Annotated in this window: 47 protein-coding genes (1 of these 47 only partly in view); 29 read left to right on the forward strand and 18 right to left on the reverse strand. The window is 55.3% G+C overall.

Features of this window, described 5'->3' with window-relative positions; translation table 11 throughout:
• From ACK4IR_RS05195 to ACK4IR_RS05210, 4 genes are all read left to right on the forward strand, one after another.
• Nucleotides 1–394: the 3' portion of a prolyl hydroxylase family protein gene (locus ACK4IR_RS05195; RefSeq protein ID WP_409873103.1), read on the forward strand. The gene continues 200 nt to the left of window position 1, outside the view; the window shows 394 of its 594 coding nt (coding positions 201–594); its start codon lies off the left edge, out of view; the stop codon is at nucleotides 392–394.
• A 31-nt stretch (nucleotides 395–425) separates the two neighbouring features.
• The gene (locus ACK4IR_RS05200) at nucleotides 426–956 is read left to right on the forward strand and encodes a hypothetical protein (protein ID WP_409873105.1); all 531 of its coding nucleotides are present in this window, start codon (nucleotides 426–428) and stop codon (nucleotides 954–956) included.
• 26 nt (nucleotides 957–982) lie between these two features.
• Nucleotides 983–1,441 (forward strand): hypothetical protein, encoded by a 459-nt coding sequence (locus tag ACK4IR_RS05205; protein WP_409873106.1) that lies wholly within the window; start codon nucleotides 983–985, stop codon nucleotides 1,439–1,441.
• Between the two features lie 200 nt (nucleotides 1,442–1,641).
• Nucleotides 1,642–3,666, forward strand: a complete 2,025-nt coding sequence (locus tag ACK4IR_RS05210; protein WP_409873108.1) for an IMS domain-containing protein — start codon at nucleotides 1,642–1,644, stop codon at nucleotides 3,664–3,666.
• On the opposite strand, the gene ACK4IR_RS05215 is transcribed toward ACK4IR_RS05210, so the two are convergent.
• From ACK4IR_RS05215 to glgA, 5 genes are all read right to left on the reverse strand, one after another.
• Nucleotides 3,659–4,537: a carbohydrate ABC transporter permease gene (locus ACK4IR_RS05215; protein ID WP_409873109.1), complete on the reverse strand. Its 879-nt coding sequence runs from the start codon at nucleotides 4,535–4,537 to the stop codon at nucleotides 3,659–3,661. The two genes, ACK4IR_RS05210 and ACK4IR_RS05215, sit on opposite strands and share 8 nt — an antisense overlap.
• Nucleotides 4,534–5,682, reverse strand: a complete 1,149-nt coding sequence (carA, locus tag ACK4IR_RS05220; protein ID WP_409873111.1) for a glutamine-hydrolyzing carbamoyl-phosphate synthase small subunit — start codon at nucleotides 5,680–5,682, stop codon at nucleotides 4,534–4,536. The genes ACK4IR_RS05215 and carA overlap by 4 nt, the downstream gene beginning before the upstream one ends.
• Nucleotides 5,683–5,775: 93 nt before the next feature.
• Nucleotides 5,776–6,831, reverse strand: a complete 1,056-nt coding sequence (hrcA, locus tag ACK4IR_RS05225; RefSeq protein ID WP_409873113.1) for a heat-inducible transcriptional repressor HrcA — start codon at nucleotides 6,829–6,831, stop codon at nucleotides 5,776–5,778.
• 349 nt (nucleotides 6,832–7,180) lie between these two features.
• Complete coding sequence (locus ACK4IR_RS05230) at nucleotides 7,181–8,335, reverse strand: recombinase family protein (RefSeq protein ID WP_409873115.1); 1,155 nt, start codon at nucleotides 8,333–8,335, stop codon at nucleotides 7,181–7,183.
• Nucleotides 8,336–8,355: 20 nt separating this feature from the next.
• Complete coding sequence (glgA, locus tag ACK4IR_RS05235; RefSeq protein ID WP_409873117.1) at nucleotides 8,356–9,780, reverse strand: glycogen synthase GlgA; 1,425 nt, start codon at nucleotides 9,778–9,780, stop codon at nucleotides 8,356–8,358.
• A 120-nt stretch (nucleotides 9,781–9,900) separates the two neighbouring features.
• Here glgA and ACK4IR_RS05240 point away from each other — a divergent pair, with 120 nt between their 5' ends.
• The 9 genes from ACK4IR_RS05240 to ACK4IR_RS05280 all read left to right on the forward strand — a co-directional run bounded on the left by ACK4IR_RS05240 (nucleotide 9,901) and on the right by ACK4IR_RS05280 (nucleotide 20,429).
• On the forward strand, nucleotides 9,901–11,196 hold the full coding sequence (locus ACK4IR_RS05240) for a glutamate-5-semialdehyde dehydrogenase (RefSeq protein ID WP_409873119.1): 1,296 nt from the start codon (nucleotides 9,901–9,903) through the stop codon (nucleotides 11,194–11,196).
• A gap of 335 nt (nucleotides 11,197–11,531) precedes the next feature.
• Nucleotides 11,532–13,970 carry a phosphoenolpyruvate synthase gene (ppsA, locus tag ACK4IR_RS05245; protein WP_409873120.1) on the forward strand — a complete coding sequence of 813 codons (2,439 nt, stop codon included), beginning with the start codon at nucleotides 11,532–11,534 and terminating at the stop codon, nucleotides 13,968–13,970.
• Nucleotides 13,971–14,072: 102 nt separating this feature from the next.
• On the forward strand, nucleotides 14,073–14,753 hold the full coding sequence (locus tag ACK4IR_RS05250) for a HEAT repeat domain-containing protein (RefSeq protein WP_409873122.1): 681 nt from the start codon (nucleotides 14,073–14,075) through the stop codon (nucleotides 14,751–14,753).
• Between the two features lie 5 nt (nucleotides 14,754–14,758).
• Entirely contained in the window at nucleotides 14,759–15,862 is a 1,104-nt protein-coding gene (gene cbiD, locus ACK4IR_RS05255) for a cobalt-precorrin-5B (C(1))-methyltransferase CbiD (protein WP_409873124.1), read from the forward strand.
• An 857-nt stretch (nucleotides 15,863–16,719) separates the two neighbouring features.
• Entirely contained in the window at nucleotides 16,720–17,028 is a 309-nt protein-coding gene (locus ACK4IR_RS05260; RefSeq protein WP_011056791.1) for a carbon dioxide-concentrating mechanism protein CcmK, read from the forward strand.
• 87 nt (nucleotides 17,029–17,115) lie between these two features.
• On the forward strand, nucleotides 17,116–17,457 hold the full coding sequence (locus ACK4IR_RS05265) for a carbon dioxide-concentrating mechanism protein CcmK (protein ID WP_011056790.1): 342 nt from the start codon (nucleotides 17,116–17,118) through the stop codon (nucleotides 17,455–17,457).
• A complete protein-coding gene (locus ACK4IR_RS05270; protein WP_149817455.1) occupies nucleotides 17,457–17,756 on the forward strand; it encodes a EutN/CcmL family microcompartment protein in 300 nt (99 codons plus the stop codon). Before ACK4IR_RS05265 ends, ACK4IR_RS05270 begins: the two co-directional genes overlap by 1 nt.
• Nucleotides 17,757–17,774: 18 nt before the next feature.
• On the forward strand, nucleotides 17,775–19,733 hold the full coding sequence (locus ACK4IR_RS05275) for a ribulose bisphosphate carboxylase small subunit (protein ID WP_409873126.1): 1,959 nt from the start codon (nucleotides 17,775–17,777) through the stop codon (nucleotides 19,731–19,733).
• A gap of 21 nt (nucleotides 19,734–19,754) precedes the next feature.
• Nucleotides 19,755–20,429: a hypothetical protein gene (locus ACK4IR_RS05280; protein WP_409873128.1), complete on the forward strand. Its 675-nt coding sequence runs from the start codon at nucleotides 19,755–19,757 to the stop codon at nucleotides 20,427–20,429.
• On the opposite strand, the gene rlmD is transcribed toward ACK4IR_RS05280, so the two are convergent.
• A complete protein-coding gene (gene rlmD / locus ACK4IR_RS05285; RefSeq protein WP_409873129.1) occupies nucleotides 20,412–21,761 on the reverse strand; it encodes a 23S rRNA (uracil(1939)-C(5))-methyltransferase RlmD in 1,350 nt (449 codons plus the stop codon). The genes ACK4IR_RS05280 and rlmD overlap by 18 nt on opposite strands.
• Nucleotides 21,762–21,890: 129 nt before the next feature.
• Between rlmD and ACK4IR_RS05290 the strand changes: the two genes are divergently transcribed.
• The gene (locus ACK4IR_RS05290) at nucleotides 21,891–22,415 is read left to right on the forward strand and encodes an alpha/beta hydrolase (RefSeq protein WP_409873131.1); all 525 of its coding nucleotides are present in this window, start codon (nucleotides 21,891–21,893) and stop codon (nucleotides 22,413–22,415) included.
• Between the two features lie 63 nt (nucleotides 22,416–22,478).
• Here the strand turns inward: ACK4IR_RS05290 and mreD are convergent, their stop codons facing one another.
• From mreD to ACK4IR_RS05315, 5 genes are all read right to left on the reverse strand, one after another.
• Complete coding sequence (mreD, locus tag ACK4IR_RS05295) at nucleotides 22,479–23,006, reverse strand: rod shape-determining protein MreD (protein WP_409873133.1); 528 nt, start codon at nucleotides 23,004–23,006, stop codon at nucleotides 22,479–22,481.
• Complete coding sequence (gene mreC / locus ACK4IR_RS05300; protein ID WP_409873135.1) at nucleotides 22,972–23,736, reverse strand: rod shape-determining protein MreC; 765 nt, start codon at nucleotides 23,734–23,736, stop codon at nucleotides 22,972–22,974. Before mreC ends, mreD begins: the two co-directional genes overlap by 35 nt.
• A 12-nt stretch (nucleotides 23,737–23,748) precedes the next feature.
• Complete coding sequence (locus ACK4IR_RS05305) at nucleotides 23,749–24,789, reverse strand: rod shape-determining protein (RefSeq protein ID WP_409873137.1); 1,041 nt, start codon at nucleotides 24,787–24,789, stop codon at nucleotides 23,749–23,751.
• Between the two features lie 175 nt (nucleotides 24,790–24,964).
• On the reverse strand, nucleotides 24,965–25,324 hold the full coding sequence (locus tag ACK4IR_RS05310) for a YtxH domain-containing protein (protein ID WP_409873139.1): 360 nt from the start codon (nucleotides 25,322–25,324) through the stop codon (nucleotides 24,965–24,967).
• The gene (locus tag ACK4IR_RS05315) at nucleotides 25,321–25,644 is read right to left on the reverse strand and encodes a hypothetical protein (protein ID WP_409873141.1); all 324 of its coding nucleotides are present in this window, start codon (nucleotides 25,642–25,644) and stop codon (nucleotides 25,321–25,323) included. Before ACK4IR_RS05315 ends, ACK4IR_RS05310 begins: the two co-directional genes overlap by 4 nt.
• A 95-nt stretch (nucleotides 25,645–25,739) precedes the next feature.
• Between ACK4IR_RS05315 and ACK4IR_RS05320 the strand changes: the two genes are divergently transcribed.
• From ACK4IR_RS05320 to ACK4IR_RS05335, 4 genes are read left to right on the forward strand one after another with little or no spacing between them, the layout of a single operon-like run.
• Nucleotides 25,740–27,854: a transglycosylase SLT domain-containing protein gene (locus ACK4IR_RS05320; RefSeq protein WP_409873143.1), complete on the forward strand. Its 2,115-nt coding sequence runs from the start codon at nucleotides 25,740–25,742 to the stop codon at nucleotides 27,852–27,854.
• 36 nt (nucleotides 27,855–27,890) lie between these two features.
• Nucleotides 27,891–28,613 carry a D-alanyl-D-alanine carboxypeptidase family protein gene (locus tag ACK4IR_RS05325; protein WP_409873145.1) on the forward strand — a complete coding sequence of 241 codons (723 nt, stop codon included), beginning with the start codon at nucleotides 27,891–27,893 and terminating at the stop codon, nucleotides 28,611–28,613.
• A complete protein-coding gene (fabG, locus tag ACK4IR_RS05330; RefSeq protein WP_409873146.1) occupies nucleotides 28,610–29,314 on the forward strand; it encodes a 3-oxoacyl-ACP reductase FabG in 705 nt (234 codons plus the stop codon). Before ACK4IR_RS05325 ends, fabG begins: the two co-directional genes overlap by 4 nt.
• An 11-nt stretch (nucleotides 29,315–29,325) precedes the next feature.
• Nucleotides 29,326–29,487 carry a hypothetical protein gene (locus ACK4IR_RS05335; protein WP_409873148.1) on the forward strand — a complete coding sequence of 54 codons (162 nt, stop codon included), beginning with the start codon at nucleotides 29,326–29,328 and terminating at the stop codon, nucleotides 29,485–29,487.
• Here ACK4IR_RS05335 and ACK4IR_RS05340 read toward each other — a convergent pair.
• From ACK4IR_RS05340 to ACK4IR_RS05355, 4 genes are read right to left on the reverse strand one after another with little or no spacing between them, the layout of a single operon-like run.
• Nucleotides 29,484–30,662, reverse strand: a complete 1,179-nt coding sequence (locus ACK4IR_RS05340) for an LL-diaminopimelate aminotransferase (RefSeq protein WP_409873150.1) — start codon at nucleotides 30,660–30,662, stop codon at nucleotides 29,484–29,486. The two genes, ACK4IR_RS05335 and ACK4IR_RS05340, sit on opposite strands and share 4 nt — an antisense overlap.
• Nucleotides 30,659–32,029: a signal recognition particle-docking protein FtsY gene (gene ftsY / locus ACK4IR_RS05345; RefSeq protein ID WP_409873151.1), complete on the reverse strand. Its 1,371-nt coding sequence runs from the start codon at nucleotides 32,027–32,029 to the stop codon at nucleotides 30,659–30,661. Before ftsY ends, ACK4IR_RS05340 begins: the two co-directional genes overlap by 4 nt.
• A gap of 22 nt (nucleotides 32,030–32,051) precedes the next feature.
• Nucleotides 32,052–32,912 carry a 3'(2'),5'-bisphosphate nucleotidase CysQ gene (locus ACK4IR_RS05350; protein ID WP_409873153.1) on the reverse strand — a complete coding sequence of 287 codons (861 nt, stop codon included), beginning with the start codon at nucleotides 32,910–32,912 and terminating at the stop codon, nucleotides 32,052–32,054.
• Nucleotides 32,913–32,916: 4 nt separating this feature from the next.
• Nucleotides 32,917–34,647: an ABC transporter ATP-binding protein gene (locus ACK4IR_RS05355; protein WP_409873155.1), complete on the reverse strand. Its 1,731-nt coding sequence runs from the start codon at nucleotides 34,645–34,647 to the stop codon at nucleotides 32,917–32,919.
• Between the two features lie 57 nt (nucleotides 34,648–34,704).
• Here ACK4IR_RS05355 and ACK4IR_RS05360 point away from each other — a divergent pair, with 57 nt between their 5' ends.
• On the forward strand, nucleotides 34,705–35,967 hold the full coding sequence (locus ACK4IR_RS05360; RefSeq protein WP_409873157.1) for a sensor histidine kinase: 1,263 nt from the start codon (nucleotides 34,705–34,707) through the stop codon (nucleotides 35,965–35,967).
• A gap of 4 nt (nucleotides 35,968–35,971) precedes the next feature.
• Here the strand turns inward: ACK4IR_RS05360 and ACK4IR_RS05365 are convergent, their stop codons facing one another.
• The gene (locus ACK4IR_RS05365) at nucleotides 35,972–38,287 is read right to left on the reverse strand and encodes a diguanylate cyclase domain-containing protein (RefSeq protein WP_409873159.1); all 2,316 of its coding nucleotides are present in this window, start codon (nucleotides 38,285–38,287) and stop codon (nucleotides 35,972–35,974) included.
• Between the two features lie 480 nt (nucleotides 38,288–38,767).
• On the opposite strand from ACK4IR_RS05365, the gene ACK4IR_RS05370 reads away from it, so the two are divergent.
• From ACK4IR_RS05370 to ACK4IR_RS05390, 5 genes are all read left to right on the forward strand, one after another.
• Nucleotides 38,768–40,642, forward strand: a complete 1,875-nt coding sequence (locus ACK4IR_RS05370) for a PP2C family protein-serine/threonine phosphatase (RefSeq protein WP_409873161.1) — start codon at nucleotides 38,768–38,770, stop codon at nucleotides 40,640–40,642.
• A complete protein-coding gene (gene queA / locus ACK4IR_RS05375; RefSeq protein WP_409873183.1) occupies nucleotides 40,642–41,706 on the forward strand; it encodes a tRNA preQ1(34) S-adenosylmethionine ribosyltransferase-isomerase QueA in 1,065 nt (354 codons plus the stop codon). Before ACK4IR_RS05370 ends, queA begins: the two co-directional genes overlap by 1 nt.
• 315 nt (nucleotides 41,707–42,021) lie before the next feature.
• The gene (locus ACK4IR_RS05380; RefSeq protein ID WP_409873163.1) at nucleotides 42,022–42,834 is read left to right on the forward strand and encodes a carbon-nitrogen hydrolase family protein; all 813 of its coding nucleotides are present in this window, start codon (nucleotides 42,022–42,024) and stop codon (nucleotides 42,832–42,834) included.
• Nucleotides 42,835–42,954: 120 nt separating this feature from the next.
• Entirely contained in the window at nucleotides 42,955–43,152 is a 198-nt protein-coding gene (locus ACK4IR_RS05385; RefSeq protein WP_409873164.1) for a hypothetical protein, read from the forward strand.
• A gap of 193 nt (nucleotides 43,153–43,345) precedes the next feature.
• Nucleotides 43,346–44,212 carry an alpha/beta fold hydrolase gene (locus ACK4IR_RS05390; RefSeq protein WP_409873166.1) on the forward strand — a complete coding sequence of 289 codons (867 nt, stop codon included), beginning with the start codon at nucleotides 43,346–43,348 and terminating at the stop codon, nucleotides 44,210–44,212.
• Here ACK4IR_RS05390 and ACK4IR_RS05395 read toward each other — a convergent pair.
• Nucleotides 44,204–44,737 (reverse strand): P-loop NTPase family protein, encoded by a 534-nt coding sequence (locus ACK4IR_RS05395; RefSeq protein ID WP_409873167.1) that lies wholly within the window; start codon nucleotides 44,735–44,737, stop codon nucleotides 44,204–44,206. The genes ACK4IR_RS05390 and ACK4IR_RS05395 overlap by 9 nt on opposite strands.
• Before the next feature lie 160 nt (nucleotides 44,738–44,897).
• Here ACK4IR_RS05395 and ACK4IR_RS05400 point away from each other — a divergent pair, with 160 nt between their 5' ends.
• From ACK4IR_RS05400 to ACK4IR_RS05420, 5 genes are all read left to right on the forward strand, one after another.
• Complete coding sequence (locus ACK4IR_RS05400) at nucleotides 44,898–45,545, forward strand: DUF3386 domain-containing protein (protein WP_409873169.1); 648 nt, start codon at nucleotides 44,898–44,900, stop codon at nucleotides 45,543–45,545.
• Nucleotides 45,546–45,547: 2 nt separating this feature from the next.
• A complete protein-coding gene (gene rnz / locus ACK4IR_RS05405; protein ID WP_409873171.1) occupies nucleotides 45,548–46,693 on the forward strand; it encodes a ribonuclease Z in 1,146 nt (381 codons plus the stop codon).
• A gap of 146 nt (nucleotides 46,694–46,839) precedes the next feature.
• The gene (locus tag ACK4IR_RS05410) at nucleotides 46,840–47,070 is read left to right on the forward strand and encodes a hypothetical protein (RefSeq protein ID WP_409873173.1); all 231 of its coding nucleotides are present in this window, start codon (nucleotides 46,840–46,842) and stop codon (nucleotides 47,068–47,070) included.
• Nucleotides 47,071–47,124: 54 nt separating this feature from the next.
• Nucleotides 47,125–48,294 carry a cysteine desulfurase family protein gene (locus ACK4IR_RS05415; protein WP_409873174.1) on the forward strand — a complete coding sequence of 390 codons (1,170 nt, stop codon included), beginning with the start codon at nucleotides 47,125–47,127 and terminating at the stop codon, nucleotides 48,292–48,294.
• Nucleotides 48,295–48,303: 9 nt separating this feature from the next.
• Complete coding sequence (locus tag ACK4IR_RS05420; protein ID WP_409873175.1) at nucleotides 48,304–48,753, forward strand: hypothetical protein; 450 nt, start codon at nucleotides 48,304–48,306, stop codon at nucleotides 48,751–48,753.
• On the opposite strand, the gene ACK4IR_RS05425 is transcribed toward ACK4IR_RS05420, so the two are convergent.
• Nucleotides 48,750–52,472 carry an EAL domain-containing protein gene (locus ACK4IR_RS05425; protein ID WP_409873177.1) on the reverse strand — a complete coding sequence of 1,241 codons (3,723 nt, stop codon included), beginning with the start codon at nucleotides 52,470–52,472 and terminating at the stop codon, nucleotides 48,750–48,752. The genes ACK4IR_RS05420 and ACK4IR_RS05425 overlap by 4 nt on opposite strands.
• Nucleotides 52,473–52,556 lie beyond the last annotated feature (84 nt).

The raw sequence follows: 52,556 nt of genomic DNA on the forward strand, positions 1-52,556 counted from the left end.
CCAGGCCATGATGCGGCAGATCCTGCTGCAAGCGACGCAAACGGTTCAAATCGTCCTCTACCGGCACTATGGCGTTCGCTTTCCGGACATTGAGAACTTTTCCATCTTGCGCTATCGGGTTGGGGAGGGCTATCGCCGCCACGTGGACAACCTCTTGCTAGGCAGTCGGCAAATGGAACTGCAACAGGGCATTCCCACCCGGGATGTGAGTCTGGTGGGCTATCTCAACGAGGACTTTGAAGGGGGAGAAACCTATTTTGATCGCCAAGGGGTGAAGATCACGCCACGAACCGGGGATGTGGTTGTCTTTCCTGCCTACTACACCCATCCCCATACCGCTTTGCCCGTGATCCGGGGCACTAAATATGCCTTTGCCACTTGGTTATTCTATTGATGAACGACGATGAATCCTTGAGGCAACGACAATGACTGAACCCCTGCGCTTTAACACCTCTCCCCTCATCTCCGGAACGCTCATTGCCCTCTATGGCGCCCTCACTCTTCCCCTCCCCTTTTTGGCCGCCCAGACGGCAGCTCCTGTGTCCCCCTGGTTTCTCTGGGGGGCGATCGCCGGCGGGGGGCTTTTGCTCTGGGGGGCGCTGAGTCAACGGGTGGAGCTGGACGAGCAGGGGATTCGGATTACCTATCCCCGTTGGGTACCGCCTTTTCTGCGGCAGCAGTGGCAACTCACTTGGTCAGACATTCAAGGGCTGCAACCTCGCAGCACCAGTCAAGGGGGCTTGGTGTATTACCTTGTCACTTCTGGGGATCAGAGATACCTTCTCCCCATGCGGGTTGCAGGCTTCGCCCGAATGGTGCGGGCCATTGAAGCCCATACGGGATTGCCCACAGATGTGATTAAGCCCCTTGCTCAGCCTTGGATGTACGGTATTTTGGCCGTCTTGACGCTGCTGTTGGCGGGCGTGGATCTATGGATTCTAACGACTATGGGATAATGGGGACGTAATCTGCGTGCTGAGCAATGACCATGAGTGCGAACCGGTTTGTGCAGTACCTGTGCCGAGGCATCCTAGGCGTGCTCTTGAGCCTCCTGTGCTGGTCGAGTATCGCCACCCCGCCCGCGATCGCCACGATTCAAGTGCGGCTTTTTGACTTGGATTACCACGAATGCCCACCGGAAATCGGCGCAGGCTCGGTGACGCCGGGGGGAACCACCCTTAAGGCCAACTGCTACCTGATTACCGGCAAGGCAGAGAATAAATCCGGCAAAACGGTGGTGGATGCCGATGTCTTTGGCCGCATCTACGATGCCAATGGCAACCCAGTGTTGCAAAACCGCACACGGGTTGGCGCGATCGATGTGATTCCACCCGGAATTAGCGACTTTGAAATTCGCATTAGCGTGCCCTACGATCAACCGACGCCTTTGCAGTTGGAACAATTTAAGGCCTCTGGCTTTACAGCAAAAGTCCGGGGCTAACTCAGGAAGCACCTCTACAAACGTGCACTGACGAGCAAAAATTGTGATACTCTAGAAGGCTTGATGCTTCCTTTTTTTGGGAACACTATGCAGTGTTGTGCCTAAGGCAAAGGAATGGTTGACAGTGGTTCCCTGTTCTTGCTGTAAAGACAAAGCATCGTCGTTGATGGACGGGTTCACCTATAGAGGTTTGGGTTCGGGTGCGCATTCCCCTCGACTATTATCAAGTGCTGGGCGTGCCAATCCAGGCAACGCCGGAGCAAATTGAGCAAGCGTTTCAAGATCGCTTGTTACAACTGCCCACCTGTCAACACTCTCCCGCTACCATTGCCACCCGTCGTGAACTGATTGAGCAAGCCTATGCGGTTTTGCGCGAGCCGGAGCAACGCCATGCTTACGATCGCCACTGCCGTACCGTTGATCCCGATGATCTGATTGCCCAGTTGGATTCCGAGGCCACGGCTCCCCAGCTTGAAATTAGTGATCAACAATTTTCAGGGGCGCTCCTACTGCTCTATGAACTGGGGAACTACCCTCAAGTGGTCAAACTGGGAGAACAATTCCTGAAGGGGGATGCTTTTGATCTCAACCGCCCCTATACTTCCTCTGCCGCTATTGCCGACATTACGCTCACTGTGGCTTTGGCTTATCTGGAATTGGGGCGCGAGGAATGGCAGCGGCAGTCCTACCAAGCAGCCGCCTCTCACCTAGAAGCCGGTCTAAAGGTGCTTCAGCGGGCAGCCCTGTTTCCTGAACTACAGGAGCAGTTTCAGACGGAACTGCATCGTCTGCGTCCTTACCGCATTCTGGAGTTACTGGCACTGCCTCTATCCGATAGTGTCAATCGGCAGCGGGGTATTTTATTACTGCGGCAGATGCTCAGCGATCGCGGGGGCATTGAAGGTCGGCGAGAGGATCGCTCCGGTCTGGGGGTCGAAGATTTCCTCAAATTTATTTTGCAACTGCGCAACCATCTCACCGTCGCAGAGCAACAGGAACTCTTTGAACGAGAATCGCGGCGTCCCTCGGCAGTTGCGACTTATCTGGCAGTTCATGCGCTGGTGGCACGGGGCGTCCAAGAGCTTCAGCCCGCCTATATTCGCCACGCCAAGGATTTACTGGAGCGGCTCTCACCCCATCAAGACATCTACCTCGAACTGGCCAGTTGTTTACTGCTTTTGGGACAACCTGCTGCGGCATTGGCAGCGCTGGAGAAATCTCAAGATCAGCAGAGTCTCGCCTTTATCCGCCGTCATTCCAATGACTCCACCGATCTGCTGCCGGGGCTGTACTACTACACAGAGCAATGGCTGCGGGAGGAAATTTACCCCGCCTTTCGGGACTTGGGAGAAACACCGCTGGCTTTGGATGCCTACTTTGCTGATCCCAATATCCAAACCTACCTAGAGGCTCTCAGTGACGATGGTATTGCCCCTGAGCCAGCCAGCACCAGTGCCTCTACGCTTCCTGAAGTTATTAGGCCAACGGTGGCCGTGCCGCCTCCCGTCTCCTTCACAGCGGAAACGTTACCTTTGGAGTATCATACTGGCTTGGGTCAAGGCTTGTCTGCGTCGGCTTCTACCTCTGCTGCGACTGCAACGGAGACAGCCACACCCCAAACATCCACCCGCAAACGGCGCAGCGCAGCCAGTCATCACAAAAAACGTCAGACTTGGTTTTGGATGGGGGCAGGGGTTGTTCTTGTTGGTTTAGGTGCTTTGGCAAAGGTTTATTGGCCAGCCAGCACGGCTGAAGCTCCCACCCCGCCAGCACCGGTGACACCGACGCCAACTCCTATAGTAACGCCAACGCCGCGTCCACAACCGACGATCTTAGCTGCAACCCTAACGCTTGAGATGGCGCGCGATCGCCTCCGCATGTGGCAGCAAATTAAAGCCCAAGCCCTTGGGACGGCATTTGAAATGGACAAACTAACAACGATTTTGGCAGAGCCAGAACTCAGCCGCTGGCGATCGCGGGCACAGGGATTGAAGTCCGAGGGCAGCCACTGGGTTTATACCCTAAAGAACCTAGAGGTCAAGGCCGTGCGTCCCCAAGGGCGCGATCGCGCAGAGGTCTTAGCAGAAATCCATGAGGAAGCTCGTTTTTATGAGCAGGGGACACTGCGCAATGACATTTCCTATCGCGATCCCTACCGTGTCCTCTACACCTTGATCCGTCGTGGCGATCAATGGTTGATTCAACGGATGCAGGTGGTTAGCTAAGGGGCATTTCCACCTGTCGGCCAAACTTGAGATTGAAGAGGGACAACAACAGAATCAACAGGAATAAAACCAGCCCCATGGTGCAAGCGTAGTTAATCTCTAAACGCTGAAAGGCATTCTCGTAAATGTAATAAACAATGGTCTTGGAGCTATTGAGGGGCCCGCCTTGGGTCATCACATAGACTTCTTCAAAGACCTTGGTGGCAGAAATCGCCGAGATAATGCTCACTAAAAGAATATAGGGGCGCATCAGCGGCAACGTAATATCCCAATGCTGTTGCCAGCCGTCACTGCCATCGAGCGCCGCCGCTTCATAGAGTTCACCACTAATTCCCTGAAGTCCTGCCAAATAAATCACCATGTAGTAGCCCAAGCCTTTCCAGATGGTGACGGCCATGACACTAAAGAGGGCTAGTTGGGGACTCGTCAGCCAAGGAATCGGGGTGTCCCGTAAATGGAGACCCTGTACCAATTGATTTAAGAGGCCATTGGGGGCATAGAGCCAGCGCCAAGCAATCCCCGCCACGACCATTGAAATAATCACGGGGCTGTAGTAGGCAGCACGAAACCAGTGGATGCCCCGCAGGGGTTGATTGACCAAAATCGCCAACAGCAGGGGAGCGATCGCCAGAATCGGCACCACAACGACCAGATACAAGAAAGTGTTGGCCAACGTTTTCCAGAAGACGCCATCGCGCCACAATTGCGCAAAATTGACCCACCCCACCCACACCGGTGGACTCAGGAGATCCGTCTCATAGCGGCTGAAACTGAGGAAAAAGGCTTGGAGGGCTGGCCAAAAGACCGTCAGTGTCAGCACCCCCAAGGCAGGGGCAAGGAACAGGTAGGGAGTCAGCGATCGCCCTTTCATGGGTTGCGGGGATGTTGCTGGCGATAGGCACGCATTTGCGCCACAAACTCGCCAAAGAGATAATCGGCATCATGGGGGCCGGGGCTAGCTTCAGGGTGATACTGCACCGAGAAAATGGGCAGTGTTTGGTGCTTCAGACCGGCAACTGTTTTGTCATTGAGGTTAAAGTGGGTAATTTCAACGGGGGCTTGGGCAAGGGATTCTTCGGTGATGGCAAAGCCATGGTTTTGGCTGGTAATTTCCACTTCCCGCGTCAAGCCAGCGGGCTGGTTCAACCCCCGGTGACCAAACTTGAGCTTGAAGGTTGCCGCCCCCAAGGAGAGTCCTAGCAACTGATGCCCCAGACAAATGCCAAACACGGGACGCTGAGCGGCCAACAATTTGCGCGCTGTTTCAATGCCTTCCTGAACCGCCGCAGGGTCACCCGGTCCATTGGAGAGGAAAATGCCATCGGGGTCATAGCTGAGAATCGTTTCTGCGGGCGTATCGGCAGGTACCACGATCACACGGCAGCCATAGCTGGCCAGGCGACGGAGGATGTTGCGCTTCACGCCAAAGTCAATGGCTACAACCGTCAAAGGTGGCTCTTCGGTGGCCGTTTGGGAACGGAATTCCCAAGCCGGAGGCGTTGGCTCTGTCCATTCATAGGGCGTGCGGGTGGTCACCACTTTGGCGAGATTTTGTCCCTCCATACTAGGGGCAGCAAGGACGTTTTGCAGCAGTTCAACGGGGTCAAGGATTTCCGTGGAGATGCCACCATTCATGGCACCGACGGTGCGAATTTTGCGGGTGAGGGCGCGGGTGTCAATCCCATAAATGGCAGGAATGCGATGGGCTTTGAGGTAATCAGGTAACGATTGTTGCGATCGCCAGTTACTGGGAATATCACAAATATTGCGAGCGACCGCACCGCGCACTTGGGGGCGATCGGACTCATCATCTTCGGGGGTGGTTCCTGTATTGCCCAACTCAGGGTAGGTGAATGTCACGATTTGACCACAATAACTCGGGTCAGTGAGCACCTCTTGATAACCCGTCATGCCCGTATTAAAGACCACTTCGCCAATGGCTGTGCCCGGTGCCCCAAAGGAAAAACCACGAAAGACTGAACCATCGGCGAGAACCAGCAAGGCGGGTGCAGGCATTTCAATATCTCCAACTGGAAAAGCCCAATAGTTTATTGTGCATGATAAAGTCAGCCGTTGACTGCACAAGAATTGTCTGATGCTGTGATTTGATTACTTGCGACGACTGACCTGTTCGGTTAAGTAATCTGCTGCTGTGGCCACTAGGGGGATAATCCGGGCATAGGGCATCCGTGTGGGGCCGAGAATGCCGATACTGCCCACAGGGGAGTCTCCATAGCAATAGCAGGAATAGACCAATGTACAGGACTGCATCGGCGCTAGGGTATTTTCCCTGCCAATGCGGATTTGCACTTGGGAGGGGGCTTGGGGGTCGGCAGTGATCAGGGGAGCCAGTTGATCCTGTTGGTCTTCGAGAAGATGCAGTAGCATTTGCACCTGTTCCACTTGGGAAAACTCCGGCTGCTGGAGGACATCGGCAAGACCACTGATGACAAAAGAGGTGCCTTGGTGGCTGTAGCGATCGCTCAACTGCTGCAGGAGGGTCTGAAGCTGCTGGCTGTAGGTCTGAAATTCCAAATCCAGCTTTTGCCAGTCAATAGCACTGAGTTCCACCAGCGATCGCCCCTGCAACTGATGATTCAGGAAGTTGGTCAGTACCTGTAACGTTCGCTCCCGTAGCTCAGGGTCTTCTTCTTGACCCAACTGAATAAGCGCCGACTGGGTTTCATAGGTATCGAGAACCAGAATCACCATCACCTGCTGGGCATCCAAAGACACCAGTTGAATCAGCCGAATCCGCCGCTCCAAACGATTGGGCAGTGTGATCAGGGTAATGTATCCACTGAGATCTGAGAGCAACTGCGCGGCTTGCCGCAAGATCACCTCAAGGCGCTGCTGTCCCCAAATAAACCGCTCACTCAAGAGAGTCTCGGCTTTGCGAGCAACATCGGGAATAGGTTGGATCAGCTCATCCACATAAACCCGATAGCCAGAATCGGAGGGTACTCGCCCTGCGGAAGTGTGGGGTTGGTAAAGCAGGCCGCTTTTTTCGAGGAGCAGCATCGTATTACGCACCGTGGCCGGACTAACGTTAAGGTTGTACTCGGTGGCGATCGCCTTTGAGCCGACAGGTTCTGCCGTGGCAATGTAATGGTTAATCGTGGCGCCAAGAATTTGCTTCTGGCGATCGCTGAGTTCAATCGTCATAACCCCTTACACCTGTGATTTCTTATTGATGTTTTTTATTTATCTATAAACCAGCGTTTCCGTTTCAGCAATAATGCCCTGCAATGAGTGCGCAGGGCGATCGAATTTTTATAACCAAAAATAATGGGATTGTTAAATTGTATCAACTCAGCTGGTGAGCTTTTTGTACCAAGCTAGTGAAAACTTTCCGTTGTTATGATCAATTCACTACCTTAGAAAACAAGCTTCTACACAGATTTAGAATATTCCTCATGACACTCAGACCTCAAGTGTGGGGTGCCGAGTCCTATCTCTTCTTTGCTAGTGCCGAAACCCGTCCCCTCTTCACTTGTCAAAAGGAGCGGGAGGCTTATCTCCTTTCTTGGCAGCCAAACAGGGCGCTGGAATTACTGGGGGGCAATTGGGATTGTTGCACCTCCAGTCGTGCCCGTTCTCCAGCCAGTTTATAGCGGCGCAGCTCAGCCGTTTCCCCGTCTAAGAGGCCTTGGCGTTCTAGTTCAGTGAGTTGTTGCAGTTGCACGTCAATGGCTTCAATTTGGCCGGTTAATGTTGCGGGAGGCAGACACAATTGAGCGATCGCCGGCGGTAGTCGTTCGGCAATTTGATCAATCACAGCAGCTAGGGCAGCTTCGTAGGGAATACTGCGACACTTGGGGGAAAGGGGACAGTGCAGCGGACGCAAATACGCATATTGGCTCGGTTGGCGGTAGGGCTGCACCTGAGTCCGGCCAAAGCTTTGTTGACATTCGCGGCAAATCACCAATCCCGCTAGAGGATGAGGGGCACTGGCACTACGACGGGGCAGAGAGCGTTGGCGTCGCAACAGCCGATCCACCTGCGCTGCTTCATCGGCGGCAATGAGGGGGGCATGGGTCTGAGGAATCACCGTTTTCCCTTGGTAGCAGAGATGGCCGCGATAGACAGGGTGGGTCAACCAGCGGCGACCCGTCGCTACACTAATCCGCTTGTGGTGGGTCTGGGCAATAAAGCGCACCGCCGCACTGAGCGAACCATAGAGAAGAAAATGCTCGACAAAATCCTTGACAACAACGGCTGCGGCTCGATCAATGACATAATGCTCTTTGCCCCGACGATAGCCATAGGGGGCACGACCCGGCGGCGGACGGTGTTTGAGACGATTGCGGGCATGGCTATGGCAGAGGATTTGCTGGTGGAGTTGCTGCTTCACCTGATCCCAAAGGGATAGGAGTTGATCTCCCCTAGGGGGACGATCGCTAACGTAGCCTTCCGCTAGGGCAATCACGGTAATGCCCGCTGCCTCCAGTTGCCGCAGGCGATCGCTCACCTCCATCACCGTTTGACCAAGGGCGCTTAATTGGTGCAACAGCCAATAGCCCGGCGCTAACCGCTGTAACCAGTACCGCAACTGTGGCCGGGTGGACTGCACATCCAGCACCCAGTGGTCAATCTCCGCCCCCCACACTTGGGGATCGGGTAGGGGCTGCCAGAGGGGATCAATGTACTCGTAGGCAATAATGACCACACATTACGCAGCCGCAGTGATCAGGTCATTGCCAGTGCTAGCGCTGGACTCGGATTGGGCAGGGCATCCGGTGGCAAGCCATAAATGGAGTTATACAAGGCATTATAAGCTAATGCCGATTTTGTCCAACTAAAGTCCTCGCGCATGCCCCGCTGCTGGAGGGTGTGCCACTCCCGTTTGTGGCGATAGCCTTCCCATGCCCGCACCAAACAGGTGTAGAAGTCAAGGGGTTCATAGCGATCAAAGCAGTAGCCCGTTCCGGTTTGCCTCTCCGGATCGTGGTGAGAGACGGTATCCACAAGGCCACCGGTGCGGCGCACAATCGGCACACAGCCATAGCGCAGGGCAATCATTTGGGAAATGCCACAGGGTTCAAACCGACTGGGCATGACAAAGGCATCCGCTCCGCCGTAGATTCGCCGCGACAGCGCATCGCTATAGAGCAACTGAACACTACAGCGCCCCGGAAACCGCGAGGCAATTTGCCACATCTGGGTTTCGTAGTAGCGATCGCCCGTCCCCAAGAGGACAAACTGGCTGTCGGTGTAGGCCAAAAAGCGATCCAAAATCTGAATCAGCAAATCCAGCCCCTTTTGCTCCACCAAGCGGCTAACCATTCCCACCAAGAATGCCCCTGAATTCACCTCCAGCCCTAATTCTTCTTGGAGAGCAATTTTATTGGCCTTGCGCCGCTCTAGGGTATCCACGGTGTAGTTTTGCACAAGGGCGCGATCGGTACTAGGGTCAAAGACCTCCGTATCAATGCCGTTGAGAATCCCCGAAAGCTTGCCACTGATATACGAGAGCAGCCCCTCCAACTTCTCGCCATACTCTGGAGTTTTAATCTGTTCGGCGTAGGTGGGCGAAACAGTATTGACGCGATCGGCATATTGCAGGGCGGCGGCCATTGTGTTGTGCCCCTGCATGTACCACGGACACCAAGTAATCTGCTCAAGGCGCCACCGCCAAGGCCCTTGATAGGCCAAGTTGTGAATGGTAAAGACGGTGGTAATGTCGGGGTCTTGGTGCATCCACACGGGGATCATTCCCGTATGCCAATCGTGGCAGTGGATGATCTGCGGCTTCCAATAGTTCCACGCAAACTCGGCAGCGCCATTGGCAAAGAAGGTGAACCGCCAGTCCTCATCCTCACCGTAGTAGATGCGACGGGGGTTAAAGCAAGGGTGGCCAAAAAGGTAAAGGGGCACATCCGACCCCGGCAACACGGTTTCATAGACATGGAACGTCTGAAACATAGCATGGCCAATCCAGATGGGATCCTTAGGAATCTCCACCTTGTCGGGTAAAAAGCCATAGTAGGGCATAAAGATGCGCACATCGTGCCCCATGCGGCGTAACACCTTGGGCAGGGAGCCAACCACATCTCCCATGCCCCCCACCTTCGCAAGCGGTGCTGCCTCGGCAGCCACAAATAGAATTCGCATGATCCTCCTGAACTTGTCTCTGGCCCATTATCAGGCAAGGCAATTGCCGTTAACCTACCACAAGTGGGCAACGATTTGGCGTACGATCGCCCTTGAGACGTTTTTGGAATCCCTATCCCTATGGCCGAGTCTCCCCTTGTACAACGGGTCAAGGACGTTCATGCGCAGGCGCGTCTGTTGGCTCACCTGAATGCTGCCGCCCGTAATGAAGCTTTAGAACAGGTGGCCTGTGCCCTTGAGGAGGCACAGGAGGAGATTCTGGCGGCCAATGCTGCCGATTGTGAGCAGGCCAAGGCCGATCGGCTCAATCCCGCCCTCTATGCGCGGTTGGAACTGAGTCCCAGCAAATTGGCGGCGGCGATCGCCGGTGTGCGTCAAGTGGCTGCCCTTCCCGATCCCCTCGGTCAGCGCCAACTCCATCGCGAATTGGACACAGGGCTGATTCTCAGTCGCATCACCTGTCCTTTGGGGGTGCTGGGGGTGATTTTTGAAGCCCGCCCCGATGCCGTGGTGCAGATTGCTTCCTTGGCAATTAAATCTGGGAACGGCGCCATTCTCAAGGGGGGACGGGAGGCCACTCGCTCCTGCCAAGCAATTATGCAGGCCATTCACAAAGGGCTAGAAAAATCGGCAGTGCCCGCGGGGGCGATCGCCCTTCTGATCGAGCGTGCCGAGGTGGTGGAACTTCTGAGCCTTGATCAATGGGTTGATCTCATCATTCCGCGGGGTTCCAATGAATTTGTGCGCTATATCCAGAACAACACGCGGATTCCCGTACTGGGGCACGCCGATGGCCTGTGTCACCTCTATGTGGATGCGGCGGCGGATGTAGAGAAGGCGATCGCCATTACCCTCGATGCCAAGACCCAGTACCCCGCTGCCTGCAATGCCATTGAAACCCTCCTGGTGCACCAAGGGATTGCCAAGGAGTTTCTCCCTAAAGTCGCAGCGGTTTTGCAACGTGCCGGTGTGGAACTGCGGGGAGACGCCCTTGCCCGGGAATGGGTACCCATGACCCCTGCTACGGAGGCCGACTGGGCCACGGAATACTGCGATTTGATCCTCTCTATCAAAGTGGTGCCCGATCTCGATGCCGCATTGGAGCACATTGCCACCTATGGATCGGGGCACACCGAGGCCATTGTGACCGAGGATGCCGCCGCCGCTGCCCGTTTTCTCCAAGAAGTGGATGCTGCCGGCGTTTTTCACAACTGCTCTACCCGCTTTGCCGATGGCTTCCGCTATGGCTTTGGCGCCGAGGTCGGCATCAGTACCCACAAACTACCGCCGCGAGGGCCGGTGGGGCTAGAGGGATTGGTGACCTACAAATACCAACTGGTGGGGAAGGGTCACATTGTGGCGACCTATAGCGGCGCCAATGCCAAGCCCTTTACCCATCGTAATCTGGCACCCTAGCAATTAAGGGATTGTTAAGTAAGCCACCCCCGCGATTTTCCTGTTTCAGAATGGAGAGGGAAGGCAGTTGTGATTTAACCGCCGTGCCGAGGCTCATCTCTGCTAGGCTTGCCTCTCCGTCTCCGTTGAGAGTGGACTGCGCGCCTGCCTTGGTGTCCGGCAAAAAGAAGTACTCGGTGTGTCTCAACGGGCAATTGTAACTTGGGAACTGCGTGCACAAAGTTGACAAATTCACGATAGCAAAGGAAGCCAAAAGTTCAAAACCCTAGCCCCGCCGCCACGGCTGTTTCCTCTTTGTGGACACAGCAAGCAGCCACCGATTTAGGAGTATAACAATGACTCAATCAATTCCAAGACCAACCGCTGAAATAATCAATCGAGAAACAGCCTTTGTTTTAGAACTCAATTCCTTAAGCTGCAAAGATCTGCCCCTCGTGGGGGGCAAAAACTCTTCCTTGGGGGAAATGCTGCAACAACTCACCCCCAAAGGGATCAATGTCCCCGATGGGTTTGCCACCACCGCCTGTGCCTACCGTTACTTTATTCAATCAGGGAATCTGGAAGCGCAACTGCGGCGGCTCCTGGAAGGCCTCGATGTTGAGGATGTAACAGAACTGCACCGGGTGGGTCAGGAGATTCGCTCGCTGATTTTGCATACCCCCTTTCCGCCAGAATTGACCGATGCGATTGCCGCTGCCTATCAAAAGATGTGCGATCGCTACGGCCCAAATACGGATGTGGCGGTTCGCTCCAGTGCCACGGCTGAAGATTTGCCCGATGCCAGCTTTGCCGGTCAGCAGGAAACCTACCTCAATGTCCACGGTCTCAAAGGCGTGCTCGATGCCTGTCATCGCTGTTTTGCATCCCTCTTTACGGATCGGGCAATCTCCTACCGTCAAATCAAGGGCTTTGACCACTTTAGCGTGGCCCTGTCGGTGGGGGTGCAAAAAATGGTGCGCTCCGACCTAGCCTGTTCTGGCGTCATGTTCTCCATTGACACGGAAACGGGCTTTAGGGATGCAGCCCTGATTACCGCCGCCTATGGTCTTGGCGAAAACGTGGTTCAAGGGGCCGTCAACCCCGATGAATATCTTGTCTTTAAGCCGACCTTGAAGGCAGGCTACAAGCCCATCCTGAAAAAAGCCCTCGGTACCAAAGAAATCCGCATGGTCTATGACCTCGGTGGCACCAAGCTCACCCGCAATGAACCCGTGCCCGAGACGCTGCGGAAACAATTTGCCCTGAGCGATGAGGAAATTCTCACCCTCGGGCGCTGGGCTTGCCTAATCGAGGAGCACTACTCGGCTCTGCGGGGCACCTATACCCCCATGGACATCGAGTGGGCAAAGGATGGCATCACGGGTGAACTTTTCATCGTGCAGGCGCGCCCCGAAACCGTCCAATCCCAAAAAGCCACCAACATTCTGCGCAGCTACCATCTGGAAGCAAAAGGAACGCTCCTGGCCACGGGGCGGGCAGTCGGCGAAATGATTGGTCAGGGTCGTGCCCGCGTCATTCTCAATGTCAGGAATATCGATCAGTTCCAGGCGGGGGAAGTCTTGGTGACCCACCGCACGGATCCCGACTGGGAGCCGATTATGAAAAAGGCCAGTGCCATTGTCACCGATCAGGGGGGACGCACCTGCCATGCGGCAATCATTGCCCGCGAGCTGGGGATTCCTGCCATTGTCGGCTGCGGCGATGCGACAAACACCATTCCCAATGGCGCAGAAGTGACGGTCTCCTGTGCCGAAGGAGAAGAAGGGCACGTCTATCAGGGACTGCTGCCTTTCCACGTGGAGGAAGTGGCGCTGGAAAATTTGCCGCGTACCCGCACCCAAATCCTGATGAATGTGGGCAATCCAGAGGAAGCCTTCAGCTTGGCGGCAATTCCCAATGATGGGGTGGGGTTGGCACGCATGGAGTTTATTATTGCCAACCATATTCAGGCGCACCCCTTGGCGCTGCTCCACTACGATGAGCTGACCGATGAGGGGGCAAAGCAGAAAATTGCGGAACTTACCCAGAACTACACCGACAAGGCGGCATACTTTGTGGATAAGTTAGCGCAGGGGATCGGCACGATCGCTGCTGCCTTTTATCCCAAGCCGGTGGTGGTGCGCATGTCTGACTTCAAGAGCAATGAGTACGCCAACCTCTTGGGCGGTCGCCAGTTTGAACCCCCTGAAGAAAACCCGATGATCGGCTGGCGGGGCGCTTCCCGTTACTACGACCCCAACTATGCCGAAGGCTTTGCCCTGGAATGCCGCGCCATGAAGAAAGTGCGCGATGAGATGGGGCTGACGAATGTGATCCTAATGATTCCCTTCTGTCGGACGCCAGAGGAAGGACGGCGGGTGCTGGCGGAGATGGCCAAACATGGGCTAAAGCAGGGGGAAAACGGTCTCCAAGTCTATGTGATGTGCGAACTCCCCAGTAACGTGGTGTTGGCAGATGCCTTTGCCGAGGTCTTTGATGGCTTCTCCATTGGCTCCAATGACCTGACGCAACTTACCCTTGGGTTGGATCGCGATTCCGCCTTGGTGGCCCACTTGTTTGATGAACGTAATGAGGCGGTCAAACGCATGGTGGCGCAAGCCATTCAAACGGCAAAGGCCAAGGGGCGTAAAATCGGCATCTGTGGTCAAGCCCCCAGTGACTATCCGGAGTTTGCCCAATTCTTGGTGGCGCAAGGGATTGACTCCATTAGCCTCAACCCTGACTCGGTGCTGAAGACGATGCTGCAAATTGCCGAGGCCGAAAAACAAGCCTAGAACGCCCAAGCCGTTTGTAATGCATTTGGGGCAGGGAATCGAAGCCGCGATCGCTCTGCCCTTTTCTGTGGGTGACGGCAGCAAGTAGGATCAAAGAATCCGGTGGAGAAGGTTGACGTGGATACGGCGGCAATTCAGGAACTCATTACCTCTGCGGATGTGGGCGATCGCCTGCGGGGCATCAATCAACTGCGTACCCTTGATCCCACTGATGCCTTTCGGCTGATCCAACCCCTCAGCCAAGATGAAAATGCTCGGGTTCGCTATGCAGTGGTGAGCCAACTGGCCAGCCTCGGTCAGGTCAACCCCCAGCAAGCCCACGATCTGTTGCGCGATCGCCTGCTCCATGACCCCGAAATTGATGTCCGTGCCGCCGCAGCGGATGCCATGGCTGCCCTGCAAGTTCCCTTTGCCCTTGAAGATCTGGAAACGGCCTACCGCAGTACCCATGACTGGCTGTTGCAGTTTAGTATCATTGCCGCCTTGGGTGCCCTCGGAAATCCTGCTGCGGTTGGGCTGCTCACAGAAGCCCTGAATCATCCCCAAGAATTGGTGAAACTGGCGGCAATTGGTTCCTTGGGGGAATTGAAACAACCCGACAGCATTGAGCACCTGCGGCAGTTTGTCGAGTATCCCGACTGGCAAGTCCGCCATCGGCTGGCGATCGCCCTCGGTCAAATTAGTACACCTGCGGCTCGCCTGCTGCTTGAACAATTGGCCACCGATTCTGCCGCAGCGGTTGCTGAAGCGGCCCGCACCGGTTTAGCTCAGTTAACTGCTTAGCCTCGGTGGGTTACACGCTACCGGTTTTTGCGACGGCGGCGGCGGTGGCTGCCCTGCGTTGCCTCACGGAAGGGACTTGTCCTGAGGAAGTAACCCTTGCCCTGCTGCGCCCCAATCGCTGCGAAAGGTTTGTGATTGCCCAAGGGGCACCCTTAGATGACCAGCAGGCCTTGGCCATAACCTACAGTGAACCCAGTGATCCCCTTGATCTCACCCGCCATACCCCCATCTGGGCTTGGGTGCGTTGGCAAGACCTTGGCACTTCCCCAAAAATTCACATTGAGGGGGGCTTTGGAGTGGGGCGCGATCGCGCCACGGGCGAGGCGGCTATCTATCGTTATGCCCGCTTGCTGTTGACCACCAACCTGCTGCTCTACTGCCCCAAGGAGCGGGCGATCGCCGTCACCATTGTCCTGCCCCAGGGGCGAGACTTAGCAGCGCGCACCTCGAATGCTGCCTTTGGTATTGTGGAAGGCCTCTCCCTATTGGGCACCACCGCCTTAGCCCAACCCCTGACCGCCCCTGAGCAACTGGATCGCTATCGTCAAGATTTAGCCGAGAAAGCAGCCCAATCCCCAACCCTTGTCTTTTGCATTGGCGAGAACGGCCTACAAGTGGCCCAACAGCTCCGGATACCCCCTTCCCTCTGTGTGAAAACCGCCAACTGGCTAGGCCCGATGCTGGTGGCAGCAGCGCAACACTCTGTTCAACAGTTACTCCTGTTGGGTTACCACGGCAAACTCATTAAGTTAGCGGGGGGCATTTTCCACACCCATCACCATATTGCCGATGCTCGGCAAGAGATCCTCACCGCCTTTTGTGCCCTTGCCGGTTTAGACCAAAAGTGTCTGCAGCAGGTGTGGCAGGCACCCACAATTGAAGCTGCCCTCAAGTCTTTAGAAACCTTGGCTCCCCACGCCTTACCCCAAATTCTGCGCCGCATTGCCAACCGTATTGATGAGCGAGCCACTGCCTATCTCCATGCCCATTGTGCCGCTCCCCTTGGACGGTCATTACAGGTAGGCTGTGCCTTGTTTGGGGGCGATCGCCAACTTGTTGCCACCAGCGAAGTCGGAAGCATAATTTTGAGCAGGATTAGCATGCAGTAGGCCATAGTAATAGCTGCTCTTTTACAAGAAGCTCTGAAGAACTGAAACGCCGTCTACAGCATGAAACTGATGCTTGACAGCAGGAACGCTCGCAGATGATCTGCTGGCTAAAGCAGGAACGAGTTTACAGAGGAAGTAATAATTTAAGAAAAAAGTATTAAGATGTTACTCTATAATTCACAAAAAACACTATGGAGTTTTACGTGAACTCAGTTGTTTGTCAGTAATTTACTTCTGGCGATAATACTAATGCTAATTTCAAAATGGTGCTAATAAAGAAAGACTGGGTAATGAAGATTGACTCAATTGCATCCTGCCAGTGGATTTTGCTCTTGCCGACTGCCTTGGGTACTGCACTTGGCCGATAGAAGCAGCAAAGAGCTTCAACGGATTAGGCCATATCAGCCTTTTACAGAAGATTGATCGGGAAAAGTTAATTGCTGTTTGATAAAAAATAGATTTTTATTTAGTAAAGTATAGGATAACATTGAAATAACCTATAGGTTCTGCCCAAGCGCAGGTAGAACCCTCTCAACGGGGCAATTAGTCTATAGAGAAGATAACTGGTTTTAGACAAAAATCTATGGATTAACCTCCTCGTATTGACTTGTCTTGGGTTGAAAGGGGTGTCAAGGACTTAAAATTAGATTTGATAATATAAGAAACTAGAAAAGATTATCAATCATTATATTGTCAAAAGAAACCCCTCACCCTATGCTTGTTTTAGAGATAAAAAGACGGTGATTAACGTCACGATAACAATCGGCTATCCCGTCATTATTTTCTGTAGCGATCGCTCTGATTGCAACTCTAGCTTTTGTACTGCTTACCCTTATTCTAATTAGGAGAGCTTACTCATGCCAATTGCTGTGGGAATGATTGAAACGCGCGGATTCCCCGCCGTCGTCGAAGCAGCAGACGCAATGGTAAAAGCCGCTCGCGTCACCCTTGTGGGCTATGAAAAGATTGGGAGTGGTCGGGTCACCGTGATTGTGCGGGGTGATGTCTCCGAAGTGCAAGCCTCTGTGGCTGCCGGGGTGGATTCTGCCAAACGTGTCAATGGCGGAGAGGTGCTGTCTACGCACATCATTGCTCGTCCCCACGAAAACCTTGAGTACGTGTTGCCCATTCGCTATACCGAGGCAGTGGAGCAATTCCGAAACTAAGGGACTTGGCAGTTTGGTGGGGTTTTCAGTTGCATCGCTTATCGATCCTCTAGTTCTTAACTTGTTTGACGTTTAGGAGTTATTACAATGGCAATTGCCGTCGGTATGATTGAAACCCTTGGTTTCCCCGCAGTGGTGGAAGCCGCAGACGCAATGGTGAAAGCCGCTCGCGTCACCCTTGTGGGCTATGAAAAAATTGGGAGTGGTCGGGTCACCGTGATTGTGCGGGGTGATGTCTCCGAAGTGCAGGCTTCGGTTGCAGCAGGCGTGGAAAACGTGAAGCGTGTGAATGGGGGTCAAGTGCTCTCCACCCACATCATTGCCCGTCCCCACGAAAACCTCGAATACGTTCTGCCTATTCGCTACACCGAAGCGGTGGAACAATTCCGCGAAAGCGTTAGCGGTATCCGCCCGATGGGTCGCCCATAGTGAAAATCGCGCGAGTGTGCGGCACCGTTACCAGTACTCAAAAAGAAGACACCTTAACGGGAGTCAAGTTTCTCGTCTTGCAATATTTGGGTGAGGACGGCGAATTTTTACCCGACTACGAAGTGGCTGCGGATACGGTTGGTGCAGGACAGGATGAGTGGGTATTGGTAAGCCGAGGCAGTGCCGCCCGCTGTATTATCAATGGCACCGACAAACCCATTGACGCAGCCGTTGTCGCCATTATTGACACCGTAAGTCGGGATAACTATTTGCTCTACAGCAAACGTACCCAGTATTAGCATTGGAGACTTCTCCCTATGGCGGTTCAAAGCTATGCGGCACCTCCGACGCCGTGGTCTAGGGATTTAGCAGAGCCAGAGATTGCCCCCACGGCTTACGTCCACTCCTTTAGTAACCTCATCGGCGATGTCCGCATCAAAGATTATGTTCACATCGCCCCCGGCACTTCCATTCGTGCTGATGAAGGAACGCCCTTCCACATTGGCTCCCGCACTAACATTCAAGATGGCGTTGTCATCCACGGCCTCCAGCAGGGACGGGTGATCGGCGATGATGGCCAAGAGTACTCTGTCTGGATCGGGGATAATGCCTCAATTACCCACATGGCACTCATCCACGGCCCTGCCTACATCGGCGATGGCTGTTTTATCGGCTTTCGTTCGACCGTCTTTAATGCACGGGTTGGGGCCGGTTGTGTGGTAATGATGCACGTCCTCATTCAGGATGTGGAGATTCCACCGGGAAAATATGTGCCCTCGGGAATGGTGATCACGACGCAGCAGCAAGCGGATCGCCTGCCGAATGTGGAAGAGTCCGATATTCACTTTGCCCAGCACGTGGTTGGCATCAATGAAGCGCTGCTATCGGGGTATCACTGTGCTGAGAATATTGCCTGTATTGCCCCGATTCGCAATGAACTCCAGCGTCAAGAAGACCCACCCATCCTACACGTTGAAACACTCACCGGGGAAAAGAACACCATGACCGCAGATTATGGGACTCATGTCCGCCAATTGTTGCAGCAGGGATACCAAATCAGCTTGGAATATGCCGATGCGCGGCGGTATCGCACTAGCTCTTGGCAGAGTTGCCCAACGTTGATGGGACGGCAGGAGTCTGAAGTGATGACGGCGATCGCCCAACTATTAAAAGAACATGAGGGCGAGTATGTGCGCCTGATTGGCGTCGATCCCAAAGCCAAGCGCCGTGTTTTTGAGGAAATTATTCAACGCCCCGGTCAAGCAGCCGTGGCCAGTACCAGTAGCTATCGTCCTAGCGCAACGGTGAGTGCAGCCCCAGTGGGTTCCCTCGATGCCTCCGTTGTGGCTCAGGTGCGGCAGTTGCTCCAGCAGGGGTATCAAATTGGCACAGAGCACGCCGATGCTCGCCGCTATCGCACCAGTTCTTGGACCAGTTGTGCCCCTATCCAGTCCAAGCAGGAGCGGGAAGTCCTCGCCGCCCTTGAGGCCTGTCTGCAAGAACATGCTGGAGAATATGTGCGCTTGATTGGGATTGATCAAAAGCAAAAGCGGCGTGTGCTTGAGCAAATTATTCAACGGCCTGACGGGGCAGTAGCGATCGCTACAAAAGCACCCGCTCCAGTGGCGACTAGTCATGTCTCCGTCAGTTCTAGCGGCAATGAAACGGTTCTCAGTGCCGATCTGCTCAACCAAATTCAAGACCTGTTGCGCCAAGGCTGCCAAGTCACCACCGAGTATGCCGATCAGCGGCGCTTCCGTACCAGTTCTTGGCAAAGCGGTATCAAAATTACCTCTGCGCAACAAATCAATGACCTGAGTACCTTCCTTGCGGAGCACCAGCGGGACTATGTCCGCCTCGTGGGTGTGAATCCCCAAGCCAAACAGCGGGTACTGGAAACCATTATTCACCGTCCCAATGGCAAAGCCGCGAGTAATGGCAGTACCACCCGTGGTCAAGGATTTGCCCCGCGCTCAACAGCTGCTCCTCAAGCAAGCACCAGCAGCTACAACCTCAGTCAAGAGGTCGTCGAACAAGTCCGGCAACTGCTGCAACAGGGCTACACCCTCGGCTTAGAACACGTGGATGCCCGTCGCTACCGCACTAACTCTTGGCAAAGTGGCCCGCGCATTGAGGCCAAAAATCTCAATGAAGCCCTTGCAGCAATTCAGGCTTGCCTCCAAGAGTACAGTGGCGAGTACGTGCGGCTAATTGGCATTAATCCCGCCGGCAAGCAGCGGGTGGCGGAAATCCTGCTCCAACAGGCTGCTAAGTAGCCCTCCCTGTGAGGTGCCCCAATGCCCCTGCCGCCCTTAGCCCTGCCCCCCTCACCTGCGGTTCGCATTGTTGGTGATGTGGTGGTAGATCCCCAAACCGTTTTGGCACCCGGAGTGCTACTTTGGGCAGAAGCAGGGGCTGCAATTCGCATTGCCGCAGGTGTTTGCATTGGGATGGGCAGTGTCATTCATGCCCACGGTGGCACCATTGAAATTGGGGAAGGGGTCAACATTGGCGCGGGAGTGCTGCTCATTGGGGCAGTGACTATTGAACCCCATGCCTGTATTGGTACCAGTACCACCGTGATCCAAACAACGATTCCGGCCGGGGCTGTGGTGGCCGCCGGTTCTCTCCTTGGGGATACCAGTCGCCGTTGGCTCCCCCCCACAAAAACGAGTCACCCACAAGAGAGGGCGGCCTCCTCTGAGGATCCTTGGCAGGAACCAGCAGCAACCACCGATAGGTTAAAGAATTTCCCAGAGAATTCCACGCAAGATCAGCAGGACGCTACAGACTCTCCCTCTAGCAATCAGGAAAGTCCACCCGCTGCGGCACCAGAAACAACACCCTCGCCAGCACCTAAAGCAAGCGTGGTTTATGGCCAAGCCTACGTTAGTAAGATGTTTGCCAAGATGTTTCGGGTAGAGCCAATCCAGCCCCCCAGCGATAACAATGCCTTAGGAAGCAGTCAGTAGGGCAATGGTTTCCACATGGGCTGTTTGCGGAAACATATCAAGAGGCTGAATTTTTGTTAGTTGATAGGCACCGCTGTGACAAAGGTGGGCGAGATCCCGGGCTAGGGTGGCGGGGTGACAGCTCACATAGAGGATACGGTGGGGAGGGTTGCGGAGGATGGCATCGAGAACGGGGCGATCGCACCCTTTGCGCGGTGGGTCGAGAATTAGCACATCAATGGGCTGATGGAACTGGGGGAGCCACGCTTCTGCCTTGGCACAGAGAAAGCGGGCATTATTGATGCTGTTGTGTTGGGTGTTGGCGATCGCCTGCTGAACCGAGGCAGGATGCACTTCCACGCCGATTACTTCAGCCACAGAACTGGCAAGGGGCAAGCTCAGCGTCCCTACCCCGCAGTAAAGATCCACCAGTCGTTCACCCCCCGTTGGGGCAATCCACTTGCGGAGCGTTATCGCCAGTTGCTCTGCTTGGGTCGTATTGACTTGAAAAAATGTGGTGGAGGCAATCTGAAACCTCACCCCTGCCATCTCCTCCCACAGGTAGGGTCGCCCGGCCAAGACTTGGGTCTTGTCACCGAAGATGCGATTCCCCGCCTGATCATTGAAGTTGACACAGACCCCCACCACCCGAGGAAACTGCTGTAACCAATTTTCTGCCGCTGCCTGCAAGCCAGTAGGTAATTCCCCTGCCAGCACGAGGGTAATCAGCTGCTCTCCTGTGCGCTGACCGATGCGCAAACCAAGGTGACGAAACCCCGCTTCATGGGTGTGCTCGTTGTAGATGGGCCAAAGCTGTAACGCTTCCTTCAGGGCAGCCAAGAGGGAGTTGAGGCGCGGATCCTGCACCGGACATTGATTGAGATTGACCAAGCGATGGGAGCCTTTTTGGTAATAGCCGGCAACCACCCGACCATGGCGCCGAGCGAGGGGGTACGTCACTTTATTGCGATAGCCAAAGGGGTGAGGGGCAGCCAAAATCGGCAGGAAAGTTTGCGGTTCCAGATGACCAATGCGGGCGATCGCCTCCTTCACCAACTGTTCTTTGGCTGCCAATTGCGTCTCATAGGCCACGCACTGCCACTGACAGCCGCCACACTTATCGGCAACAATACAGCTTGGGCGCACCCGCTGTTCTGAGGGCTGCACCACCTCCAAGACTTTGCCGTGGGCATACTGCCGCTTCACATGGGTCAGTCGCACCCGCAGGCGATCGCCCGGCACCGTATCCGCCACAAAGACCACGCGATCCTGCCAGCGTCCTACCCCCTCCCCCGTGTGGTTCAAGGAGTCAATCGTTAACTCAATGGTGGCACCCTGCTGCCAAACGCTCATCAATTTCCGTCTAAAAGAACTAAACGTTAGGGTTAAGTTAAGCAGAGCCAGCAAGCTCTATTTTCACTGCTATACTGCTAGCGGTGCAATCCAGCGTTTGTACTGAAGTGATTTTGGAGTCGATCCCTTATGCTGAAGCGTCTTTCGCCTTGGTTACTGGCACTGGCACTCCCTGTAGGTGCCCTCTTTACGACCCCTGCCAAAGCAGCTAACTTTATCTCCCTCACCTATGGTCCGTTTCAGCGCTCTTTCCCCGTGTCGGAGCTAGAGGAATTTGTGTCCACCCAGGAAGCCACGGGAGAATTGCGCGCATTGATGCGGCTGGTTCCCAAAGACGACCAAGCCAAGCTCCTAGAATTCTTGGGTATGCGGCTGCCCTTTAACGTCGTGCAAACCGATAAAATTCTAGCCAGTCCGATTGGCAAAGATTTACTCAAACAATTTTCTCAGGTCACAATTCGCCGCGATAAAGCTGGTGAAGTGGCTCTCCGTGGTGCCATGCTTACTGCCGCTGCTTCCTCAGAAGGGTTGAGCATGATGTCGTTCTTGAAAAACTATCCTGCTGAAACCATTAACCTTGATTTGCGCAAGCTTAACCAAATGCTTAAGAAACAAGACGGCATTATGAGTATGCTAGGGAAATTGCGCCCATAGCGATATGAGCTAGACGAACGATTCCAGTGCAGGGGTGAGGTAGCCCCTGCATTTTTTCCCAATCTACTCCTGCTCCTGCAACCACGTCCACCAGCGATTCAGAGGGGCATAGAGCAAAGGCGCCCAAAGACTACTCACAATTGCCGAGCTAAGCGCCACCTGCCGATGGTGTTCCCAGATGTCCTCTAGGGGAAAACCACTGCCAAGGCTCATTTGGATTGCGATGACCGTTTGCTGCAGGATGGCCATTGCAAAGGTGATTAGGGCAACAGAAATAAAGTCCTCAGAAACAAAGCGTTGCTTTTGCATCAAGGCGGTCAATGCCCCCACAAAGGCTAAACTGACTGCGTGGCTAGGGTGAGCACTGACTAAACCATCTTGAATCCAACCAAGGGCAATACCCGCCAGTACCCCCTGACCCCACGATCGCTTGACGCTCCACACCACCACCCAAATTAAAAACCAGTCGGGCACCAATAGATGCAAGTTGGGCAAGTGAATAAAGCTCAGCAGGGCACAGAGTCCCACAGAGCCAATGATAATCAGGCAGTTGAGGCTAGTTCGGTATAAGCGTGTCTGTTGGTTCAGCATAGGGAATGACGGTTACCCACTCAAGGCGATCAATCGGTGCGCCGAGAATGACTGTGGCATGGGGACGGGTTGGGTCGCTGAGTTCCACCGATTGTACTTCCCCAATGGGAATGCCGGCTGGATAGAGACTGCTGAGGGCTGAGGTATAGAGAACATCCTTGGGCTGCACTTTCGGGTCTTTCTCCAAAAACTCAACAATCACCTGCTGGCTGAGTTGTCCGCGTAGAATCCCCATTTGTCGCGTCCGACCGACCACTACCCCCACCCGACTGGCGGGATCCGTAAGTAACATCACCCGACTAGTATTGGGGGTAATACTGGTAATGCGCCCCACAAGGCCGCCGTTGCCGATGACGACTGAGCCAATCGTGAGACCTTGACGACTACCCTCTCCCAAGAGGAGCGATCGCCACCACTGATCGGTACTGCGACCAATCACCGGCACAATGTGACCCTTGAAATTAGGCAACATCGGTGCATTCAGCATTTGCCGCAACCGCTGGTTTTCTGCTTGGACAGCGGCCAGTTGCTGCTCCAGTTGCCACGTGCGAGCTTGAATCAGAGCCTGCTGATCTTCTACTGCGCCTTGAAAGGGCAAATTGAGAAGGCGATACAGTTCACGAATTGCTGCCCCATTCGTCTCGCGCAAGACCCAAGCACTCGTGAGTACCAAAGCCGCAAGGAAGAGGCCACTTGCATATCGTCCCCACCAGCGCAGCAAAAAAGCCATGGCCGCTGATCCTTAACCAATGACTGCCGGTTGGTTAGAAAAGACACGGGCTAAGTCTTTGAAATTTTCCAGTACGCGACCCGTGCCCATGACCACACACCGTAGCGGGTCGGCTGCCACATGGACGACAATGCCTGTTTCATGGCTAATGAGGGTATCTAGACCCCGCAGCAGGGCACCGCCACCGGCCAGCATGATACCGCGATCTACAATGTCTGCCGCCAATTCTGGAGGTGTCCGCTCAAGGGTGCGTTTAATGGCTTCAATAATGGCTGAGAGGGGTTCGGCCATGCTTTCACGAATTTCTTCTGCTTTGACCACGACCGTGCGCGGCAGGCCGGAGAGTTGGTGTAACCCCCGCACTTCCATGGATTCAGAGTCATAGCTGTCGTTGGGGTAGGCAGAGCCAATGCGAATTTTGATCTCTTCAGCCGTGCGTTCGCCAATAATTAGGTTATGTACTTTCTTCAAATACTGGACGATCGCTTCAGAAATTTCATCCCCAGCAACGCGAACAGATTCACTTAAAACGGTGCCCTGCAAACTAAGAACTGCCACCTCGGTTGTGCCACCGCCAATGTCCACAATCATGTTGCCGGTTGGTTCTTCCACAGGCAGACCTGCACCAAAGGCGGCAGCGACGGGTTCATCAATTAAATACACTTCCCGCGCTCCAGCACCCCGCGCCGCATCCTCAATGGCACGGCGTTCGACACCGGTCACACCACTGGGAATACCAATCACCACACGGGGGGCAAACAAATTCTTACCGCCGTGCACTTGGCGCATAAAGTGCTTCAGCATCAGTTCAGCACGCTCAAAATCAGCAATCACACCATCCCGCAGTGGACGTACGGCGACCACATTGCCCGGTGTCCGCCCCAGCATGCGCTTTGCCTCAGCACCAACGGCAAGGGGTTGTTTGGTGTTTTGGTCAATGGCAACAACAGACGGTTCCTCTAAAACCACACCCCGTCCCGACACATAAACGAGTGTGTTGGCCGTGCCCAAGTCAATGCCGATGTCTCGTGATAGCCGACTAAATACTCCCACGATGGTGTACCCCTTCCTTGAATTCTGTTGATCGTAACAGTGCTGTTACCAAAAAATGTGATGGCAAGATTGTATTACGTTTTGTTTGGAAAATCTTGGTGAGTTATCCATCTGTCGAGATTGTTTGCTAAAGGAGATGAGTCCTTGAATTTCTTGGCTTGTTGCCCAAAGTAGGCTATTGATTCACAGCATCCTCTTCATCGGGGTCACTCAAGGCCATGCCATTGGCTTCACGCCGCAAGGTTTGCCGCTGTTGCTGGGTGACTTCGATACCGACGGCGATCGCTTCTTTGAGGCGCTCTAACGTCGCCTGCCAGCGTTCTTGGGTGGTTTCTGAAAGGCGATCGCGATGTTGCTCAAAACTGGCAGTAATGTCTTCGAGCAGTTCGGGTAGGGCATCAGCGGACTTGCGCAGTAGTTGTCGGGTTTCTTTGCCAGAGCGGGGCGCAATCAACAGCCCCACGACTGTACCGATCGCACTTCCTAGGAGCAAACCACCCCAAAAGGCACCACCGCTACCCTGTTGCCGACTCATCGCTTTCTCCTTCGGAAACAGACACCGTACCGCCCTATCCAGCTTATCAAGGTTAAAAACAGACGAACATTGCGCTGTTGCCGACGCCATTTGGGCAATTGCGATCGCAAGCCTGCGACGCCTCGCTGGCCAAGGATGATCACCTCAGGGGCACCGCCTAAGACCCCATGGGTACTGCGCTCCGCATCCAGTAGAGCACGGGACACCCCCCGCAAAATCTGTCGCAGCTTGACCAACTGCCACGCCAACCATAATGCAATTAGCGCAATCAGGCAATTGCAGCCAATCACAATCCAGACCATTCGTGGCGTAGGGGGCATTGACGTTCGGAGTTACTGGTTCATCTTTTCATAGATTGCCACAGCGGAGGGCGATGTGCGGCTGAGTAGACTAAGAGTTGATGATACTCAACAGTGTGGTGAAATTGCTTCCAAAACGAAAATGTCGGCGAGGAATACGGCCTTGGCTGGTGTCGCTGTTGCTGGCTACACTGATTATGGGCGGTGGGTTAGCTAGTTGGTACCATTGGCGATCGCCCCCTTTGACTCCGCTTTACACACTCACGGTGGAGGCGCCCCCCCAACGTCGGCAAACCCTGGAGCAATGGGCACAGTCTGCAGACCCCCTCAGGCGCGATCGCGCCCGCTATCTTTTGGCCGTAGAAAGCCTGAGGCAAAAGAACCCCCAAGCCACACTTCGCCGGCTCCAAGGCCTTGAGCAAACCTACCGCCCCATGGCCGCCCCGATTCTCTTGCTGCGGGCGGAGGCCTATCGCCAACAAGGAGACAACCGCAAGGCCAAGGAAACGTGGGAACAGGTGCTGCGGGATTATGGCCATGAACCTGAGGCGGCAGTGGCGCTTCTGAGCTTGAACCAACCCCAACGGGCGATCGCCCGCTTTCCGCAGCATCCTGCCGTTGTTCAGTACGTGGCCGAACAGTTAGCCAAGAATCCCGATCAGGTGCCCTACCTGAAGCTGGTGGCGCGCTACGGCCTTTTTCTCAAAGACTACGGCACCTACCTTGAAATTTTGCGTCAGCGCTACGCCGATCAACTCACCCCGGCCGATTGGGAAGCGATCGCCTTTGGCTACTGGGAAAAGATGCAGTATGCCCCTGCCGCCGCCGCCTATGCCAAGGCTCCCCCTAGCCCCTTGCATCTCTATCGGGTGGGTCGAGGACGACAACTGGCCGGCGATATCGGCGGTGCCATCAGCGCCTATCAAGCTCTTGTGAAACGCTTTCCCAACAGCTCAGAAGCTGCCCTTGCCCAACTGCGCCTTGCCCATTTGGCGAAAACCCCGGCGGAGCGTTTGCCTCTGCTGGCCAAGTGTCTTCAGCTGGCAACTCAAAATAAAGCGCCGGCGATCGCTGCCGATGCCCTCCTTGCCCAGTACCAAACCTACAGGGAACTGGGGAATGCCCAGGGAGCACAGCAGAGCCAACAGCAACTTTTCAAGGGCTACCCCCACAGCACGGCGGCAGCGGAACTGCGCTGGCAACTGGCCCAAGGGGCGGCTCAAAAACGGCAGTGGGCGGCGGCACAACGGTGGGTGAGTGACCTGCTCCAATTGAACCCCGACAGTGAGCTGGCACCCCAAGCCGCCTTTTGGCAGGGAAAATGGCAAGGGGAGGCAGGACAATTCCAAGCCCAAGGCCGAACTTGGCAGTTACTGATAGAGCGCTACCCTCACACCTACTATGCTTGGCGGGCGGCCGGTCTGCTCAAAAAGCCGGTGGGCACCTTTACAACCCTGCGGCAACAGCGACCCACGGTGACCGGCGATCGCCCCCCGCTTCTTCCTCTGGCAACGGGCAGCCCAACCCTGCGGGAATTGTACCTACTGGGGCAATCTCAGGAGGCTTGGCAACGCTGGCAGTGGGAATTTCAGAATCGGGTGACACCCACAGCGGCAGAGCAACTGACCGATGGCCTCATTCGCCTAGGGGTAGGGGAATACCTCGATGGCCTCTTTATGCTGCAAAACCTGTTTACGCGGGCTGCCCGTGAACCGGAGGTGGCAACCTTCCTTGCTCCCCTTCGCCGCGATGTCCGCTTTTGGTATGCCCTTTACCCCCTGCCCTACTGGGAACTGGTGCGAAAGTGGTCCTTGGCGCGCAACTTGAATCCCCTCTTGGTGATGGCCTTGATTCGCCAAGAATCCCGCTTTGAAAAGGACATTCGCTCGGCGGTGGGGGCCACGGGCTTGATGCAGCTGCTGCCGGAGACGGCCGCTTGGATTGCCGAGAAGTTGAACCTAAAGAGCTATTCCCTGGTGGATCCGGAGGACAATATCCGCTTGGGGACGTGGTACGTTGACTATACCCACAATCAGTACCATCAGAACACCCTCTTGGCCTTGGCTAGTTACAATGCCGGGCCTGGAAACGTCAACCGCTGGTTAGCGCGGTTTGATATGCGTGATCCCGATCGCTTTGTGGAGTCCATTCCCTTTCCGGAGACCCATGGCTATGTCAAGGGTGTCTTAGAAAACTACTGGAACTACCGGCAACTCTATGCCCGACCCTAAAATCGTTTATTCTCTACAGAAGAACAAGGTTGAATCATGGATCAAGAGATTCCTGTTGCGGAGCGACTCCAACCCATCACAAAAGGCAAAGCAGAACCTCGGCGAGGGAGATGGGCGATCGCCAGCTCACTTGTCCTTGTGGGTTTAGTAGGCGGGGGAGCAGCGTGGTTCCACAGTCGCCCTGCTGAATCTCCCCAAGCTACAGAAACGGCCTCAATGGTCACGCCGACGGAAAACCTGTTGGGACATCTGCCCTACGAGGAAGCCCCCCTCTCACAACTGACACCGGTGAGTGCCGATGGTCAAATCAAGTTACGGCGAGCCGCAGCAGAGCGATTTCGCGCCATGGTTGCCGCCGCACAGCAGGAAGGAGTGGTGTTGATTCCCCTTTCCGGCTTTCGCTCCAAACAGGATCAGGACTACCTCTTTTTCCGGGTCAAGGAGCAACGCGCCCAGGGAACAAGGGAACGGGCTTTGGTGAGTGCGCCCCCCGGCTACAGCGAACACCATACGGGCTATGCGATTGATATTGGGGATGGCCAACGACCCGACACCCATCTTAACGAAACCTTTGAGGATACGCCGGCGTTTCAATGGCTGCAAAAAAATGCCGCCCGCTTTAGTTTTGAATTGTCCTTTCCCCGCCACAATCCCCAAGGCGTCAGCTATGAACCTTGGCACTGGCGCTTTGTGGGCGATCGCCACAGTCTGCAAACCTTCTACAAAGCACGACAACTGACCTCGAGGAATGAGCCATGAGAGGATTTGCCCATCGCGCGGTTTTGGTGACAGGTGGCACCGGAGGACTGGGGCAAGGGGTGGTGCCGGTTCTCTTGAGTCAAGGCTATACCCTGACGATTCCCTACATTGAGGCCGCTGCCCGTGAAGCCCTTGAAAAACAACTGACCGCCGCGGAGTTGGCCAATGTGCGCTTTGTGGCCGCAGATTTGAACAACGAAAGTGAAGTGGCCGCCCTCGTGGAGCGCATGCCGCAGTTGGATGCCGTGGTTCATTTGGTGGGTGGCTTTTGCAGGGGGGCAACGGCGCAATTTCCCCTCGGTGATTGGCAGCAGAGTTTTCGCCTCAATGTGGAGACCACCTTCTTGGTGTGTAAACACGCCCTGAAACGCATGCAGGCACAACAATATGGGCGCATTGTCACCATTGGCTCCCGGGGAGCCGTTGAACCGGCAGCAGAACTGGCGGCCTATTGTGCCGCAAAAGCCGCCGTCGTGGCCTTCACCCGGGCGATCGCCGCTGAAACCAAAGGCCAAAATATCACCGCCAACGTGATTCTGCCCAGCATCATTGACACACCTGCCAATCGAGCGGCGATGGGAGCAGCGCAAGCGACAAATTGGGTGAGTCCTGTGGCCATTGGCGAGCTGATTGCCTATCTCATTTCCGAGGGCGCGGCGGCCATCAGTGGTGCTGTGATTCCCATCTATGGCAATGCCTAGAGGCAGGGGCCATGCTCTTTATCATTTTGCTGATTCTGCTTTGTACGGTTGCCAATGTCTTTACCGAGGTACTGCTTCTCACGCCCCTAGAGGGGTTACGCGCCGTTCATATTCCCGCAATGGTCTTTTGGGGGGGTCTCCTCCTCCTTTTGGCTTGGATCATGGGAGACTAGGGCACCCCCGATTGGCTAAATGCGGCAATTTGGGCAGCCGCCACCTCTAAACAGGGGCGATCGCGCACCAAGGCAAAGCGGACATAGCCCTCTCCTCCTTCACCAAAGCCTGAGCCTGGAGCCGCTGCAATCCCCGTGGCCTGCACAAGGGCTTGACAAAAGCCAAGGGAATCCCGTTGCCAAGGTTCGGGCAGTTGCGCCCACACATACATCGTCGCCGGCGGCAGGGGCACCGGCCAGCCGTGATCGGCAAGGGCTTGAACAAAGGTATCGCGCCGCTGCCGAAAAATTTCCCGGGTTTGCCGGACACAGGTTTGATCCCCCGTGAGGGCAGCAACGGCGCCCCGCAGAATACCGGCGTACTGGTTAAAGTCAATCACTGATTTAATTTGGCGCAGGGCTGCAATGACATCGGCACGGCCAACGGCAAAGCCCACGCGAAAGCCACCCATGTTGTAGGACTTAGAGAGGCTATAGAACTCAATGCCCACTTGGCGATCGCGATCCACGTCAAAGATCGAGGGGGCGCGCTCTGCCTCAAAGACCAGATCGATGTAGGGAAAATCATGCACCAGCAAAATGCCGTGGCGATCGCAAAACTCAACCGCCGTCTTAAAAAAGTCTAAGGGGGCAACCGCCGTGGTGGGATTGTGGGGATAGCTGAGAATCAGCAGTTTGGCCTGCTCTCGCACCGACAGGGGAATGGCCTCCAAATCCGGCAAAAAGTGATTTTCTGCCCGCAGGCGTAACGGATACAGTTGTCCCCCTGCCAAATACACGCCCCCCGCATGGGAGGGATAGCCCGGATCCAGCACCAAGGCATACTCTTGGGGATTCATCACCGCAAGGGGTAAGTGCGCCGTCCCCTCCTGGGAACCGATCAGCGTCAGCACTTCCCGCTCGGGATCCACCCTGACGCCAAAGCGACGCTCAAACCAAGTGGCCGCCGCCTGACGAAAGGCCGCCGTACCGGCAAAGAGTTGATAGCCATAGGTACTGGCATCGCCTACCGCAGCTGCAATGGCCGCCAGAATGTGCTCGGCGACGGGCAAATCGGCAGAGCCAAGGGAAAGATCCACAATCGGCTGCCCGCTGGCCGCCACCGCCGCCTTCGCCCGATCCATGGCATCAAAGACATTGCGCTGAAAGTACCGCAGGCGATCGGCCAGCTTCATGCCGCCACCTCCGTCTCCGTAGAAAGCAGCGCCTCCACAAATTCAAAGCTATTAAAGGGGCGCAGATCCTCAATGCCCTCGCCGGCCCCCACAAAGCGAATCGGGAGTCCCAATTCCTGTACCACCGCCAAGGCCACCCCCCCTTTGGCCGTACTGTCTAACTTGGTGAGGATGACGCCGGTGAGCTGCGCTGCCTCTGCAAAGACCTGGGCTTGACGCAAACCATTTTGACCAAGGGTGGCATCGAGCACCAGTAGCGACTCGATTTCAGCATTGCCTGCCTTTTTATCAATGATGCGGCGGATTTTCTTGAGTTCCTCCATCAGGTTGGCCTTGTTTTGCAGGCGACCGGCGGTATCCACCAGCAGCAATTCTGTACCCCGGGCTTGGGCAGCCCCAATGGCATCAAAAACAACGGCAGCCGGATCCGTATTTTTGCCGGGGTTAGCAATCACCTCGACATGGGCGCGCTGTCCCCAAATTTTCACCTGTTCCGTGGCGGCTGCCCGAAAGGTATCTGCTGCTGCAATCAGACAGCGATAGCCCGACCGCGTGGCAATGTGGGCCAATTTACCAATGGTGGTGGTTTTGCCAACGCCGTTGACCCCGGCAATCAACCAGATATTGAGTATGCCTTTTTTCGGGGCAAAGTCGCGGCGGTAGCCTGCTTGAAAGGGGCGATCAAGGATGTCCCGCAGAATCTCTTTGAGGTAGGCGATCGCCCGCTCGGCCGGCAGGCTCTCTTGGCGAATTTTGGTTTGCAGCGCCCCAATAATCTGATCCGTGGCCTTGACCCCCACATCCGATTGCAACAGCAGCATCTCAATTTCCTCGACCGCCTCCCGACTCAGGGGGCCTTGGCCGACGATCGCCCGCAGTTGATGCACCAGTCCACGCCGGGTTTTCCCCAGCCCTTGACGCAGGCGTTGCAACCACGTAATTTCCTCGATATCCACGTCCTCTGGGCGCCGCCCTTGGGCTGCCAGCACCTCCGCCGACCACAAAAAGCCTGCATCCAAGACAAGGGAGGGGGTTGGTTCTTCAGGCTCCGCAGCGGCCGCAGGTTCACCCACAGGCTGGACAGGGGCAGGTTCAGCAACGGCGCTTGCTTCAGCGGCCTCCGAAACGGCAAGGGAGCTATCTGCCGCTGTCTCTTGACCGGCTTCAGGGGTTTCAACGGTTGCAGCACTCTCCGCTTGCTGGCGCGCTTGAATAGACTGGAGTGCCGTTTTTGCCCAGTTGAGGATGCCGGGGGAAGCGGTGGATTCAGTAGATTCTGCGGCCGGTGCTTCCGTTGGGGTTTCTGCGGGGGGCGATGGCTCCTCACCACTGCCGCCAAACTTGCGTCGAAACCAATTAAAAACCATGCCCTATCCTTTCTGAACTTGCCTATTTTCCAGAATAGCCTTGATTCTCTGCTAAAAAGGCTTGCAGGCGATCGCCCACCAAGCGGCTCACCGCCGGATGACCCACCACCAAGGGCGGCCAGTGCTGCACATCGGCGCGATTGTAGCGGGGCAGCTCCCCGTTGACATAGGTAAAGGCGCCCCCCGCCTCCTGCATGATCAAATCCGGAGCCGCCAAATCCCAGTCCTTGGGGGCACTGCGTCCGCTGAGGCTAATGTATACATCCGCCTCCCCTTGGCAAATACTCACCGTCTTGCAGCCCATGCTGCCCATGGGAATTTGCCGCACTGCCCCCAACGTTCTCAAAAAGGCCTGGAGACGCTCTCCGCTGTGGCTGCGGCTGAGGACTACTCGCAACGGCTGTCCTTCGGTGGGGGGGTGAACCCGCAGTCGCGTTGTACCTTGGCGGGTCTCTCGATAGGCGCCTGCGCCGGCAATGGCCGTGTAGATTACCTCCTGCTCCGGCCAAACAACGGCGGCCAAACAGGGACGCTGGGCATGAACTAGGGCAACGTGAATGGCGTATTCCCCCGTTTGCTGCAAAAAGTCATAGGTGCCATCGAGGGGGTCAATGATCCACTGGTAGGGCTGGGGCAACGGTTGGCCTGGAGTGTAGGTCTCTTCTGTCAAATAGCCAAACTGGCTGGGGGGAAAATGAGCTTGGAGGGCGTGGCGCAAAAAGGTGTCAACGGTTTGATCGGCAAGGGTGACGGGATCACCCCCTTTGTCTTGCACTGTTAAGTCCTTCACCTGACGGTAAAACCGGCGCAGTTGCTGCAGGGCTTGCCACAGGATCGGGCGCAGGGTGGCAAGGGTATTTTGCAGATCAAGGGGGGCGGACATTGTTTTAAGCTGCCTCAACGTGAAGACCACGGGGAATCGCGGCAATGAGGGTGCGGGTATAGTCGTGCTGCGGCTGTTGGTAAACGGCTTCGGCCTCACCCATTTCCACAATTTCGCCATTGTACATAACCATGAGGCGATCGCTCATGAATTTGACCACACTGAGATCGTGGGAAATAAAAAGATACGTCAGTTGAAACTCCCGCTGGAGTTCTTTGAGCAAATTCAGCACCTGCGCCTGCACCGACACATCCAAAGCCGAGACTGCTTCATCACAAACGACAAACTCTGGATTCAAGGCCAAGGCCCGGGCAATGCAAATTCGCTGGCGTTGCCCCCCCGAAAACTCGTGGGGATAGCGGTGCTGGGCTTGGGGATCAATGCCCACCCGTTCCAAGAGATAGGCCACCCGCTTTTGGTGTTGTCGCCTCGATTGATGAGGGCGGTGAATCCGCAGGGGTTCTGCCACCAGCTCGCCGATGGTCATTCGCGGATTTAAGGAACTGTAGGGGTCTTGGAAAATGAGTTGCATCCGTTGCCGCAGGGGGCGCAGTTGGCGAGGCGATAAATGGGTGATGTCGCGATCGCCAAAGATAATTTTTCCCTGCGCCGGTTCTAGGAGACGCAAGAGGGTGCGGCCTAGGGTGGTTTTGCCACAGCCCGATTCCCCCACCAAGCCAAGGGTCTCCCCCTTACGAATCGTAAAGGAGACCTCCCGAACAGCAGTGACAAAGCGCCGCCTCCCCGCCACGGGATACCTTACCCAGAGATGCTCCACCCGCACCAAGGGGGGTTGAGCGGCCAAATGCGCCAAGCGCTCCTGCTGCTGCTGAGGGGAAATCACTTCTAAAGGCGGAGGAGAAGCCCCTAGAAAATCCGCCACCGTGGGCAGAATGGCGAGGCGGCGATCCAAACGGGGACGACAGGCCAATAGCCCCTTGGTGTAGGGGTGTTGGGGATAGCAGAACACTTGCTGCACCGGGCCGGATTCAACAATTTGCCCTTGGTGCATGACAATGACCTGATCCGCCAATTCCCCAACAAGATTGAGATCGTGGGTTACAAAAATCAATGACAAATGATACTGTTGCTGCAACTCCCGCAGAAGCTGTAGGATCGCCGCCTGCACTGTGACATCGAGGGCAGTGGTGGGTTCATCGGCAATCAGGAGTGGCGGCGAAGCGGCCATGGCCATGGCAATCATGACCCGCTGGATTTGCCCCCCGGAAAGTTGGTGGGGATAGCGACGGAGAAACCGCTGTTTTTCCTCAAGGGGGTCTGCGGGGTTGAGCAGATGCACCTGCTCAAGGAGGGCGATCGCCCGCCGTTGCACCTGTGGCCGTGGGAGTCGCCGCTGAGGATCAATGGCCTCCGCCAGTTGAAAACCAATGGAATAGACAGGATTCAGAGAACTCATGGGTTCTTGGAAGACCATACTGATTTGGCGACCGCGAATCTGCTGCATCTGGCGCGGGGTGCAGCGCAGCAAGTCAAGGGCTTCCCCCTCTGGCTCCGGCTGAAACCACGCTTGGCCGTGGCTAATGTGTGCCGGCGGCAACAGTAACTGCAAAAGCGCCAAACAGGTTACCGACTTGCCTGACCCCGACTCTCCGACAATGCCAAGGGTTTGCCCCCGCTCAAGGCTAAAGGAAATCCCATCCACTGCCCGCAGGGTTTGATCCGCTTGGCGAAAGTCAACGGTGAGGGCTTCAACACGCAAAAGGGGGGACGACATCGCAGGGCAACCCAACTCGGAATAATCCTAGAATAGAGGCGATTTTGGCACTCGGCCATGGAGTTGATCGGTTTTGGGGTTGGCCTGCTGTTGGGTCTGATGGTCTGGTTCTGGCAGTGGCAGCAAGTGCGACAGGCTTTGGAAGCGCTCCTTGAGCAGTACACCACCGCTTCCTTCAAATCCTCACCGTGGCAACGGCTGCGAACCCTAATTCACCAACAGCGACAAGAACAAGAACGCTGCCATCGGAAAATACGGCGCTGTCAAACGCTCCTTGAATATGCCCCCATTGCCTATCTGGAGGTGGATGACACGGATTGTGTGGTCTGCTGTAATGCGGCGGCGCGATCGCTCCTAGGGTTGGTGAAGCCTGAAGGCCGCCTTTTGCTGGAACTCCTGCGCTCCTATGAATTGGATTGTCTGATTGCAGAGGTGCGGCAAGAGGAAACAATGCGGGAGCAGGAATGGCCCTATGCCTACCTCACACCGACCGGCCAAACCAAGCGCAAACCCCTGCGGGCACGGGGACTCTTTCTTGGGGAAGGGCATGTGGGTGTGTTCATTGAGGACTGCGAAGAGGTGGTGCGGCTGCGGGATGAGCGCGATCGCTGGGCAGCGGATGTTGCCCATGAATTAAAAACCCCCTTGACCTCGCTGCGCCTTGTGGCGGAAACCCTGCAGCAACGGGTGCCGGAGTCCTTACGCAATTGGGTGGATCGCCTCCTCGAAGAAATTATCCGCCTCAGCCTCTTAGTGCAAGAACTTCTAGAACTCAACCGCCTCAGCCACACGCCTGCCGATAGCCTAGAGCGACATCCCCTTGACCTTGTCCAACTCATTGACACGGCATGGCAATCCCTCACTCCTCTCGCTGCGGCCAAAAACATGCACCATCAGTACACAGGCCCAGAGCAATTTCCCTACTGTGGCAATGAATCGCAACTGTTTCGGCTCCTCGTCAATCTCTACGACAACGCCATTAAATACGGTCCTGTGGGGGGTCAAGTCATGACTCGGTTGTTGAGCGATCGCCAAGGCGGTTATCTTTGCCTTGAAGTCATTGATACCGGCAGTGGCTTTCCCCCCAAAGACTTGCCCCATGTGTTTGAGCGGTTTTATCGGGCGCAAGCACGGCGGCATCGCTTTGTCATTCCCACCGATGGGGAAGGACGGATGCCTCCCGTCGGGAGTGGTAGCGGTTTAGGGTTAGCCATTGCCCGCCAAATTGTGGAATGCCATGGGGGCTATATACAGGCGGCCAATCATCCCGACTATGGCGGCGCATGGTTGCGCATTTATCTGCCGCTGATTTCACCTTAGTTTTCTATAATTCCTTGGCTACCCAGCGATCGCGCCCCAATGACTTTGCTTCATAGAGGCAGTGGTCGGCCAATTGCAGCAGGTCTTCAGGGGCATGGTCGGCGCTGGGCACCGTGGTGGCAATACCAAAGCTGGCCGTGAGCGTTGAGCTGACCGGGCTTTTCACATGGGGAATGGCGGCTTCCACCAGGGCAGCCCGTACGTTCTCGACAACGCAGAGGGCACCCCCTTGACCGGTATGCGGTAGGATCAGGGCAAATTCCTCACCCCCAAAGCGGGCAGCCACATCGCCGGCTCGCTGGAGGCATCGCTCTAATATCTGCGCCACCTGTTTGAGAATTTGATCCCCCTGCAAGTGGCCATAGTGATCGTTATAAGCCTTAAAGCAGTCAATATCCAACAGCACCAAGCTCAGAGCAGATTTTTCCCGCTGACAGCGACGCCATTCTTTGGCCAGCAGCTCATCAAAGTAGCGACGATTGCCGATATCGGTGAGGCCGTCTAAATAGGCCATCTGTTGTAGATTGGCATTGGCTTGTTCTAGGGCTTGGTACATTTCCGCCTGTTGCAGCGCCACCGTCAAGGGTTCCGCAATACGTTGCAGCAGGAACAACTCCTCCCGCTGCCAGAGGCGAGGGCTACGACAATGGTGGGCAATTAACAGTCCCCACAGATCCTGACCCTGGAGCAGCGGCACCACGAGATTGGCCTGAACTTGCAGGCTCATTAGTAGCTCACGATAGCAATCCTGTAACTGTGCTTGATGAACATCGCTAATGCTGACAGTACGTCCTTCGAGAAAGCGCTGGGCAGTTTCCTTGCTAAAACAGGGGTCGTGGATCACTTGACCCAAAATCGAGTACTGGGGCAACGTCGTGGTTTCCACTTCAACAATGCCACTGCCATCCGCTAAAAAGCGGTAGATTAGCACGCGATCGCTCAAAAGCAGTTGTTGAATACTGGTGACTGCCCGCTGCAAAATCTCCTCTAGCCGAATGGATTGGCGAATATCCTGAATGATGGTGCTGACGATAATTTCCCGCTCGAGTGACGTCTTGAGCCGCTCTTGGGTGCGCTGTTGATCCGAGACATCCAAAAGAACGCCGTGGAGCAGTTGGCTGTGGGGGTCAAGCTGGCCGCGATCGCTCAACCAGCGGAAACAGCCATCCCGATGTTGAATGCGATAGGTGGTACTGTAGGCCCGCTGCTGCTGAATCGCCTGCTCGATTTCCCGTTCTGCCAAGGCCAAATCCGGAGGCGGGATAATCTGGCGCAGATCCGGCAAATCTTGGGGAAGGTAGCCCGTGAGTTGATAAATCTGATCGCTGACATAGCTAAATTGCCACAGGCGATCGCGCCGATAGAGCGCCACCGGTAAATGACTGATGAGCGTGTTGTAGCGCTGCTCACTCTCGGTAATGGCCACCGTGATCGCCTGTTGCTGAGACAGTTGCCACCGCAGTTCTGCTGTTGCCTTATTGAGTTCGCGGGTGAGCACCTGAATCACCCCTTGGGCTTCGGTAATGTCAATTGCTGCCAACAGATTACTTTGGGTCACAATGCCCACCATTTGCCCCTGGTTATCTACCACCACGACCCGCCGCACCTGATGCTCTTTGAGAAAATGATTGACCTGCCACAAACTTTGATCGGGCGTCACCGTCAGCACAGGCTGCGACATAATACTACCAACCGTTCCTGTAAGCACACCCCCTTGGCAATGCAGTGCCTCAAAAATATCCTTCTCGGTAATAATGCCGCGCGGCAGCATGCCATGGGATGTTTTTTCTGGAACCACCAAACTGGTGACCTCCCGTTCGGTCATCAGGACAGCGGCCTCCTGTAGCGAAGCCTCCGCCGCAATCGTGGCCACATCGGGCACCATCACCTCCGCCACCCGCTTGATCCGCAACAGATCCACCGGACGCAGCCTTTCCCGAAAGGCTTGGCGAGTCAGCAGTCCCTCAACTCGTCCCGAGGCATTGATCACCGCAAGGGCATCCACACCCAAATGGCGAAAACGTCCCAAAACCGCCAAGGGATCATCGAGATCACTCAGGCGTAGGCAATAGTCCGATGATGGCAGCATGATCTGGGCAGCCGTGATGGCTTGGGGCGAGTAGCCTTTGCCAAGGGCGCGGATTACTTCCCGTTGGGTAATCAGTCCGCGAAACTGTCCTTGCTCCTCAACAACTAAGCCCGATCCTTGGTTGTTTTGTAATCCTTGGAGAATCTCCTTGAAGGAACCCGTTGGAGCAACCGTAACTAAATGAGCCTGTACTAAGGCTTGCAAATTTAAGCCTGCACTCAATTGCTCCATAGCGTCCCTCTCTTGCCAAAATGCATTGCTAAACTTATATCTAAGGCTACAGGCATTATATTTATAAGCATTACGTTTATAATTCTTTACTTGCCGGATAGATAAAAGTAAAATTTGCAAAAATTTTTGCCACTAATTTTGACCTTCTCCCCCACAGATTGATTATTCCAATTCTATCTTGATAGTTCGGTGACCACATCAAGGATGTTTACAGTGCTGAATCAGCCCTTTTCTAAAATATGGGAGACACAAAGGGGATGCGAGTCTCCCCTATAGCAGCTTTCACAGTTTTGAGTGGCTTCGATCCAGCGGCAAAGGGTCGTAACTGAGATATTCCGCTGTTGCAGGAGAAAAGCTAGGATAGGGAATTGGATGCATTCTATTCGCCCCTGCTATGGACTAGCGAATTACTGGATCAAGAACTTTAACGTACCTGCTGCGGGTGATTGTGACTGCGGCAGCTATCTCAGGATTGAAGCGATGAGTCCACCTGCGCCTAATCTGATTTGCCCGGAGTGTGGCACTGCCAATTCCATTTACCAAGTTGAGTGTTGCCACTGTCAGGTGCCACTCCTAAAACGCTACTTGTGGGCGATCGGTTCTAGCTTAGATCGCTATAAGGTGGGCGATCGGGTGGGCGATCGCTACCTCGTGCAAGGCAAACACTTGCTCCTAGACCTCTTACCGGGGGAGCCTGCCCCCGGTGTCGCCAACACGGCTCAGCTTTACCGTCCTTATCTGCGCCTATTTCCCAAGCGTCCCCATGTCCCGGAATTATTTGGCGCCCTGTCCCTACCTGAAGGAGAACTATTGCTCCTTGAGCATGCCCCCGTCAGTTGTATTGACATTGCCGATGCCAAAGTTGCCCCCGGTCTGACCCATGCTGCTCCCCTAACCCTGATTTGGGAGAAAGCCAATTTGGTGCGCCGCCTCAACTGGCTGTGGCAAATCATCTCTCTTTGGCCGGCATTGGCGGCAGAAAATGTGGCTCTCACACTGCTCAATCCCCAGCTTTTGCGAGCCGAAGGTTCCCTTGTGCGGTTGCTGCAACTGCAAGCAGGCAATAATCCCACCTTGGCCGACCTTGGTAAATTTTGGCAGACCCATTTCAGCTTTGCCGATCAAGGAGAAAATTTTCAGCAGGCCTTTAGCATCCTGTGTCAACACATGCAGGATCCGCAGGAAACCACCCCTGAGGCTATTCGGGAAACCCTAGAGACGCTGTTTCAACAGGCTCTCGATCACCTTGGTTATGAGTACCACTACGATATTGCCGGTCGCTCCGACCAAGGGCCTAGCCGGACTCGCAATGAGGACAAGTGTTTTCCAGAGCGCGATCTAACAGACCAATCCCACGTGCTTGCTCTGGTGTGCGATGGAGTCGGGGGGCATGAAGGGGGCGATGTCGCTTCGGGTTTGGCCGTTGATATTCTCAAGGAGACACTCAGCCCCCTCAAACTGCTGGAGATGTCCCCGGCGACGGTTGAGCAGGCTATTCAAACCGCCATTCGCCGCACCAATGATGCGATCAATCAACGCAATGATACAGAGCAGCGCCACGAACGCCAGCGCATGGGAACCACCGTTGTCGGTGCCCTGATCGAGCACGCCCATCTCTACCTTGCCCACATTGGCGATAGTCGCGCCTACTGGATCAACCGCTGGGGCTGCTACCAACTCACCCTTGACGATGATGTGGCCAGTCGCGATGTGCGCTTGGGGATGAGTACCTACCATCAAGCCCTGGAGCTGCCCTATGGGGGTTCCTTGGTGCAAGCTTTGGGCATGGCGCCGTCGCAGCATCTACACCCTACAGTTGAACCCTTTTTGCTCGATGAAGAAGGAATTCTTTTGCTCTGTTCCGATGGCCTTAGTGATTTTAATCGGGTCGAAACCTATTGGCCACAGTACCTCCTGCCGGTGCTCCAAGGTCAGCTTTCTCTCCCTGCTGCGGCCGAGCAACTCATTGAGCTTGCCAATCGCCTCAACGGCCATGACAATGTAACGGTGATGCTTATTCACTGTCGCGTGAAGAATGCGGCGGGGATCGTTGACTTAGACTACAGCGATATTGTCTGTCAAGGGGAGTTGCCGGAGGTAACAGACATTACCATGGGCTACGTCGCCCCTCCTGAGCCGGCGAAACCTGATCTCACGGTTTCCCAGATAGTGGAACCCCCTCCACCCCAACCCAAGCCGCAGCCAACCCCAACTCCCCGTTCCCAAGCGTGGCTGCTGCTGCTTGCTGTGGGCGTTGCCACTGCTGCCCTTGGCTTTCTGGCTGTTGTGACTTCTATGAATCGCTCTACGGATGGGGTAGAGCCATCCCCCTCACCGTTGACCCCGCTGCAATGATGCCTAGTCCTGCTGATTTTTCCCTTGACGCCTACGACTATCACCTGCCCCCGGAACGCATTGCCCAACAGCCTGTTTCCCCCCGCGATCATGCCCGCTTGATGGTGGTGGCACGGGACACTGCTACAGATCATTACTTCTATGAGCTACCGCAACTGTTGCAAGCGGGGGATCTGCTGGTGCTCAATGATACACGGGTGATTCCGGCGCGGCTGATGGGGCAAAAAGTGGGTAGCTCTGGCCGTCCGGTTGAGGTCTTTCTCCTTGAAGAATTGAGCGATCGCCGGTGGTTGGCGCTGGTGAAGCCCGGTCGAAAATTGCGCCCCGGCGCCGTGATTCAAATTGGCACGCTGCAAGTAACGGTACAGGCCATTGATGAAAAGACGCGAGGCCGAATCATTGAATTCCATCTGCCGCCGGGCGATCGCCTGTGGTCATACCTTGATCAACTCGGGCACGTGCCCCTTCCTCCCTACATTGACAACCCCATTGAAGATACTGAGCAGTACCAAACCGTCTATGCCCGCCGTCCCGGCGCTGTGGCTGCACCCACTGCCGGCTTGCACTTTACCCCCGAACTCCTGAGCAAGTTAGCCTATCAGGGCATTGATCACTGTTTTGTGACCCTCCATGTGGGCATCGGCACCTTTCGTCCTGTAGAGGCCAGCGATATTCGCCATCACCAGCTCCACGAAGAATGGATTGAGGTACCCGCTGCCACAGTCGAGCGGATTCAGACCGCCAAAGCTGCTGGGGGACGGATCATTGCCGTCGGCACCACTGTGATTCGCTCCCTAGAGACCGCCGCCCAATCAGGCACCCTTCAGCCCTTTTTTGGCAAGAGTGATCTCTATATCTATCCGGGGTATCAGCCCAAGATTGTCGAGGGCTTCATTACCAACTTTCATCTGCCGCGCTCTAGCTTGATGATGCTCGTCAGTGCCTTTATTGGCCGCGAACGGCTACTTCAGTTGTACCAAGAGGCGATGAATCGCCAGTACCGCTTCTATTCCTTTGGTGATGCCATGCTGATTTTGCCCAGCGCTTGCCACAATACCCTTTGAGTGTGCTATCTTAAAGCCAGTTGTTTTACAAATTACCGTTCAGGAAGATGGAGGTGATGCCCATGGCAGATAGTAGTAAACGCTTGGGTCGTCGTTTTGGAGTAGCTCAACTCTAGGGAAGAGTTGTTCTCCATCTGTTAGTTTGAAATTGACACCTAGGAGATCAATTCTCCTAGCAGTTGATACCCACGATAACCACCAGACCGCTCCTGAGGCCTTCCTTGGGGGCGGATGGCTTTTTAAGGGGAGACACAGGCTTGCCCTCGACAGATTGCAACGATAGAATGAGGGGTTGCTGTCTTTTTTCCAATGGGCATGAAATCCTATCTCGCTGCCGCAGTGCAAATGACCAGCCAACCCAATCTTGAGGCAAATCTGGCGCAGGCAGAGGAATTGATTGAATTGGCGGTGAGACGGGGAGCAGAACTGGTGGGGCTGCCAGAAAACTTTTCCTTTCTGGGTGACGATCGCGAGAAAGTTGTCCAAGCGGCAACGATCGCCGAGCGTACCGAGGCCTTTTTGAAACGCATGGCGCAGCGGTTTCAGATTACCTTGGTGGGGGGTGGCTACCCAGTACCGGCAACCGAAGGCAAAGTTTACAACACGGCGGTACTCATCGGTCCAACAGGGGAAGAATTGAGCCGTTACCAAAAGGTGCATTTATTTGATGTGGATTTGCCCGATGGCAATATCTACCACGAATCAGGCACAGTCTTGGCCGGACAGCAGTTGCCCTCTGTTTATCCCAGTAAGGACTTAGGCAATATCGGCTTGTCGGTGTGCTACGATGTCCGCTTTCCGGAACTGTACCGCGCGCTCTCCCAAGCGGGGGCAACGGTGCTGTTTGTGCCGGCTGCCTTTACGGCCTTCACGGGTAAGGATCACTGGCAAGTTCTGCTGCAAGCCCGAGCAATTGAAAACACCTGTTATGTGATTGCACCGGCGCAGACGGGGGTTCACTATGGACGGCGGCAAACCCATGGCCATGCCCTGATTGTGGATCCTTGGGGAACCATCCTCGCAGATGCGGGCGATCGCCCTGGCCTCGCGATGGCAGCCATTGAACCCAGCCGCCTTGAGCAAGTGCGCCAACAGATGCCCTGCCTGCAACACCGTGTCTTTTTCTAGGGTTGGGCTAAACTGTGAAATAAATCGTAACAGGGCATACAGCAGCAGGGAGTTTCCTACGTTATCTTAAAACCATAGGTGAATCCTTGCCCTCACTCCAAACCGACTAGGAGCATCTCTATGGATAGCGTTACGGTTCCCAACTCGCAGGCCTCCGCCGAGGTTTGGAACTCCTTGAAGCAGGCGATCGCCCACAGTTCCGGGTTTCAGCGTTGGCTGAGTGAAAAGCAAGCCGCTGCGATCGTTGAGCAGCCCACCGATCTGGACGCTTGTGTTACTGCCTACCTGCGTCAGGCTCTCGAAACCCTTGCCTATTAAAATCTGGTAAGAACTGTAAGGTTTGCCCCTATACTAGGAGCATTCTGACTCCTTAGGTCACATATTACCCCCACAGCGCATCTTATCTGGGGGTTTTATTTTCTAGGAACGAGCGATCGCCCCAGCAAGACAATCCGTCAGAGTTCCCTTGGCTATAGTGGAAAGTGCCAGCCCCCAAGGTGCATATGTGCATATGATTGAAGGCCCGTGGATCCACAAATTTATTGTCTCCAATGGTATCCGTCTCCACTACGTCACCCAGGGAGAAGGGGAGTTGGTGCTATTGCTCCACGGCTTTCCAGAGTTTTGGTACTCTTGGCGGCATCAAATTCCCGTCTTGGCGGAAAAGCACAAAGTTGTTGCCCTCGATTTGCGCGGCTACAATCTCAGCGATAAACCCCAAGATACCGCCAGCTACGTTCTCGATGAGTTAATTCTTGACATTGTCGGTGTCATTGACGGCCTAGGCTATCGCCGCTGTCACTTGGTGGGGCACGACTGGGGGGGAATGGTGGCCTGGGGAGTTGCCTGTGCCGTTCCTGAGCGGATTCAAACCCTGAGTGTGCTGGCCTGTCCCCATCCTGCCAAGTTTCAACAGCTGAGTTGGGAGCAATGGTGGCGCAGTAGCTATATGCTGCTGTTTCAACTGCCGTGGCTACCGGAGATGCTCCTAGAATGGGGAGGCTATGGGGCGATCGCCCAAATTTTTCGCTGGGCAGCCGTAAACCAACAGGCCATTCGCCCCGCCGACTTAGCCCTCTATCAAGATGCTGCCGCCCAGCGGGGTGCCCTCTCAGGCATGCTCAACTACTACCGTGCCGGACTGCAAAGCCTTTGGAAGCGCGACTGGGGCGTGCTAGGCGTGCCGACCTTGATGCTCTGGGGGCGCCAAGACCCCCTCTTGGGCATTGAACTCACCTACGGCACCGAAGCCTACGTCAAGGAGCTGAAAATTCAGTACTTGGACTACTGTGGTCACTTTGTGCAGCAGGAGCAACCCGATCTGGTGAATGAGTTTCTGTTGGAGTGGCTAGAGACGGTTTCGGCACCCCTAAATTAGTCGCCGCAATTCCGTCACTTGGTCGGCGATCGCCAGCAGAGAGGGTGGCATCTCAGGCCCTGTCAACACAACATCGAGGGGGCGGGGGCGATTTTTCAAGAAATTCAGGACTTCTGCTTCACTCACCAGCCCCAATTGAATGGCCAAACTCACCTCGTCTAGAACCACCAAGCGATACGCTCCCCCTTGCACCGTCACTTGCAGATGCTCCCAAAGCCGGCGAACGGCGGCCTGCTCTTCGGGGGTGATGGTCTGGGAATCCCCCAAGCAACGCTGGAGTGCCGGTCGCCACCAGGTCAAATGTTGCCCCAACTGAATCGGGTGCTCCACCCCGGTTTGAATGCCCCCTTTGAGGAATTGCACGATCAGGACACCACTGCCTTGGGCAGCCACCCGCAACGCCTGTGCCATCACCGTGGTAAAAAAGTGCCGCTGCGGACAGGTAAATACCTGCACCAGTCCCTCAATGTCATAGGTTGGAGACAAGCTTGCCTCAGAAACGGAAACCGAGAGCTGTGCTACCATAGCGTTCCTGTCCGGTCAACGAGGGGGATGACCCCTCGGCGATTACATATTTAGTGTAGTAAGCCGTGATTTACCCCTAGTGAACACTAGATATACGTGGCCGTCAAGGGGGGTGAGAATCGGTTATCTTAAAACAATGTGACCGTTAGGAGGATGCCCCATGCCTGCGACCCAAGCCCTAGATGCCGAGGCGCTCTTTCGCGCCGCCTACGAAAATCGGTACACTTGGGATGAAAATTTTCCCGGCTTTACGGCCAAGGTCACGCTCATTGAGGGCGATCGCACCTACCAAGGGCAAGTCAAAGTTAGCCGCGATTACAGCGTTGAAGTCAACGGCATCGAAGACGAGCAGGTGCGCGAATCCCTCTACAACCAACTGCGGGATGTGATTGTCCACCGCAAGCGCATTGGTTTTGAAGCCGCCCATGGCAACAACACCTTCCAGATCGGGGAAACCGACGCCAGTGGCGCGGTGGAGATCCGTGTTAGCGGCGACGCCATGGGATCGAACTACAAGGTGCGGGACAATCAGATTGTCTATGTCAGCCGTGTCATGGGGCGGGTGGCCTTTGCCATTACCCACCGCGAAGCCCTCGAGACCGGCTCAGGGTACATTTCCACCAACTATGTGGCCGTCTTCCGCAATCCGCAGACCAACGAAGTGCTGCGGCAAATGGAGTTTCAGGACACCTACGTGCCCGTGGGCAATTACTACCTGATGAGTCGCCAGGTGGTGCACACCCATGAAAACGGCCAAACCGGCACGGTGGACATTCGTTTTGATGATCTGCAACTCCTAAACGACTAGGCGTGGAAATTACGTTTTTGGGCACCAGTTCGGGGGTTCCCACCCGCAGTCGCAATGTTTCCAGTGTGGCGCTGCGGCTTCCCCAGCGGAAAGAGATCTGGCTCTTTGACTGCGGTGAGGCCACCCAGCACCAGTTACTGCGCAGCGACCTGCGCACCGGCCAGATTCGCCGTATTTTCATCAGCCACATGCACGGCGATCATATTTTTGGCCTCATGGGCTTGCTCGCCAGTTGTGGCCTTGCGGGAACGGTGAGTCAAATTGATGTCTATGGCCCGCCGACCTTAGATCGCTACATTGCCGGTTGTTTGCGCTGGTCGGTAATGCGGCTTCCCTACAAGTTGCAGGTGCATACGGTGGAGCCGGGGGAGGTCTTTAGCGATGGCGAGTTTACGGTGACCTGTCGGCTGTTGCATCACCGCGTGCCCGCCTTTGGCTACCGCGTTACCGAGCGCGATCGCCCCGGTCGCTTTCAGGTGGAAAAAGCCCAAGCCTTGGGCATTCCCTTTGGGCCGCTGTACGGTCAACTCAAACAGGGAAAAACCATCACCCTCGAAGACGGCCGCACCTTTGATGGCCGCGACTTCTGCGATCCACCGCAGCGGGGGCGCAGTATGGTCTATTGCACCGATACCATCTTTTGTGACAGTGCGGTTGAGCTGGCCCAGCAGGCGGATGTGCTCATCCACGAGGCCACCTTTTCGCATCAGGAGGCCGATCTTGCCTTTGCACGGCTGCATTCCACCTCTACCATGGCGGCTCAAGTGGCGGCCTTTGCCCAAGTGAAATTGCTGTTTCTCACCCACTTTAGTGCCCGCTATGCCCCCGGCAATCCGCTGCAGGTGGAGGATCTCTTGGCAGAGGCACAGGCCATTTTCCCCAATACCCGCTTGGCGCATGATTTTCTCCACTATGAGATTCCCCGTGAGGGCACTCAAGCAGCCCCCGCTCCTGCCCCTCCAGAAGCCCTGCCGGCGATCGCCATCAACCGCGCCACCCGCCAACAGATGCAACAAAAACTCGGAATTGATGCCATAACAGCCAATGCGATTTTGGAGCGGCGGCGGCAGCAAAAGTTTACGTGCCGAGAGGAACTCGAACGCCTCTATCCGCAAGTAGCATGGGACACGCTCAACGTGCAGTTCTAAAGAGCAATTCTTTAGCAATTCTTTAGAGTCTCAAATAGGAACTTGTGATTGAGATCAACGTCTTATTGTGCGGCTGATCACAGTCAGGCTTTGTGAAGCACTGGCATAGTTGAGACGACACACGCAAATTGCAAGGGAGCCAAGGTATGACGCTGCTGGAGCTAATCCGCCGCATTCAGGCGACTCGGATCGTGACCCCTGCTCAAGAGCGTCAAATCAATGACTTGCTGTGGCAGCGTTCCCTGAGTACTACCGAATATGAAGCCATGCAAAAGCTGGTCACGGGGATTATTGCGGGAGAAATTCAAGTCATCTCTCAGATGCAGCGGTTCGGCAGCAAAAAAGAGCTAGGGAATCATCGGTTACAATTGGCTTAAGGGACTGGGTTTTACGACAGTTCCGCCACTGATTTTTGGAAGCTGCGCCTGCCCATGCAACTGTATTTCGACTACGGTGCGACGACTCCCTGTCGAGCGGAGGCTGTGGCGGCCATGGTGGCGGCCTATGGGCAACAGTGGGGGAATCCCTCCAGTATTCACGAGTGGGGGCAACGCTCGGCGATCGCCCTAGAGCAGGCACGGATGCAAGTGGCGTCCCTGATTCATGCCCGGCCGGAGGAGATCGTTTTTACTTCGGGGGGCACCGAAGCCGACAATCTGGCGCTGTGGGGAGTGTGCCAACGCTACCGCCAACCGCAGCATTTAATTATTTCGGCGGTCGAGCATGCGGCGGTGGCCAAACCGGCGGCTGCCCTTGAAGCCCAAGGCTGGCAAGTAACCCGCTTAGCGGTGAATCACTGGGGACAGGTGGAACCTGCCCAACTGCGGCAGGCACTTCGAGAGAATACCGTACTGGTCTCGATTATCTACGGTCAAAGTGAAGTGGGTACCCTCCAACCCATTGCCGAACTGGCGGCCATTTGTCAGGAGGCGGGGGTGCTCTTTCATACCGATGCCGTGCAGGTGGCAGGACGGCTCCCCTTGGATGTGCAGCGGCTAGGGGTGGATTTACTCTCGCTGTCCAGTCACAAAATTTACGGTCCGCAGGGGGCAGGGGCGCTCTATGTGCGATCGGGGGTGGATATAGAACCCTTTCTGCGGGGGGGAAGTCAAGAATTTGGTCGCAGGGCAGGCACCCAAGCGGTGCCGACGATCGTCGGTTTCGGGGTGGCAGCCGAATACGCGGCAAGGGAACTGAGCACAGAACAGGGGCGGCTGGCTCAACTGCGCGATCGCCTGTGGCAGCAGTTGCAGGATCATCCCCAGGTGGAACGCACCGGCCACCCTTGGCAGCGATTGCCCCATCACTTGAGTTTGATTGTGCGCGATCGCCACGGCCAACCCTTGAACGGCAAGACCTTGGTGCGGCAGCTGAACCTGGCAGGCATCGGCATTAGTGCCGGTTCCGCCTGTCAAAGTGGTCAGACCCAACCCAGTCCCACCCTCTTGGCCATGGGCTACGATCCGGAAACCGCCAAGGCGGGGATTCGCATTACCTTGGGGCGAGAGACCACGGCTGCCGATGTGGATTGGTTGGCCATGGTGCTGCGGCAGTATCTGGCAGAGGCGATCGCGCCCCCCTTCGCCGTGTCTATTTCCTAGGGTGCATCCATGGTGTGGGCGGCACTATCTGCACAGGGGACTTGGGCACTGGCCAGCTATGGGGTGGTTGCCACACTGATTCTGCTGTGGACGATTCTGCGATCGCGACAACACCCCTCGCAAAAAGCCACCCTTGAAGCTGAAGTGGCGCGGCTGCAAGATCACTGCCACCAACTCCAAGAGCAACTTCAGGCCACCGCCGCAGAAAATCAGCAATTACGCACAGAACGCGATTATTGGCAACAGCAACACCAAGCCCTCAGTGAGCAACTCACCACCCTCGAAGCCACGTATCAGCAACTGGCGATGACGCTTCAACACCTCGAACAGGAGCGCGATCGCCTACAACAGGCTCTTCAACAGCCCGCTGACTGGTGGCAAGAAATGACGAAAAATTATCAAAGTTGGTGGGAAAGCCTCCCCTTTCTTCCCCATGAGGATACCGGCAGCAAATCCTAGAGCAGTCGATCAATGGGTAATGGCGGATAAAAGAGATACCCTTGGCCATACAGACACCCGAGAGCGATTAATTGGGCGGCTTGGGTCGCCGTTTCTACTCCCTCTGCCACTACATCTAAGTGGAGGCTTTTGCCTAAGGCAATCACGGCGCTAATAATTTCCTGCGCCGCTTGGCTCTGCTCTAAGCTCTGGACAAAGGAGCGATCGATTTTCAGGGCGTGGATCGGCAACTGGTGCAACCGACTCAGGGAAGAATAGCCGGTGCCAAAGTCATCAATGTTGAGGGCAACCCCCAATTGCTGCAGTTTCTCGGCCACCTGCAAGGTAGCTTCAAGATTGCGGATCATGGTGGTTTCCGTAATCTCCAGATGAAGGAGATGGGGAGGCAATTCGGCACTGCGCACCGCCGCCAAAATATCATTGACGAAGTGGGGATCTACCAGTTGCTGCGGCGAGATATTAATGCCCAAGGTCAGGGTCTGGCGACGACTGTCCTGCTGCCGCCAGCGGCTGAATGCCTGCATTGCCCGTTCAAAGACCTGTCGCCCAAGGCTGACAATCAATCCTGCCTGCTCTGCTAGGGCAATAAATTCGGCGGCAGGAATTTCCCCCTTTTCAGGGTCAAACCACCGACTCAGGGCCTCCAGACCCACGATCGCCCCACTTTCCAGCTCAACAATGGGCTGAAAATACACTTGCAACTCACTGTTGGCGATCGCCTGATGCAGTTGGGTCTCAAGGGTAAACCAACTTTGGGCTTGGGTGTGCATTTGCGGGTCAAAGATGCGATACTGCCCCAATCCTTGTTTTTTTGCCTGGTACATGGCAATGTCGGCATCCCGCAGCAGGGTAGCAGCGGAGTCGGCGTCGCGATCGCTAAAGGCCACGCCAATGCTGGCACTGAGACTCAACAGATGTCCATCAATGATTAGGGGTTCCTGAATCACCCGCTCTAGGTCAGCCACCCGTGCTTGCACTTGTGCCACCATTTGTGCCGGATCGAGGTCTTCACACAGCACCACAAATTCATCGCCACTTAAGTGAGCCAAGGTATCTCCCTCAGGCACTACCCGCTGCATTCGCCGGGCAAGGGTAATAAGCACCTGATCGCCCGCTTGGTGCCCCAAGCTATCGTTGACCCGCTTAAAGCGATCAATATCAATAAAAATAACGGCAAAGGGGCGATCGCGATGGCGTTGATACTGGCGCCAACAATGTTGCAAGCGCTCTTGGAACAAGGTACGGTTTGGCAGTCCCGTCAGGGCATCGTGGAGCGCATCGTGAATTAGCCGATCCTCCATTTCCTTGCGGCGGGTAATATCGCGCCCCACACATTGATACTCGATACAACGGCCATGGTGGTCAAAGAAAGCACGGATGGTCCATTCAAACCAAGCGAACCGCCCTTCCCCCAAGGTCACGCCACATTCAATCGTGTTAATGGGCTGCGTGGGGGTCAGCGCTTGCAGATGCTGTTGGAAACGTTGCTGCGTGACGCCATCAAAGGGGTGCCGAACCACCTCCCCAACGTCACAACTCATCCCTGCTGCGGCCAAATAGCGAAAGAAGGCGGGATTGCCAAAGGTCAAGTGTCCCGCCGGGGTACAGCGGTAGAGCAGTTCTGTCTGCGCCTCCAGAACTCGCCGATAGCGTTCCTTTTCCTGATGGAGGGCACTCACCAATTCGGCGCGGTGGATGCCAAAGCCCAGTTGTTCTCCCAGTTGGCGGATAAGGTGCACCTCGTCAACCGCCCAAGGCCGAGGAGAAGAGCAGTGGTGGCACAGCAGCAAGCCCCAGAGGCGTTCCTCTGCAATAATGGGCACCACCAGACTGGCCCGCACCTGCAATTGGTCGAGAAAGTCACGATGACACCGGCTCATTGCCGCGGTATGAATATCCGCAACTGCCAATACCCGCCCCTGAGCATAGGCTTCAGCCGACTCGCGGTGGAAGCAGGGATCATAGAAGGTGCGATGCAGGAGGGAAAATTGTGGTGCGGCAACGGATTCGGCCACCACCTCCCCCCGCCCATCGGCATAAAATTGAAAAATCAGAGTGCGATCCACCCCCAACAGTTGACGAATTTCCTCAAGCGCAGTTTTTAGAACCGTTTCTAAATCCAAGGAGCGACGAATATTCAACGTTAGCCGATGGAGGAGTTCTGCTTGGGTTTGCCGTCGCTGTAGGGCAGTGGGGGAGTCCACTTGCAGCATAATATTCTGGCAGAAAACGGCCAGACCCCGACCCGTGGGAAACATCCGCACGGCCAGCCATTGGTTGCAGCCCTGACCAAACATCTCAAATTGGCGGGGGATTTGCTCTGCCATTGCTTGTTGACAGTGGTGCTCAAAAACGGCGTTGCGGGCGTCAGGAAAGATATCCCAGAGGGTTTGGCCGAGGAGTTGGGAAGCGGATTGACCCACCAAGCGGCAGAAGTTCCCGTTGACGTAAATGATCCTAAAGTCACGATCCACCTCGAAAACGTGATCCGAGATGCACTCCAAAATATCGGTCAGTTGGTCGTAGGCGGCTTGCAGGCGATCGCTAAGCCGGTGCTGCTCCGTCACATCCCGTCCTACTCCATACAGGTGCCCTTGACCGAGAAGCCCTTGCCATTCATACCAGCGGTAATCTCCCCCTTGCGTGCGCAGGCGAATGGTGTGGTTGGTGATTTGCTCTCCGGCTAGGAGACGTTGCTGCATCTGCCGATGGCGGGGGCGATCCTCCGGGTGGAGAAATTCTTCAAACTTTGCGCCTGCCAATTGATTGAGGTCATAGCCAAGACATGTGTGCCAGTGTTGATTGACCCGCCGCAGCCGTCCCTGACTATCGGCAATCATAAATAGCTCCAGGGAGGAGCTAAAGAAATACTCTAGTTCGGCCGTTTTTTGGGCAATTTCTGCCTGCAAACGAATGCGATCGCTAATATCCCGCTGCACACCAAAGTGACCAATGATCTCCTGATTTTGATTGTAGAGGCACACATAGTTGCCCTCGATCCAAAAAGAGCTTCCATCTTGACGCGGCAGTTCGATTTCAGTGTGAAAATGCCCCAAATCAAACATGGCTCGCCACAGCCGTTTGGCCAGCTCCAGATCATGTTGAAAACAAATGCGCGGTGTCAGGCCAATAAGTTCCTCTGGCGGTAATTGGTACTGCCGGGCAAAAGCACTATTGATCCGAGTCAGGCGATGGTGATCAAGAACATACTCTAATACCTCATCCTTATTCACCGTGTCATCCCAGCGAATGGGACGATCCAACATCATGAAAAAACAGGCTTCTAGGGATTGTTGAAAAAAAGCTTCTAGAAGTTCTTGGTTGGCCTGTAATTCCAGTTCCAGTTGACGGCGGCGAGTCACATCCCGCGAGGTGGTCACCAAAAACAAAACATTTCCTGCCTCATCACAAATGGGATGGATAAGGGTTTCTAACCAAATGTATCCGCCGTTTTTTTTCCGCATTCGATAGGTTTCGGTGATATTCACACTGCCTTGGAGGGCTAGGACATGGTCACCACTGCGGATTCGCTCGCCATCTTCAGGATGAAATAATGTGTAGGGACTCTTACCCACTAATTCTTCAGGATGATAGCCAAGAATTGTCTCGCTGGAGGGAGTGACGTAGAGATACGTGCCATCCGGTTCATGCAGGCAAATGAGGTCATCGGTATAGTTGACCAATAATTCCGTAAAATGCTCAAATTCGGCGATGATCATTTGTGAAAGTCCATATTTTTTGCATGTGTTTTATCAGAAACGGCAAGATGTGCAGCTGGTTTGACCTTAGCTTAATGTTAAACA

This window comes from Thermosynechococcus sp., assembly GCF_046299635.1.
Taxonomy (GTDB): domain Bacteria; phylum Cyanobacteriota; class Cyanobacteriia; order Thermosynechococcales; family Thermosynechococcaceae; genus Thermosynechococcus.

Coding starts and splice junctions, on each gene's coding strand:
- ACK4IR_RS05200 (WP_409873105.1), top strand. CDS start 426: ATGACTGAACCCCTGCGCTTTAACACCTCTCCCCTCATCTCCGGAACG.
- ACK4IR_RS05205 (WP_409873106.1), top strand. CDS start 983: ATGACCATGAGTGCGAACCGGTTTGTGCAGTACCTGTGCCGAGGCATC.
- ACK4IR_RS05215 (WP_409873109.1), bottom strand. CDS start 4,537: ATGAAAGGGCGATCGCTGACTCCCTACCTGTTCCTTGCCCCTGCCTTG.
- carA (WP_409873111.1), bottom strand. CDS start 5,682: ATGCCTGCACCCGCCTTGCTGGTTCTCGCCGATGGTTCAGTCTTTCGT.
- hrcA (WP_409873113.1), bottom strand. CDS start 6,831: ATGACGATTGAACTCAGCGATCGCCAGAAGCAAATTCTTGGCGCCACG.
- glgA (WP_409873117.1), bottom strand. CDS start 9,780: ATGCGAATTCTATTTGTGGCTGCCGAGGCAGCACCGCTTGCGAAGGTG.
- ACK4IR_RS05240 (WP_409873119.1), top strand. CDS start 9,901: ATGGCCGAGTCTCCCCTTGTACAACGGGTCAAGGACGTTCATGCGCAG.
- ppsA (WP_409873120.1), top strand. CDS start 11,532: ATGACTCAATCAATTCCAAGACCAACCGCTGAAATAATCAATCGAGAA.
- ACK4IR_RS05260 (WP_011056791.1), top strand. CDS start 16,720: ATGCCAATTGCTGTGGGAATGATTGAAACGCGCGGATTCCCCGCCGTC.
- ACK4IR_RS05265 (WP_011056790.1), top strand. CDS start 17,116: ATGGCAATTGCCGTCGGTATGATTGAAACCCTTGGTTTCCCCGCAGTG.
- ACK4IR_RS05275 (WP_409873126.1), top strand. CDS start 17,775: ATGGCGGTTCAAAGCTATGCGGCACCTCCGACGCCGTGGTCTAGGGAT.
- ACK4IR_RS05280 (WP_409873128.1), top strand. CDS start 19,755: ATGCCCCTGCCGCCCTTAGCCCTGCCCCCCTCACCTGCGGTTCGCATT.
- rlmD (WP_409873129.1), bottom strand. CDS start 21,761: ATGAGCGTTTGGCAGCAGGGTGCCACCATTGAGTTAACGATTGACTCC.
- ACK4IR_RS05290 (WP_409873131.1), top strand. CDS start 21,891: ATGCTGAAGCGTCTTTCGCCTTGGTTACTGGCACTGGCACTCCCTGTA.
- mreD (WP_409873133.1), bottom strand. CDS start 23,006: ATGCTGAACCAACAGACACGCTTATACCGAACTAGCCTCAACTGCCTG.
- mreC (WP_409873135.1), bottom strand. CDS start 23,736: ATGGCTTTTTTGCTGCGCTGGTGGGGACGATATGCAAGTGGCCTCTTC.
- ACK4IR_RS05310 (WP_409873139.1), bottom strand. CDS start 25,324: ATGAGTCGGCAACAGGGTAGCGGTGGTGCCTTTTGGGGTGGTTTGCTC.
- ACK4IR_RS05315 (WP_409873141.1), bottom strand. CDS start 25,644: ATGCCCCCTACGCCACGAATGGTCTGGATTGTGATTGGCTGCAATTGC.
- ACK4IR_RS05325 (WP_409873145.1), top strand. CDS start 27,891: ATGGATCAAGAGATTCCTGTTGCGGAGCGACTCCAACCCATCACAAAA.
- fabG (WP_409873146.1), top strand. CDS start 28,610: ATGAGAGGATTTGCCCATCGCGCGGTTTTGGTGACAGGTGGCACCGGA.
- ACK4IR_RS05335 (WP_409873148.1), top strand. CDS start 29,326: ATGCTCTTTATCATTTTGCTGATTCTGCTTTGTACGGTTGCCAATGTC.
- ACK4IR_RS05340 (WP_409873150.1), bottom strand. CDS start 30,662: ATGAAGCTGGCCGATCGCCTGCGGTACTTTCAGCGCAATGTCTTTGAT.
- ftsY (WP_409873151.1), bottom strand. CDS start 32,029: ATGGTTTTTAATTGGTTTCGACGCAAGTTTGGCGGCAGTGGTGAGGAG.
- ACK4IR_RS05350 (WP_409873153.1), bottom strand. CDS start 32,912: ATGTCCGCCCCCCTTGATCTGCAAAATACCCTTGCCACCCTGCGCCCG.
- ACK4IR_RS05355 (WP_409873155.1), bottom strand. CDS start 34,647: ATGTCGTCCCCCCTTTTGCGTGTTGAAGCCCTCACCGTTGACTTTCGC.
- ACK4IR_RS05360 (WP_409873157.1), top strand. CDS start 34,705: ATGGAGTTGATCGGTTTTGGGGTTGGCCTGCTGTTGGGTCTGATGGTC.
- ACK4IR_RS05365 (WP_409873159.1), bottom strand. CDS start 38,287: ATGGAGCAATTGAGTGCAGGCTTAAATTTGCAAGCCTTAGTACAGGCT.
- ACK4IR_RS05370 (WP_409873161.1), top strand. CDS start 38,768: ATGAGTCCACCTGCGCCTAATCTGATTTGCCCGGAGTGTGGCACTGCC.
- queA (WP_409873183.1), top strand. CDS start 40,642: ATGCCTAGTCCTGCTGATTTTTCCCTTGACGCCTACGACTATCACCTG.
- ACK4IR_RS05380 (WP_409873163.1), top strand. CDS start 42,022: ATGAAATCCTATCTCGCTGCCGCAGTGCAAATGACCAGCCAACCCAAT.
- ACK4IR_RS05385 (WP_409873164.1), top strand. CDS start 42,955: ATGGATAGCGTTACGGTTCCCAACTCGCAGGCCTCCGCCGAGGTTTGG.
- ACK4IR_RS05390 (WP_409873166.1), top strand. CDS start 43,346: ATGATTGAAGGCCCGTGGATCCACAAATTTATTGTCTCCAATGGTATC.
- ACK4IR_RS05395 (WP_409873167.1), bottom strand. CDS start 44,737: ATGGTAGCACAGCTCTCGGTTTCCGTTTCTGAGGCAAGCTTGTCTCCA.
- ACK4IR_RS05400 (WP_409873169.1), top strand. CDS start 44,898: ATGCCTGCGACCCAAGCCCTAGATGCCGAGGCGCTCTTTCGCGCCGCC.
- ACK4IR_RS05410 (WP_409873173.1), top strand. CDS start 46,840: ATGACGCTGCTGGAGCTAATCCGCCGCATTCAGGCGACTCGGATCGTG.
- ACK4IR_RS05415 (WP_409873174.1), top strand. CDS start 47,125: ATGCAACTGTATTTCGACTACGGTGCGACGACTCCCTGTCGAGCGGAG.
- ACK4IR_RS05420 (WP_409873175.1), top strand. CDS start 48,304: ATGGTGTGGGCGGCACTATCTGCACAGGGGACTTGGGCACTGGCCAGC.
- ACK4IR_RS05425 (WP_409873177.1), bottom strand. CDS start 52,472: ATGATCATCGCCGAATTTGAGCATTTTACGGAATTATTGGTCAACTAT.